The 57,671-nt window shown below is 38.9% G+C and carries 46 protein-coding genes, 23 tRNA genes and 3 rRNA genes (2 of these 72 cut by a window edge); 61 read left to right on the top strand and 11 right to left on the bottom strand.

The features are described from left to right. Positions 1–837, bottom strand: partial view of an EF-P 5-aminopentanol modification-associated protein YfmH gene (gene yfmH, locus ABVF55_RS01440; protein ID WP_201037408.1) — the 5' portion only. It extends 438 nt beyond the left edge of the window; 837 of the gene's 1,275 nt are visible here — the first part of the coding sequence; it begins with the start codon at positions 835–837; its stop codon lies beyond the left edge, outside the window. A gap of 8 nt (positions 838–845) precedes the next feature. Further along, a complete protein-coding gene (gene yfmF, locus ABVF55_RS01435; RefSeq protein WP_201037407.1) occupies positions 846–2,093 on the bottom strand; it encodes an EF-P 5-aminopentanol modification-associated protein YfmF in 1,248 nt (415 codons plus the stop codon). A 155-nt stretch (positions 2,094–2,248) separates the two neighbouring features. On the opposite strand from yfmF, the gene yaaA reads away from it, so the two are divergent. Beyond that, positions 2,249–2,611, top strand: a complete 363-nt coding sequence (gene yaaA / locus ABVF55_RS01430) for a S4 domain-containing protein YaaA (RefSeq protein ID WP_201037406.1) — start codon at positions 2,249–2,251, stop codon at positions 2,609–2,611. Beyond that, positions 2,611–3,705: a DNA replication/repair protein RecF gene (gene recF / locus ABVF55_RS01425; RefSeq protein ID WP_201037405.1), complete on the top strand. Its 1,095-nt coding sequence runs from the start codon at positions 2,611–2,613 to the stop codon at positions 3,703–3,705. The genes yaaA and recF overlap by 1 nt, the downstream gene beginning before the upstream one ends. 45 nt (positions 3,706–3,750) lie before the next feature. Here the strand turns inward: recF and guaB are convergent, their stop codons facing one another. Further along, positions 3,751–5,232 carry an IMP dehydrogenase gene (gene guaB, locus ABVF55_RS01420; RefSeq protein ID WP_201037404.1) on the bottom strand — a complete coding sequence of 494 codons (1,482 nt, stop codon included), beginning with the start codon at positions 5,230–5,232 and terminating at the stop codon, positions 3,751–3,753. A gap of 143 nt (positions 5,233–5,375) precedes the next feature. Next, entirely contained in the window at positions 5,376–6,404 is a 1,029-nt protein-coding gene (gene trpS, locus ABVF55_RS01415; RefSeq protein ID WP_201037403.1) for a tryptophan--tRNA ligase, read from the bottom strand. A gap of 205 nt (positions 6,405–6,609) precedes the next feature. Between trpS and ABVF55_RS01410 the strand changes: the two genes are divergently transcribed. Together ABVF55_RS01410 and ABVF55_RS01405 are read left to right on the top strand one after the other, a co-directional pair. Further along, positions 6,610–8,235: an ATP-binding cassette domain-containing protein gene (locus ABVF55_RS01410; RefSeq protein ID WP_201037402.1), complete on the top strand. Its 1,626-nt coding sequence runs from the start codon at positions 6,610–6,612 to the stop codon at positions 8,233–8,235. A 49-nt stretch (positions 8,236–8,284) separates the two neighbouring features. Continuing rightward, entirely contained in the window at positions 8,285–10,852 is a 2,568-nt protein-coding gene (locus tag ABVF55_RS01405; protein WP_201037401.1) for a YfhO family protein, read from the top strand. A 98-nt stretch (positions 10,853–10,950) separates the two neighbouring features. Here the strand turns inward: ABVF55_RS01405 and ABVF55_RS01400 are convergent. From ABVF55_RS01400 to rlmH, 6 genes are all read right to left on the bottom strand, one after another. Continuing rightward, a tRNA-Asn gene (locus ABVF55_RS01400) sits at positions 10,951–11,024 on the bottom strand. A gap of 8 nt (positions 11,025–11,032) precedes the next feature. Then, positions 11,033–11,104: transfer RNA gene (locus tag ABVF55_RS01395), tRNA-Glu, on the bottom strand. 50 nt (positions 11,105–11,154) lie between these two features. Continuing rightward, the gene (locus ABVF55_RS01390) at positions 11,155–11,913 is read right to left on the bottom strand and encodes a response regulator transcription factor (RefSeq protein WP_003009229.1); all 759 of its coding nucleotides are present in this window, start codon (positions 11,911–11,913) and stop codon (positions 11,155–11,157) included. Further along, positions 11,910–13,250 carry a sensor histidine kinase gene (locus tag ABVF55_RS01385; protein ID WP_445285411.1) on the bottom strand — a complete coding sequence of 447 codons (1,341 nt, stop codon included), beginning with the start codon at positions 13,248–13,250 and terminating at the stop codon, positions 11,910–11,912. Before ABVF55_RS01385 ends, ABVF55_RS01390 begins: the two co-directional genes overlap by 4 nt. A gap of 341 nt (positions 13,251–13,591) precedes the next feature. After that, positions 13,592–13,665: transfer RNA gene (locus ABVF55_RS01380), tRNA-Arg, on the bottom strand. Between the two features lie 42 nt (positions 13,666–13,707). Next, positions 13,708–14,187 (bottom strand): 23S rRNA (pseudouridine(1915)-N(3))-methyltransferase RlmH, encoded by a 480-nt coding sequence (rlmH, locus tag ABVF55_RS01375; protein ID WP_373105853.1) that lies wholly within the window; start codon positions 14,185–14,187, stop codon positions 13,708–13,710. 204 nt (positions 14,188–14,391) lie between these two features. Between rlmH and ABVF55_RS01370 the strand changes: the two genes are divergently transcribed. From ABVF55_RS01370 to ABVF55_RS01350, 5 genes are all read left to right on the top strand, one after another. Next, positions 14,392–15,573, top strand: coding sequence for a S1C family serine protease (locus tag ABVF55_RS01370; protein ID WP_445285410.1), 1,182 nt, complete (start codon positions 14,392–14,394; stop codon positions 15,571–15,573). A gap of 71 nt (positions 15,574–15,644) precedes the next feature. After that, positions 15,645–16,406, top strand: coding sequence for a ParB/RepB/Spo0J family partition protein (locus ABVF55_RS01365; protein ID WP_045764047.1), 762 nt, complete (start codon positions 15,645–15,647; stop codon positions 16,404–16,406). Positions 16,407–16,672: 266 nt separating this feature from the next. After that, positions 16,673–18,031 carry a chromosomal replication initiator protein DnaA gene (gene dnaA, locus ABVF55_RS01360; RefSeq protein WP_003002121.1) on the top strand — a complete coding sequence of 453 codons (1,359 nt, stop codon included), beginning with the start codon at positions 16,673–16,675 and terminating at the stop codon, positions 18,029–18,031. A 159-nt stretch (positions 18,032–18,190) separates the two neighbouring features. Then, entirely contained in the window at positions 18,191–19,327 is a 1,137-nt protein-coding gene (gene dnaN, locus ABVF55_RS01355; RefSeq protein ID WP_277839135.1) for a DNA polymerase III subunit beta, read from the top strand. Between the two features lie 12 nt (positions 19,328–19,339). Next, positions 19,340–19,531 carry a DUF951 domain-containing protein gene (locus tag ABVF55_RS01350; protein ID WP_003002008.1) on the top strand — a complete coding sequence of 64 codons (192 nt, stop codon included), beginning with the start codon at positions 19,340–19,342 and terminating at the stop codon, positions 19,529–19,531. 35 nt (positions 19,532–19,566) lie between these two features. Here the strand turns inward: ABVF55_RS01350 and ABVF55_RS01345 are convergent, their stop codons facing one another. Next, positions 19,567–20,064, bottom strand: coding sequence for a DUF1307 domain-containing protein (locus ABVF55_RS01345; protein WP_303469124.1), 498 nt, complete (start codon positions 20,062–20,064; stop codon positions 19,567–19,569). Between the two features lie 178 nt (positions 20,065–20,242). Here ABVF55_RS01345 and ychF point away from each other — a divergent pair, with 178 nt between their 5' ends. The 52 genes from ychF to purH form a co-directional block, all read left to right on the top strand. Then, positions 20,243–21,358 carry a redox-regulated ATPase YchF gene (gene ychF, locus ABVF55_RS01340; RefSeq protein ID WP_003010773.1) on the top strand — a complete coding sequence of 372 codons (1,116 nt, stop codon included), beginning with the start codon at positions 20,243–20,245 and terminating at the stop codon, positions 21,356–21,358. 68 nt (positions 21,359–21,426) lie between these two features. After that, entirely contained in the window at positions 21,427–21,996 is a 570-nt protein-coding gene (pth, locus tag ABVF55_RS01335; RefSeq protein ID WP_003009246.1) for an aminoacyl-tRNA hydrolase, read from the top strand. A gap of 4 nt (positions 21,997–22,000) precedes the next feature. After that, the gene (gene mfd / locus ABVF55_RS01330) at positions 22,001–25,495 is read left to right on the top strand and encodes a transcription-repair coupling factor (protein WP_445285409.1); all 3,495 of its coding nucleotides are present in this window, start codon (positions 22,001–22,003) and stop codon (positions 25,493–25,495) included. A 68-nt stretch (positions 25,496–25,563) separates the two neighbouring features. Further along, positions 25,564–25,830 carry an RNA-binding S4 domain-containing protein gene (locus ABVF55_RS01325; RefSeq protein WP_003002258.1) on the top strand — a complete coding sequence of 89 codons (267 nt, stop codon included), beginning with the start codon at positions 25,564–25,566 and terminating at the stop codon, positions 25,828–25,830. Beyond that, positions 25,823–26,191 (top strand): FtsB family cell division protein, encoded by a 369-nt coding sequence (locus ABVF55_RS01320; protein ID WP_003009251.1) that lies wholly within the window; start codon positions 25,823–25,825, stop codon positions 26,189–26,191. Before ABVF55_RS01325 ends, ABVF55_RS01320 begins: the two co-directional genes overlap by 8 nt. A 3-nt stretch (positions 26,192–26,194) precedes the next feature. Next, on the top strand, positions 26,195–26,323 hold the full coding sequence (locus ABVF55_RS01315; protein WP_003009253.1) for an SP_0009 family protein: 129 nt from the start codon (positions 26,195–26,197) through the stop codon (positions 26,321–26,323). Continuing rightward, on the top strand, positions 26,316–27,581 hold the full coding sequence (locus ABVF55_RS01310) for a serine hydrolase (RefSeq protein WP_445285639.1): 1,266 nt from the start codon (positions 26,316–26,318) through the stop codon (positions 27,579–27,581). The genes ABVF55_RS01315 and ABVF55_RS01310 overlap by 8 nt, the downstream gene beginning before the upstream one ends. Beyond that, a complete protein-coding gene (tilS, locus tag ABVF55_RS01305; protein WP_302692045.1) occupies positions 27,581–28,855 on the top strand; it encodes a tRNA lysidine(34) synthetase TilS in 1,275 nt (424 codons plus the stop codon). Before ABVF55_RS01310 ends, tilS begins: the two co-directional genes overlap by 1 nt. A gap of 4 nt (positions 28,856–28,859) precedes the next feature. Next, positions 28,860–29,402, top strand: coding sequence for a hypoxanthine phosphoribosyltransferase (gene hpt, locus ABVF55_RS01300; RefSeq protein ID WP_155200094.1), 543 nt, complete (start codon positions 28,860–28,862; stop codon positions 29,400–29,402). Positions 29,403–29,412: 10 nt separating this feature from the next. Then, on the top strand, positions 29,413–31,386 hold the full coding sequence (gene ftsH / locus ABVF55_RS01295) for an ATP-dependent zinc metalloprotease FtsH (protein WP_023920009.1): 1,974 nt from the start codon (positions 29,413–29,415) through the stop codon (positions 31,384–31,386). A gap of 91 nt (positions 31,387–31,477) precedes the next feature. Next, positions 31,478–31,549: transfer RNA gene (locus ABVF55_RS01290), tRNA-Glu, on the top strand. 153 nt (positions 31,550–31,702) lie between these two features. After that, on the top strand, positions 31,703–32,182 hold the full coding sequence (locus ABVF55_RS01285) for a sigma-70 family RNA polymerase sigma factor (RefSeq protein WP_445285408.1): 480 nt from the start codon (positions 31,703–31,705) through the stop codon (positions 32,180–32,182). A 243-nt stretch (positions 32,183–32,425) separates the two neighbouring features. Next, a 16S ribosomal RNA gene (locus ABVF55_RS01280) occupies positions 32,426–33,973 on the top strand. Positions 33,974–34,026: 53 nt separating this feature from the next. Continuing rightward, a tRNA-Ala gene (locus tag ABVF55_RS01275) sits at positions 34,027–34,099 on the top strand. 123 nt (positions 34,100–34,222) lie between these two features. Beyond that, positions 34,223–37,123 (top strand): 23S ribosomal RNA (locus ABVF55_RS01270). Between the two features lie 79 nt (positions 37,124–37,202). Further along, positions 37,203–37,318 (top strand): 5S ribosomal RNA (gene rrf / locus ABVF55_RS01265). The 16S, 23S and 5S rRNA genes sit together here with 19 tRNA genes alongside, the layout of an rRNA operon. Before the next feature lie 34 nt (positions 37,319–37,352). Then, a tRNA-Val gene (locus tag ABVF55_RS01260) sits at positions 37,353–37,425 on the top strand. A gap of 2 nt (positions 37,426–37,427) precedes the next feature. Then, positions 37,428–37,500 (top strand) — tRNA-Asp (locus ABVF55_RS01255). Between the two features lie 24 nt (positions 37,501–37,524). Then, a tRNA-Lys gene (locus tag ABVF55_RS01250) sits at positions 37,525–37,597 on the top strand. A gap of 6 nt (positions 37,598–37,603) precedes the next feature. Beyond that, positions 37,604–37,685: transfer RNA gene (locus ABVF55_RS01245), tRNA-Leu, on the top strand. 17 nt (positions 37,686–37,702) lie between these two features. Continuing rightward, positions 37,703–37,775, top strand: a tRNA-Thr gene (locus ABVF55_RS01240). Positions 37,776–37,798: 23 nt separating this feature from the next. Next, positions 37,799–37,870 (top strand) — tRNA-Gly (locus ABVF55_RS01235). Positions 37,871–37,877: 7 nt separating this feature from the next. After that, positions 37,878–37,963: transfer RNA gene (locus tag ABVF55_RS01230), tRNA-Leu, on the top strand. Between the two features lie 19 nt (positions 37,964–37,982). Further along, positions 37,983–38,056: transfer RNA gene (locus tag ABVF55_RS01225), tRNA-Arg, on the top strand. 36 nt (positions 38,057–38,092) lie between these two features. Beyond that, positions 38,093–38,166, top strand: a tRNA-Arg gene (locus ABVF55_RS01220). A 19-nt stretch (positions 38,167–38,185) separates the two neighbouring features. Beyond that, positions 38,186–38,259: transfer RNA gene (locus ABVF55_RS01215), tRNA-Pro, on the top strand. Positions 38,260–38,265: 6 nt separating this feature from the next. Continuing rightward, positions 38,266–38,339 (top strand) — tRNA-Met (locus ABVF55_RS01210). A gap of 16 nt (positions 38,340–38,355) precedes the next feature. Continuing rightward, positions 38,356–38,429: transfer RNA gene (locus ABVF55_RS01205), tRNA-Ile, on the top strand. 10 nt (positions 38,430–38,439) lie between these two features. Beyond that, a tRNA-Ser gene (locus ABVF55_RS01200) sits at positions 38,440–38,529 on the top strand. Between the two features lie 9 nt (positions 38,530–38,538). Further along, positions 38,539–38,612: transfer RNA gene (locus ABVF55_RS01195), tRNA-Met, on the top strand. A gap of 3 nt (positions 38,613–38,615) precedes the next feature. Next, positions 38,616–38,688, top strand: a tRNA-Phe gene (locus ABVF55_RS01190). 16 nt (positions 38,689–38,704) lie between these two features. Next, positions 38,705–38,775, top strand: a tRNA-Gly gene (locus ABVF55_RS01185). A 33-nt stretch (positions 38,776–38,808) separates the two neighbouring features. Continuing rightward, positions 38,809–38,882: transfer RNA gene (locus tag ABVF55_RS01180), tRNA-Ile, on the top strand. Between the two features lie 4 nt (positions 38,883–38,886). Next, positions 38,887–38,974, top strand: a tRNA-Ser gene (locus tag ABVF55_RS01175). 62 nt (positions 38,975–39,036) lie between these two features. After that, entirely contained in the window at positions 39,037–39,855 is an 819-nt protein-coding gene (gene mreC / locus ABVF55_RS01170; RefSeq protein WP_003009264.1) for a rod shape-determining protein MreC, read from the top strand. Position 39,856: 1 nt separating this feature from the next. Beyond that, positions 39,857–40,357 carry a rod shape-determining protein MreD gene (gene mreD, locus ABVF55_RS01165; RefSeq protein ID WP_070666584.1) on the top strand — a complete coding sequence of 167 codons (501 nt, stop codon included), beginning with the start codon at positions 39,857–39,859 and terminating at the stop codon, positions 40,355–40,357. 93 nt (positions 40,358–40,450) lie between these two features. Then, positions 40,451–41,692, top strand: a complete 1,242-nt coding sequence (pcsB, locus tag ABVF55_RS01160) for a peptidoglycan hydrolase PcsB (protein WP_445285407.1) — start codon at positions 40,451–40,453, stop codon at positions 41,690–41,692. A 180-nt stretch (positions 41,693–41,872) separates the two neighbouring features. Beyond that, positions 41,873–42,847, top strand: a complete 975-nt coding sequence (locus ABVF55_RS01155; RefSeq protein ID WP_049490632.1) for a ribose-phosphate diphosphokinase — start codon at positions 41,873–41,875, stop codon at positions 42,845–42,847. 48 nt (positions 42,848–42,895) lie between these two features. Further along, positions 42,896–43,036 (top strand): hypothetical protein, encoded by a 141-nt coding sequence (locus tag ABVF55_RS01150; protein ID WP_173018797.1) that lies wholly within the window; start codon positions 42,896–42,898, stop codon positions 43,034–43,036. Positions 43,037–43,254: 218 nt separating this feature from the next. Then, positions 43,255–43,908 (top strand): hypothetical protein, encoded by a 654-nt coding sequence (locus ABVF55_RS01145; RefSeq protein WP_445285406.1) that lies wholly within the window; start codon positions 43,255–43,257, stop codon positions 43,906–43,908. Between the two features lie 244 nt (positions 43,909–44,152). After that, complete coding sequence (gene abpA / locus ABVF55_RS01140; protein ID WP_070666592.1) at positions 44,153–44,758, top strand: amylase-binding adhesin AbpA; 606 nt, start codon at positions 44,153–44,155, stop codon at positions 44,756–44,758. A gap of 88 nt (positions 44,759–44,846) precedes the next feature. Beyond that, positions 44,847–45,695 carry a class B sortase, LPKTxAVK-specific gene (gene srtB, locus ABVF55_RS01135; RefSeq protein ID WP_070666595.1) on the top strand — a complete coding sequence of 283 codons (849 nt, stop codon included), beginning with the start codon at positions 44,847–44,849 and terminating at the stop codon, positions 45,693–45,695. Between the two features lie 155 nt (positions 45,696–45,850). Next, on the top strand, positions 45,851–47,032 hold the full coding sequence (locus ABVF55_RS01130; RefSeq protein ID WP_414327238.1) for a pyridoxal phosphate-dependent aminotransferase: 1,182 nt from the start codon (positions 45,851–45,853) through the stop codon (positions 47,030–47,032). After that, entirely contained in the window at positions 47,016–47,795 is a 780-nt protein-coding gene (gene recO, locus ABVF55_RS01125; RefSeq protein ID WP_070590601.1) for a DNA repair protein RecO, read from the top strand. The genes ABVF55_RS01130 and recO overlap by 17 nt, the downstream gene beginning before the upstream one ends. Beyond that, entirely contained in the window at positions 47,792–48,787 is a 996-nt protein-coding gene (gene plsX / locus ABVF55_RS01120; RefSeq protein ID WP_445285405.1) for a phosphate acyltransferase PlsX, read from the top strand. Before recO ends, plsX begins: the two co-directional genes overlap by 4 nt. 3 nt (positions 48,788–48,790) lie before the next feature. Next, positions 48,791–49,039, top strand: a complete 249-nt coding sequence (locus ABVF55_RS01115) for an acyl carrier protein (RefSeq protein ID WP_445285404.1) — start codon at positions 48,791–48,793, stop codon at positions 49,037–49,039. A gap of 150 nt (positions 49,040–49,189) precedes the next feature. Then, positions 49,190–49,897 (top strand): phosphoribosylaminoimidazolesuccinocarboxamide synthase, encoded by a 708-nt coding sequence (gene purC, locus ABVF55_RS01110; RefSeq protein ID WP_445285403.1) that lies wholly within the window; start codon positions 49,190–49,192, stop codon positions 49,895–49,897. Positions 49,898–49,963: 66 nt separating this feature from the next. Further along, the gene (locus ABVF55_RS01105; protein WP_445285402.1) at positions 49,964–53,689 is read left to right on the top strand and encodes a phosphoribosylformylglycinamidine synthase; all 3,726 of its coding nucleotides are present in this window, start codon (positions 49,964–49,966) and stop codon (positions 53,687–53,689) included. A gap of 12 nt (positions 53,690–53,701) precedes the next feature. After that, positions 53,702–55,141 (top strand): amidophosphoribosyltransferase, encoded by a 1,440-nt coding sequence (gene purF / locus ABVF55_RS01100; protein ID WP_003009289.1) that lies wholly within the window; start codon positions 53,702–53,704, stop codon positions 55,139–55,141. A 210-nt stretch (positions 55,142–55,351) separates the two neighbouring features. After that, positions 55,352–56,374, top strand: a complete 1,023-nt coding sequence (purM, locus tag ABVF55_RS01095; protein WP_445285401.1) for a phosphoribosylformylglycinamidine cyclo-ligase — start codon at positions 55,352–55,354, stop codon at positions 56,372–56,374. A gap of 184 nt (positions 56,375–56,558) precedes the next feature. Further along, a complete protein-coding gene (purN, locus tag ABVF55_RS01090; protein WP_049473294.1) occupies positions 56,559–57,107 on the top strand; it encodes a phosphoribosylglycinamide formyltransferase in 549 nt (182 codons plus the stop codon). Positions 57,108–57,182: 75 nt separating this feature from the next. After that, positions 57,183–57,671 carry the start of a bifunctional phosphoribosylaminoimidazolecarboxamide formyltransferase/IMP cyclohydrolase gene (gene purH, locus ABVF55_RS01085; RefSeq protein ID WP_003002378.1) on the top strand. 1,059 nt of this gene lie beyond the right edge of the window, so only the first 489 of its 1,548 coding nucleotides appear in the window; its start codon is at positions 57,183–57,185; its stop codon lies off the right edge, out of view.

The raw sequence follows: 57,671 nt of genomic DNA, 5'->3' as shown, positions 1-57,671 counted from the left end.
CAACATCAATTTATAACGAAATTTTTCCTCTTCCTTAATGATATCATTTCCTCGAATTCCAATTGCCAACTTCGGAGTAACAACTTCCATTCTACAAGATTGATTCAATTTTACTTCATTTTTTTCTACAGGAAAACGTTCTAACTCCACAGATGGATGAGGAGGAACTAGATCATATTTCTTTACTACTTGCAATACTTCATCAACATCAAAGTTTCCGATCACTAATAAGTGCATTTGAGAGGGATGATAGAATAGATCAAAGTTTTCACGGAGATTATCTATTGTAATGTCAGAAATAGACTCCCTAGTCCCAGCAATATCATCTGCTAACGGTGTTCCAGGATATAAATTTTCTAAAGCACCAAAAAATAATCGATAGTCTGGACTATCTTGGTACATTCCAATTTCTTGTTGAATGATTTCTCTTTCCTTAGATACAGATTTTTCTGTAAAGGAAACCTTTGAAACCATCTCCAATAACAATTGAATATTTTCAGGGACTTTTGAAGTTGTTGAGAAAAGATAACTTGTCTTTGTAAAGCTTGTAAAGGCATTACTTTCCGATCCTAAATGAACGAATTTTTTTAAATAATCTTGACCATTTTCATCTTCAAATACTTTGTGTTCTAGAAAATGAGCAATTCCTGCAGGATATTGCCTTTCATGACCATTCACTAGAATTCGTGTATCCACTGAGCCAAACTTAGTTGTGATTATTCCATAGGTTTCATAATAATCTTCTTTGGGAATTAAATGAATAGTCAACCCATTTGACAAGCGTGTAAAGTAAACTTGCTCACCAACTGATTCATAATATTTTTCTTTAATTTTCAATCTTTACACTACTTTCCTTCCATAAAATAAACAGACTGTAAATTAATTGTTTTTGCCACTTCAATAATTTCTTCTCTACTAACCTTATCGATGGATTCTAACCACTCTTCTAAAGAAAGGACTTTCGTTCCTAGGATCGTTTTCAGATATTCCCTTTCAATCAAGGTATTTTGCCGATCCTGTGCTAATAAGGTCGTATTCACCAACATTTCTTTTGTCAATTGAAGCTCTGACTCTGTAAACTTGCCTCGTTTTAAATCATTCAACTGTCTCATAATCAAGGTCATTACTTTCGTACGAGATTCCTTATCAATGCCTGCAAAAACTCTCATAAAGCCTGTAAAAATATCAAAATGGCTAGAGATGGTATAAGCAAGTCCTTCTTTCTCACGAATTATTTGAAAAAGTCTCGAATGCGAGAAAGCTCCCAGCATCCCATTTAATACAACTAGGGGGATATGGAGAGATTCTCCATACTGGGTAGAAAAATGATAACCTAATTCTAAAATAGATTGTTGGTTTTGTTTTTGCTCTAACTTTTCTCTAACAACATTTGTAAAAGGTTGTTGATAGTTGACAGACAAATTGTTATCACGTGGCTTGAATTCAAACTGGTTCACTCGATCCACAATAGCGACCTCATTAAAATCGCCTATGAAAAAGAAGTCAATGTTATCTAATTGGAGCATCTGATGAAACTGTTCAAGAGAACTTTGAGCTGTCTCTTGTCTCGCTAAATCAACTTTCCCCAATCTTGACATCCCGATTGTTTCGTCTTCAAAAAATAGTTGATTCAATTGCCCATGTGCATAATAATAAGGCTCTTCAATTTCTGACTCCAAATCGGAAATCGTATTTTTCTTTTCAACGTCAAATGTATCACTGCCAAAATGATCTTCTACTACCAAAGGTGAAAAGAAGATAGTTTCTATAATGTCCAAAACCTCATCAGTAAGCACATTTTTCTTGCTCAAAAAGTCATCGCGCACAAAGGAAATATTCAAATCAACATAATGAACACGCCCCCTCTTAGAGACTGAGGTGGACAATTCTACCCCGTATAGACTCGCTAATTTTTCACGGAATAATTGTGAAGTTGGATATTTTTGATTTGCAGTTTCCATCATACAGGCTACTAAAACACGCGCAGCCACGGTATTTTCATCTAATGGCGATGAAAAACGGACCTTAATTTTATTGGTTTTAAATTTTTTTGATTGAAGAAAGTGAAGATTCACGCCCTTTACTAATTCCATTTTCATCCTCGTTCTACTCAATAGTAACTTTCATTATAACATGAAATCACACTAAAATCCTAATTCAAACTGTGAAAAAGCTCCTCAAATCACTCAACATTCTCTACCCTAGAAAAACTAAAAATATGGTATAATAACACGCAAAGAGGTGAACTATGAATTACAAATTATTTGATGACTTTATTACATTACAAGCAATCTTAAAAGAACTCGGTATTATACAGAGTGGTGGTGCAATCAAAGCCTTTCTTCAAGAAAAAGAAGTCTTTGTTAATGGTGAATTAGAACAACGGAGAGGCCGTAAACTTCGTGTCAATGATCAAATTGACATTCCTGAACTGAGCATTACTATCACCATTCTTGAACCTTCTCAAGAAGAAATAGAAGAGCATCTTAAAGAGAAGGAAGAAAAGGAACGTGTTGCTAAACTTGTCAAGCAACTCAATCAACAACAAAAGAAACAACCGACAAAGACTAACAAAAAAGAAAAAGCAATTCGCTTTCCTGGTATCTCGTAATGTGGTTAAAACAGTTATCCATTCAACATTTTCGTAATTATCAAGAACTTGAAGTCGAGTTTCATCCTGGATTAAATATTTTCCTAGGTCAAAATGCTCAAGGAAAGACCAATATTCTCGAATCAATTTATTTTCTAGCTTTAACCAGAAGTCATCGAACACGAAATGATAGAGATCTCATCTATTTTGAATCCACCGATTTTAAAGTTTCTGGTCAATTACAAAGAGAAACTGGGCCCCTTCCATTAGAAATTTCCTTGACACCAAAAGGTCGGATAACTAAGGTAAATCATTTGAAACAAGCCAAATTATCAAACTATATTGGCCATATGAATGTTGTCCTTTTCGCACCCGAAGATTTGCAACTGATCAAAGGATCACCTGCAGGGCGTCGAAAGTTTATTGACATTGAATTAGGTCAGATGAAACCTCTCTATTTATCCGACTTATCTCAATACAACCATGTACTGAAACAAAGAAACAGTTATCTAAAAAATTCGGAAAAAATTGATGCTACATTTTTGGAGGTCTTAGATTCACAACTAGCTAGTTTTGGAAGTCGCGTCATCCATCATCGGCTTGAGTTTATTAAGAAATTAGAAGCTAAAGCAAAAGAAAAACACACTCGACTTTCTGACAACAAAGAAGACCTATCGATTCAATATCAGCCAACTGTTTTTTCTGAAGAAGGAAATGATATAGAAGAGCAGTTTCTCTCTATGTTGGAAAAAAACCGTCAGAAGGATATTTTTAGGAAAACAACAAGTATTGGGCCTCACAGGGATGATTTGGCATTTTTTATCAATAATATGAATGCTACCTTTGGTAGTCAAGGCCAGCATCGAAGTGTTGTTCTCTCTCTAAAATTAGCAGAAATCGAATTGATGGAAGAAATCACAAGAGAAAAGCCTATTTTATTACTTGACGATGTCATGAGCGAACTTGACAATTATCGTCAACTTCAACTACTTGAAACCATCTCTAATAATATTCAAACATTTATTACAACGACCACTCTCGATCATTTAAAAGACCTGCCTGAAGAGTTGAAAATTTTCACTGTTCAAGCCGGTCATATCAAAACAGCATCTTGACAGAATTGTCAAGATGCTGTTATTTTTGTTTACAAATGTGTAAATTTATTGTGCTGAGTAGTTAGGAGCCTCGTTTGTGATTTGCACATCATGAGGATGGCTTTCTTTCAATCCTGCACCACTCATTTCAACAAATTGTGCATGATCATGTAAATCTTGAATGGTTGCTGCACCAACATACCCCATACCTGAACGAATACCACCGATCATTTGGAAGACCATATCTGCTACAGAACCTTTATAAGCAACGCGTCCTTCAATTCCTTCAGGAACCAATTTATTGGCTTCATTGACAGATCCTTGGAAGTAACGGTCGCTAGAACCTTTCTTCATTGCTGCAATAGATCCCATACCACGGTATGTTTTAAATTTACGACCTTGGAAGATTTCTGTTTCACCTGGTGCTTCATCTGTACCTGCAAGCATTGAGCCAAGCATAACCGCATTTCCACCAGCTGCGAGTGCTTTGACAATATCTCCTGAATACTTGATACCACCATCAGCAATGATCGTTTTTCCATATTCACGAGCTACAGCGGCTGCATCATAAATAGCAGTAACTTGAGGGACACCAACCCCTGCAACAACACGAGTTGTACAGATTGATCCTGGACCAATTCCAACCTTAACTACGTCTACCCCTGCATCAAATAAAGCACGCGCACCTTCAGCTGTTGCAATATTTCCTGCAATCAAGGTACGATCTGGGAAGTGAGCACGAATTTCTGCGATCTTACGAAGAACACCTGCAGAATGTCCATGTGCAGTATCAATGACAATAGCATCTGCACCTGCTTCAAAAAGTGCTTCTGCACGTTCAAAGGTATCTGAAGTAACCCCTACAGCACCAGCTACAAGCAAACGACCAAATTCATCCTTAGCCGCATTTGGAAACTCAATAACTTTTTCAATATCTTTAATTGTAATCAAGCCAGAAAGACGACCATTTTCATCTACCAATGGTAATTTTTCAATACGGTGCTCTTGTAGAATACGTTCAGCTGTTTCTAAATCGGTTCCAACCGGTGCAGTCACCAAGTTTTCACTTGTCATATGATTTGAAATGGGTTGATTGTAATCAGAAATAAAGCGCAAGTCACGATTGGTAAGAATACCAACTAATTTACGATGTTCAAGTGTTTCAACAACTGGAACACCACTGATGCGGTATCGTCCCATCAACTCATTTGCTTCTGCAATTGTATGAGAAGGTGTCAAATAGAATGGATCAATAATAACCCCATTTTCAGAACGTTTTACTTTGCGTACTTCATCTGCCTGTTGCTCAATTGACATGTTTTTATGGATCACACCAAGTCCACCAGCACGTGCCATTGCAATTGCCATTTGACTTTCTGTCACTGTATCCATTGCGGCAGTAATGATTGGGATGTTCAAGCGTAAATTACTTGCTAATTGTGTACTTAAATCTGCATCATTAGGCAATACGTGACTTTCTGCTGGAATCAAAAGCACGTCATCGAATGTAAACCCTTTTTTTAAAAACTTTGTGTCCCAATTAGACATTAGCTGGATCCTCTTTTCTTTTTATTTGAGCAAGGCTCGAATTTTTATTGTTAATATCATACCATTCTATCGTAATTTGTCAATCATTTATTGGTAAATTATCAATGAACAGTAAAGAAATGTTCGCTATTACTGAAGTCGTTTTATTTTTTAAAATAGGTAATTCCCATCGCAGATTTTACTTCATCCAGTGTTTGAGCTGCTACATTTCGAGCGCGCTCACTTCCTTTTTCAAGAACAGAGTAAACTTCCCCCATATCCTTTGCAAACTCAAGGCGTCTTTCACGAATTGGTCTTAATTCACGATCTAAAATTTCTAAAAGATATCGTTTGGTCTTTACATCACCAAGTCCACCACGTTGATAATGTTCTTTCATTTCTGCAATTTCAGCTGCATCTTCTGGACGGCCAAATACATCCAGGTAATGAAATACCATATTTCCTTCAATTTTTCCTGGATCCTCTACTTTAATATGATCAGGATCAGTATACATACTCATCACTTTTTTCTTTAAAGTATCTGCATCATCAGCTAGGTAAATGCCATTATTCAACGATTTAGACATCTTAGCATTTCCGTCTAAACCAGGTAAGCGCCCTGCTGCTTCATTTTCAGGATAAATCCCTTCCGGTTCCACCAAAGTATCTGTGTTGTATGCATGATTAAAGGAACGAACAATCTCACGAGTTTGTTCAATCATTGGCTTTTGGTCATTTCCTACAGGAACAAAATTCGCTTTAAAGGCTGTGATATCGGCTGCTTGCGAAATAGGGTATACCAAAAATCCTGTAGGTATACTCTCACCAAAACCCTTTTGAGAAATCTCGGTTTTTACAGTTGGGTTTCTTTCAAGTCGCGCCAAAGATACAAGATTCATGTAATACATGGTCAATTCCGCTAATTCAGGAATCTGACTTTGAATGAAAATCGTAACTTTTTCAGGATCTAGTCCAGCTGCAAGATAATCCAAGGCAACATTACCAATAGATTCTACAATCGTTTTTGGATCTTTTGCATGGTCTGTCAAAGCTTGCTGGTCTGCTAGGAAAACAAACATATTATACTCGTCTTTATTTTGTAACAAGACGCGATTTTTTAAAGAACCTACATAGTGGCCAATATGGAGTTTTCCTGTTGGTCTATCTCCTGTCAGAATGATGGGTTTTGTCATACTCTTCTCCTTAATCGTTATCCCTATCATTATAGCACTTTCTAGTTGAAAATGTTAGTCTATCCTCTATGTTTGTAAGGAATTAACACTTTACTAAACTGTCAATTTCGTTTACATAGTTGTAAAAACAAATTGACAGTAAAAAAGTTGAATTTTCCCCTATTTTCTAGTAAAATGAAGACATTATAGAAAGAGGAGAAAATCATTGCTTACAGTATCAGACGTCTCACTACGTTTTAGTGATCGAAAATTGTTTGACGATGTCAATATCAACTTTACAGAAGGAAATACGTACGGTCTCATCGGTGCCAACGGTGCTGGAAAGTCAACCTTTTTAAAAATTTTAGCTGGAGATATTGAACCAACAACTGGTCATATTTCTCTTGGCCCTGATGAACGTTTGTCTGTTTTGCGTCAAAATCACTTTGACTACGAAGACGAGCGGGTCATCGATGTTGTCATTATGGGAAATGAAAAGCTCTACAACATTATGAAAGAGAAAGATGCTATCTACATGAAAGAAGATTTCTCTGATGAAGATGGTGTCCGTGCAGCTGAACTTGAAGGTGAATTTGCCGAACTTGGTGGATGGGAAGCAGAAAGTGAAGCATCTCAATTGCTTCAAAATCTAAATATTTCAGAAGACCTTCATTACCAAACTATGAGCGAGTTAGCCAATGGGGATAAAGTGAAAGTTCTCTTAGCTAAAGCCCTTTTTGGTAAACCAGATGTCCTTCTTTTGGACGAGCCGACCAATGGATTGGATATTCAATCCATTACCTGGTTAGAAGATTTTTTGATTGATTTTGAAAATACGGTTATCGTTGTATCCCATGACCGCCACTTTTTGAACAAAGTCTGCACCCATATGGCGGATCTTGACTTTGGAAAAATTAAACTTTACGTCGGAAACTATGATTTCTGGAAAGAATCTTCTGAACTTGCAGCAAAATTACAAGCAGATAGAAATGCAAAAGCTGAAGAAAAAATTAAACAATTACAAGAGTTTGTCGCGCGTTTCTCAGCCAACGCTTCAAAATCAAAACAAGCAACTTCGCGTAAAAAAATGCTTGACAAGATTGAACTTGAAGAAATTGTTCCCTCTAGTCGGAAGTACCCATTTATCAACTTTAAGGCAGAACGAGAAATTGGTAACGATCTCTTGACAGTTGAAAATCTTTCTGTCAAGATTGATGGAGAAAAAATCCTTGACAATATCAGCTTTATCTTACGTCCTGGTGACAAAACCGCCCTTATCGGACAGAACGATATTCAAACAACCGCTTTGATCCGTGCATTGATGGATGATATTGAATATGAAGGAACTGTCAAGTGGGGAGTTACAACTAGTCGATCATATCTACCAAAAGACAACAATCGTGATTTTGCAGGTGGTGAAAGTATTCTTGATTGGCTTCGTCAATTTGCAAGTAAAGAAGAAGATGACAATACTTTCCTTCGTGGTTTCTTAGGACGTATGCTCTTTTCGGGTGACGAAGTTAACAAGTCTGTCAACGTCTTGTCAGGGGGAGAAAAAGTTCGTGTCATGTTGTCTAAATTGATGCTCCTCAAGTCAAATGTTCTTGTACTAGATGATCCAACCAATCACTTGGATTTGGAGTCTATTTCAAGTTTGAATGATGGATTGAAGAATTTTAAAGAATCGATTATCTTTGCTAGCCATGACCACGAATTCATTCAAACACTCGCCAACCATATTATCGTTCTTTCAAAAAACGGCGTAATCGATCGTATTGATGAAACCTATGATGAGTTTCTTGAAAATGAAGAAGTTCAAGCAAAAGTGAAAGAACTTTGGAGTCAATCATAAAAATAAAGAGCCCTGAAATCATTATTTCAGGCTCTTTCAGTAGAAATATATGAATAAAACAAAGCTAAAAACATCCCTTTTTATAGTATCTTCTTTCCTGATTCCAGCTATCATGATGTTCTTTATTTACCTCTCACAAGGAATTTACTGGAACAGTGATACATCCCCCTTATTAGGAGATGGTTATCATCAGTATGTCATTTTTGATACCACACTTCGAAATATTTTACATGGGACAGATAGCCTATTTTACAGTTTTCAAAGTGGATTAGGTATTAATTTCTATGCACTCAGTAGCTATTATCTAGGAAGTTTCTTTTCTCCTCTTGTCTACTTTTTTAATGCACAATCCATGCCGGATGCTGTTTACCTCATCACTCTTCTTAAATTTGGAGCTATTGGGTTAAGCACTTATATTAGTTTACATGGAATGTTTTCTAAAATTCCTAGATCCCTGGTTCTTACCCTTTCAACATCATTTGCTCTTATGAGCTTTGCTATCAGCCAAATTGAAATCAAAACTTGGCTAGATGTTTTTATCCTAGCACCATTAATTCTTTATGGATTCAAAAAACTCATTTACAATGAGGGAGAGATTCTCTACTTTATCAGCTTAACCAGCTTGTTTATCCAAAATTATTATTTTGGGTTTATGATGTCTATTTTTCTCATTTTATGGTACTTGACACAACTATCATGGGACATCAAAGGAATTGGAAAACGCTTCTTTCATTTTGTGATTGTATCTCTTTTATCAGTTATAACAAGCCTTGTGATGTTATATCCAACCTTCTTGGATTTACGCACTCATGGAGAAAGTTTTTCAAAGGTTGACAGTATCTTTACAGAAAAAAGTTGGTATCTTGACGTATTTGCAAAAAATTTCATTGGAAGTTTTGACACTACTAAATATGGATCAATTCCAATGATCTACGTGGGATTATTTCCACTTCTTTTAGCGATTACCTTTTTCTTTGTAAAGTCGATCAAGTTTCACGTGAAACTTTCTTACTTTATACTTTTGACCATTCTTATTTTGAGTTTTCGTTTTCAATTATTAGATCTCCTTTGGCAAGGTATGCACGCGCCAAATATGTTTCTTCATCGATACTCTTGGATCTTTTCTTTGACGATTATTCTGATGGCAGGAGAAGTACTAAATCGAATAGAGGAGATCACTTGGATTCGTTTTAGTCTTGCTAATTTCCTCCTTATTCTAGGATTTGGAGCAACTGTCCTTTACAGCAGTCACTATAAATTTTTAGATGCAGTCAATTTCATTGTTACTTTTGAATTTTTAATTGCTTTCTATTTGGTCTGTTTAGGATTTATCCTAAAAAAGATACCGCCTAGACTTTTCTATCTTTCAATCCTGTTTTTCTCCATCTTTGAATTATCGGTGAATAGTTATTATCAAATGGAAGGAATTGCGAATGAATGGGTCTTTGCTTCTCGGTCATCCTACGAACGAGACTTAAAAGCCATCCAATCCTTAGTAAGAGAGAAGACAGACTCTAATTATCGGACTGAGATTTTACAGCCACAAACGGGCAATGATAGCATGAAGTATGGTTATAATGGAATTTCTCAATTTTCATCTGTACGAAATACGGATGCTAGTTCGACATTAGACAAACTTGGATTTAAATCTGAAGGAACCAACCTCAATCTTAGATACCAAAACAATTCTATTTTAATGGATAGTCTATTTGGTGTTCGCTATAATTTAAGCCAACAACCTGTTCAAAAATTTGGATTTAAAGAGATTGCAACCAAAAATGGAGTCTCACTTTCAGAAAACGAATATGCCTTACCAATCGCCTTTCTGTCAGCAAAACCTTATAAAAATACTTCCTTTACGAATTTGACACTGGATAATCAGACACGATTCATCCATCAAATCACAGATGAAAAATATAAATTTTATAAGAAATTAAATATTCTCTCGCCTACTTCACAAAATACTACATCTTCGTTGCAAACTGCAAAAATTGAAGAAGATAGTCATCTTTCCTACGCAAGTATTCAATATGAAGTAACGGTTCCTGCCCATAGCCAACTATATGTCAATGTTCCAAATTTACAATTTTCAAACGATGATCGAAAAGATATTGAAATCAGCTACAATGGACAGACCCAACGCTATACCATTGATAATGCCTTTCCATTCTTTTCGATTGGCCATTTTGACACAGAGGAAACAGTTACTATTCGTATGAGTTTTCCAGAAAATTCGACAGTCTCTTTTGATACACCAGAATTTTTTGCTCTGGATCTTGACCAATACACACAAGCTATCGCTAGCATTCGTCAGCAAGAAGTTGCTATTCACAAAAAGAAAAACAAATTGGTAGCAGCCTATAACGCAAATAGAGACACTACCCTTATTTTTACACTCCCTTATGATAAAGGCTGGTCAGCTAAACAAAATGGAAAGCCTATCCAAATTCATCGCATCCAGAAAGGATTGATGGGAGTTCGTGTTTCAAAAGGATCCGGAACAGTCACCTTAACATTTGTTCCCAAAGGCTTCATTGAAGGACTCATTGCCTTTTTCGTTGGAATCATTCTCTTTTTCCTCTACGAATGGAGACAAATAAAAAGACGAAAAAGCTAAGGAATCTAACCATCGTTCACTTATAAATAAAAGGCTAGGATAGTCATTATCCTAGCCTTTTTCAAAACAAAAAAACACCCAAATGGGTGCTATACTAGCTCCGCCAGTAGGACTCGAACCTACGACATCATGATTAACAGTCATGCGCTACTACCAACTGAGCTATGGCGGAATGAGATATAGTCCGTACGGGATTCGAACCCGTGTTACCGCCGTGAAAAGGCGGTGTCTTAACCCCTTGACCAACGGACCATATATTCATTAACAGAACATATCCCATTATATCAAAATTTAACTAATTGTCAAGCACTAAATTCTAAATTTTGCTCTTCAATTAATTTTTTGGCACGTTTGATATTGCTTCTTGAGATTGGACAAGAATAGCCTTCTTTCAACAGTAGCTGTTTCTTTTTCTTATCCATTCCAATGATCATACTTCTATTCACGATAAAAGATTGATGGGGACTGAAATATCTCTCCTCCACATCTTTCTCCAAGACATCTGATAAACTTCCCGCAATTTCTTTTTGAAAATTTTTCCCAACTAAGTTCAATTTATAAGCCGAACCAACAGTTTCAATATAAAGAATATCCTTAAATGGAATTTTTATCTTTTTATCCTTAAAGTCATACTCAAAATAATCTGTCAAATCATCATTTCCAATTTGAATAGTTGTCAGGTACTCAATACACTCCTTGATTTTTAATCTAAATAAATCTTCATTCAAATTTTTATCAATAAAATCTAAGGCAGATACTTTATAACGATAGGTAATTGAAGCGAATTCTGATTTTGTAGTAATAAAAACAATAATGGCATAAGGATTTGCTTCTCGTATTTTTTGAGCAATTTCCAACCCACAATACTCATTGTCTTGGATATGAATATCTAGAAAATATAATTGGTGGATATCCGAATGCTGGATATAATTTTCAAATTCCGAAATTTTACCGGTAGAAATCACTTCAAGTTTAATTTCTAATTCCTTAGCAATTTCTGCAATATGTTTTTCTACCCGTATCTGTTGAGAGAGCTCATCTTCTAATAAAAAAATCTTCATTCTTGTTCGTATCCTCCAATCTTCAAAACTTGTAAAAAACGATTTCCTTGCAATTCCGTTTCTAAAAACATCGTTCCATAATTTGCTAAGATTTTTCTCACATTATTTAATCCTAGTCCTCTATTTTCTCCTTTTGTCGAATAGCCTTCTTCATATATTTTTCTAATATCAAAAGTGATTTCATTTGTTGTATTATGAATCACTAAGTAAACAATTTTTGAAATAGAGAAAATAGCAATATGAACTTTCTTTTCTTCTGCTTCTTTTGAAGCTTCCAAAGCGTTTGTCACTAGAATCCCAACGATTCTCACGATATCTAATAAATCAACTGGTAGTTGCTCGATTGGTTCACTCGTTTCAAAGGTCATCTCTACCCCAGCATCTCTTGCATCCAACCAGCCTCGAATCAAAATACTTCGTAAAGCAGAATCTTTGATATTGACCAAGTTGAATCCTGATAATGCTTCTGTATTGATCTCTTTATAACCTTTTTCCAATACTTCTCTATGGATTCTCTGTATTTCTGGAATATTTTCTTCCTCAATGGCTAATGACATAGAAATAACTAAATTTCCCAAATCGTGACGAAATCCCCTAACAATAGAATAGAGACTTTGAATTTCAGCCATATACCGACTCATTTGTTGCTCAGAAAATTCTTTATACTCCAGTTCTAAATTTTTACGATACTGATCTCGCTCGATTTTCATATGGAATAAGCTGACTACAAAAGAGAAAAAACAAATCGTTGCCAACATGCTCCCAAAATTTTTATATTGCGCTTGTTCACTAATCCATAAAGCAAAATTAATCACTACAAATATAGCAAAATAAACACAGATGAGTCTCTTTAAATATTTTTCAAATTCTTTCTCATAAAAAGGAGTGAAATCAAATTCAAATAAGTCAATTAACTTCAAAATGATTCCTAAAGAAAGCAAACGAATACACATATTGTAGACAATCGAGTAAGCTGCTACTAAAGCATCTCCCAACACTGAAGAGACAATTATCGTCAGAAAAGTTGCTGTTCCTTCAACCGCTAAATAAGTAAAAAAAGAATAAAAAATGGCGCACAAGCGATTCGTCCGATTGGCATAATGATAATAAGGATATAAATAAACCGGCCATAAAAGCATATTTAAATCAGAGAGTCGAATATTTGAAAATAAAGTCACATCTAAAAATACTAAGAGACTTTCAAAAAGAAGAACAAAGGTGCTCAGCAGAAAGATAAATGCAAATTGATGTTCCTGATAGATTTTTTCGTCCACTAATGCAAACGTCAGAACAATGATCCCTCCTAAAAGAAAAGATAAGACTAATGACTGAATCACACAAACTCTCCCATTTTGTTTTTTTTCTATTTTATTATACTCTAGTATTATTATAAAAAAATAAAATTTTATATACAAAAAATTATAATATAAAATAGCCTAAAATTAAAGGGAAACGGTAAAATTGTAATGTTTTTGTTACATGAATGAAAACTATTTTACAAAATTTATATAATCTACACTTTGCACTATATAGGGATTGTTAGTTCTTTTTTAAAATATTCCTAATAAATCATTCCATTACTATTTATCTATAGTGAAGTATACAAAAATTAATAGATAATGAAAATTTATACATTTTACAAAAAAAGAAAAGATGCAACAAAAACTGCATCTTCATTTGATCCCAGCAGGATTCGAACCTGCGACCGTTCGCTTAGAAGGCGAATGCTCTATCCAGCTGAGCTATGAGACCGAACTTACTTCATTTTAGCAGAAAAAGGAAGGAGCGTCAAGGTTATTTATGGTAAGGACTCCCTTGTTGAATCATGAAAGCACGATAGATTTGTTCCACCAACACTAATTTCATCAACTGATGAGGAAGAGTTAATTGACCAAAGCTCATTAATAGATTTCCTCTTTTTTTCACTTCAGGAGACAGACCAAGACTGCCTCCAATAACAAAAGTAAGGTTTGAATAACCAGATGTCATAATCTGGTCGATCGTTTGACTAAATTTCTCTGAAGGAAATTGTTTTCCTTCAATAGCCAGTACAATCACATATTCTTTATCTGAAATTTTAGAGAGAATTCGTTCTCCCTCTTTTTCAAGGATTTGTTGATTTTCGAGTTGACTAGCACGATCTGGAGTTTTTTCATCAACTAACTCAACCTGTTCTACTTTCGCAAATCGAGCAAGCCTTTTAATATACTCCGCGATCCCATCTTTTAAGTATTTTTCTTTTAATTTTCCAACGGTTATCAATTTTATTTTCATTCTCCTATTGTAGCATAATTCTTTAATTCCACAAATAATCCACAGATACAGAAAGGAAAGCTGTTCTATAAAGTCCTTTTTAAAGCTATTTCTAAACTAAATGTTACAAGTTATCCACAATTTGTGGATAACTTTAATTATTTAAGTTATAATTAAGAAAGTTTGTCTATACTCTAGACAATTTGATAGCCTTAGGAGGAAAATATGAAATCTTCATCTAATTTACTGAAAAAAGTTGTGAACATAGCCCTCATTTTTGTTGTGGGTTTACTAGGTGGAATTCTTGGAACCTTTTTAATATTACAAACAACCCATTCTTCTACTTCCAATACTGAAAGTAAACAAGTCCACTCAACCACTGTTAAAACAGCCTATAAAAATACGACCTCAACTAGTGAGGCCGTCGATAAAGTAAAAAATGCTGTGGTTTCTGTGATCACTTATTCTGATTCTTCGAATCAAGGATTGTTTGAAAAAGAAGACAATTCAGACTCACAAATTTCTAGTGAAGGTTCTGGCGTCATTTATAAAAAAGAAGGAAAATATGCTTACCTTGTTACCAATACCCATGTGATCAATGGTGCAAAAAAAGTAGATATTCTCTTAGCAGATGGTAATAAAGTCCCTGGAGAAGTAGTTGGATCAGATGTCTATTCCGATATCGCAGTCGTTCGCATTAGTGCGGATAAAGCAACGGCAGTAGCTGAATTCGGAGATTCAAACCAATTAACGGTCGGTGAGACTGCGATTGCAATCGGTAGCCCTCTTGGAACTGATTATGCTAATTCTGTTACCCAAGGAATTATTTCTAGCCAAGGTCGCAATGTGAAATTGAAAGCCGATAATGGACAAAATATCTCTACACGCGCCTTACAAACAGATGCTGCCATCAACCCAGGGAATTCTGGAGGTCCATTAATCAATATTCAGGGACAAGTCATCGGAATTACCTCAAGTAAAATTTCAAATAACGGACAAACTTCAGTAGAAGGAATGGGTTTTGCAATTCCTGCAAATGATGTTGTCAATATTATCAAACAACTAGAAGAAAAAGGAAAAGTGGTTCGACCAGCTCTTGGAATCCAAATGATGGATTTATCTAATCTTTCAACTTCTGATTTAAGCCAATTAAAACTTCCTGAAAAAATCTCTGGAGGAGTACTGGTTCGTTCAACACTTGAAAATATGCCGGCTTCAGATAAATTGCAACGCTATGATGTGATCACAAAGATCGATGATACAACTATCGAGTCAACTGCAGATTTACAATCTGCCCTCTATTCTCACCAAATCAATGATACAATCAAGGTCACATTCTATCGTGATGGAAAACAACAAACAACTTCTATCAAGTTGACAAAATCAACTGAAGATCTAAGCGATTAACTTTCACTTTCTTGACATACTTGTAAACACACCTTTACGAATTTGTAAAGGTGTGTTATTCTATTCATAAGATGGAAAAATTAGAAAAAATAGCGGTAAAGGACATTCGAACCAATCCTTTCCAACCAAGAAAAGTATTTGATCAAGAAAAATTAGAAGAACTGGCTCAGTCAATCAAAGAAAATGGCTTAATTCAACCCATTATTGTCAGAAAATCTCCAATAATTGGTTTTGAATTGCTTGCAGGTGAAAGACGTTTTAGAGCTTCAAAAATTGCTGGATTAGAGCTTGTTCCTGCGATTATTAAAGAGTTAACGGATCAAGAAATGATGCGACAAGCCATTATCGAAAATCTTCAACGAGAAGATCTCAATCCAATCGAAGAAGCTATATCCTACCAGAAGCTAGTTGATCATGGCTATAAGCACGACCAAATCGCTCAATTTATGGGGAAATCTAGACCCTATATCAGCAATATGCTTCGCTTGTTACATCTAGCTCCCTCTGTTCAAGAGGCAGTCATTCAAAATGATATTTCTTCGGCTCACGCGCGTGTTCTCGTTCCTCTTGATGAAGAGGAGCAGCGCTTTTGGTTGGAGCGAATCAAACAGGATCATTTAAATGTTCGAACATTAGAGAACAAGATCAGTTCAAAAAGAAAACAGAAAAATAAAAAGGTAAAAGAAAATTTCCTACTAGAAGAGGAACAACGATTGAAAAAAATATTGGGAACAGAAGTGACGATACACTCCTCTTCGCAAAATAAAGGAACTATCCAAATTTCTTTTTCAAGTCTCGATGAATACCAACGAATTATCAACAGCCTAAAATAAGGCTGTTATTTTTATTTTTGTATTGACAAGTTTTTCCACCATAATAATCTTTTGCAAATATAATAAAAATAAGGATATTCTCTAGTTATCCCCACTTTGTGGATAACTTTTAAAAACAATGTGAATTTAAATCCACAACTTGTGGAAAAGTTTAAAAATATAATTTTCTTCCCTAAAATTTAGCCTGTGGAAAACTATTTTCGTTTGTGGTAGAATAGGAGTAAGTATGATTTGATACAATTCAAGAAAAGGAGGGAAGTCTGATAGTGTCACAAGAAGAGCAATTTTGGTCTCGTTTTTTAGAATTAGCCCAATTACAACTAAAAGATAGTGCGTATGACTTTTTTGTCGCTGATTCAAAATTAGTCAAAATCGATGGAGAGACAGCTACCATTTATCTTGATGGAAATTATAAAGAATTGTTTTGGGAAACAAATCTAAAAAATGCTTTGATCACAGCCAGCTTTGAAGTCTACAATACAGATTTGAAGTTCCATTTCGTTTTTGAAGATACCGAAGAAATTCCTAGTAATCATAGCAGTGAGAATAGGAGACTGTCTTCAGGTAGCTTAACAACCGAACCGTTACCTAAAATTGATACAGGTCTGAAATCGAAGTATACCTTTGATAATTTTGTGCAAGGGGATGGAAATATTTGGGCGAAAGCAGCAGCGCTTGCAGTTTCTGAAAATCTTGCAACAACTTACAACCCTCTCTTTATCTATGGTGGACCAGGGCTTGGAAAGACTCACCTATTGAATGCAATTGGAAATCAAATCCTAGAAAATATTCCAAATGCACGGGTTAAGTATGTCCCAGCAGAAACCTTTATTAATGAATTTTTAGAGCACCTTCGATTAGGAGAAATGAAGACTTTCAAAAATACATATAGAAGTCTTGATCTCTTATTAATTGATGATATTCAATCACTTGGTGGAAAAAAAGTAACCACTCAAGAGGAATTCTTTAATACCTTTAATGCCCTCCATAGCGACAACAAACAGATTGTTCTAACAAGCGATCGAAGTCCGGATCATTTAGATAGTCTTGAAGAGCGGCTGGTTACTCGTTTCAAATGGGGACTAACGCAAAATATAACACCACCTGATTTTGAAACTCGGATTGCCATCTTACGGAATAAAATTGAAGATCTAGACTATATTTTTCCTAATGACACACTGGAATATCTAGCAGGTCAGTTTGATTCAAATGTCCGAGACTTAGAAGGTGCCTTAAATGATATTTCTTTAATGGCGAAGGTGAAAAAACTAAAAGAAATTACGATCGATGTTGCTGCTGAAGCTATTCGAGCTCGTAAAAACGATAATAGCAAGACGCTTGTCATCCCCATTGAAAAAATTCAGGAAGCAGTTGGAGCCTTTTATGGAGTCAGTGTAAAAGAAATCAAAGGTTCTCGAAGGGTTCAAAATATTGTCCTAGCACGACAAGTAGCTATGTATCTTTCAAGAGAGATGACGGACAACTCACTTCCTAGAATCGGAAAAGAATTCGGTGGGAAAGACCACACGACTGTCATTCATGCCTATGAAAAAATTAAAAGTATGGTCGACACAGATGATAATCTACGACTCGAAATTCAAAGTATCAAGAAAAAGTTAAATTAATCTGTGGATAACTTCCTCTTAACTTCTAGGGGTTATACACAATTTTTAAACAAGTAACTTTTCAAGTCATAGACAGGATTCTGAGAGTTTTCCACAACTTTCACACAACCTACTATTACTATTAACTTACTAATCATAAAATAAATAAAAGGAATGACCATGATAAATTTCTCTATTAACAAAACTTTATTTTTACAAGCACTAAATACTACCAAAAGAGCGATCAGTTCAAAAAATGCTATCCCAATTCTTTCCACGATTAAAATTGATGTCACTCCAGAAGGAGTTGCCTTATCTGGATCGAATGGCCAAATTTCAATTGAAAACTTTATTTCTATTAAAGATGAAAATGCAGGTTTATTAGTGACTTCTCCAGGTTCTATTTTATTGGAAGCAACTTTCTTTATTAATGTGGTTTCAAGTTTACCAGATGTTACTTTAGATTTTAAAGAGATTGAACAAAAACAAGTTCTCTTAACAAGTGGTAAATCAGAAATTACACTTAAAGGAAAAGATGCAGATCAATATCCACGTATCCAAGAAATTGCTGCAAGTAATCCATTAGTTTTGGAAACAAAATTATTAAAACAATTGATTAATGAAACGGCATTTGCAGCAAGCGTACAAGAGAGTCGTCCAATTTTGACAGGCGTTCACTTTGTTTTATCAGATAATAAAGAGCTAAAAACAGTAGCAACAGACTCTCACCGTATGAGTCAAAAAGTGATTACACTGGAGAAAAATGGAGACAACTTTGATGTCGTCATCCCAAGTCGTTCTCTTCGTGAATTCACCTCTGTCTTTTCTGATGATATTGAAACAGTTGAAGTTTTCTTTGCTAACAATCAAATCCTCTTTAGAAGTGAACACATTAGTTTCTATACCCGTTTGCTAGAAGGAAATTATCCTGACACAGACCGTCTCATTCCAACAGAGTTCAATACAGAGGCAACCTTCAATGTAGCCAACCTTCGATTTGCAATGGAGCGTGCTCGTCTTCTTTCAAATGCGACTCAAAACGGAACGGTTAAATTAGAGTTCAAAAATGGAGTGGTTTCTTCCCACGTTCATTCACCAGAAGTTGGACGAGTAAATGAAGAAATCGATACTAACGCTGTTTCAGGAGAGGATTTGTCTATTAGCTTTAATCCAACTTATTTGATTGAGGCGCTCAAAGCTATTGACAGTGAACAAGTTGTGATTCGTTTTATTTCTTCTGTTAGACCGTTTACCTTGGTTCCAGAAGGAAATGAACAAGGGTTCATTCAATTAATTACGCCAGTTCGCACAAATTAACATAGGTGAATCATGTATACGTTAGGTGATTTTGTAGAAATGAAAAAGCCTCACGCTTGTGTGATAAAAGAAACAGGCAAGAAGGCAAATCGTTGGGAAATTACGCGACTTGGTGCAGATATAAAAATCAAGTGTAGCAATTGTGATCATGTGGTCATGATGAGTCGTCATGATTTTGAACAGAAAATGAAGAAAGTATTATAAAAGGTTCAGTCACTTATGTGACCGAACCTTTTCAATTATTTTAATTCTTCAAATTTTCCATTTTTAACTTCTTTGAAACCACTTTGTTTCATCATATCAACAGTTGATTTGTAGCTGATATAGTCAACTTTTTTATCTTTTTGTGTCGTTACTAATTTCTTTTCAATTAGCTGATCTAAGTCTGCCTTTTCATAATTTAGAGTTGTTTTTTCGACCATATAATCATCTTTGTATTCAGCAGAATGTGTGAATCCTTTGACATCTTTGTATTCTTCGTCATATTTATCGATCATTTCCTTTAATTGATCTTTCGTAACCCCTGCCTCTTTGTAATAAATAGTAGTGGTAGTTTGGTTACTGATCGCTTTATCACCTTTATGTTCTAGTGTAATCCGAATGTCTGTTTTCTTTTCTTGGTTGATTCCTTGAAGATAGGATTTTTGAACAGATTGTTGTCCACAAGCTCCAAGAAGAAAGAGTGTAAAGATAGCGATTAAAGAAAGGAAAATAGATTTCCATGTTTGTTTTTTCATCTGAAAAACTCCTTTGTTAGTTATTAAATAGAGTATACCATATTTATCTTTTTTGAACGTTACAGTTTGATGAAAAAATCTAGTTTCAAAGGTCATGAAATATTTCATTTTTCATCACTTGTCTTTTGAATTATGTTATAATAAAAGAGATTGAAATTTGAACGGAGAAAAAGAAAAAATGGCATTAACAGCAGGTATCGTTGGCTTACCAAACGTTGGTAAATCAACCCTATTTAACGCAATTACAAAAGCAGGAGCAGAGGCCGCAAACTATCCCTTTGCGACCATTGATCCAAACGTCGGTATGGTAGAAGTTCCTGATGAACGACTACAAAAATTAACTGAAATGATTACTCCTAAGAAGACAGTTCCGACCACTTTTGAATTTACAGATATTGCTGGAATTGTAAAAGGTGCATCAAAAGGAGAAGGTCTCGGGAATAAATTCTTGGCTAATATCCGTGAAGTGGATGCTATTGTCCATGTGGTACGTGCTTTTGATGATGAAAATGTCATGCGGGAGCAAGGGCGTGAAGATGCCTTTGTCGATCCACTGGCAGATATCGATACTATCAATTTAGAATTAATTTTAGCCGACTTAGAGTCTGTCAATAAACGCTATGCGCGTGTAGAAAAAATCGCTCGTACACAAAAAGATAAGGATTCTGTTGCGGAATTTAATGTTCTACAAAAAATCAAACCAGTTCTTGAAGATGGTAAATCAGCTCGGACCATTGAATTCACTGAGGAAGAACAAAAAGTGGTGAAAGGACTTTTCCTTTTGACTACCAAACCAGTCCTTTATGTAGCTAATGTAGATGAAGATGTTGTTGCGGATCCAGATTCTATCGAGTATGTGAAGCAAATTCGTGACTTTGCGGCAACAGAGAACGCGGAAGTCGTGGTGATTTCTGCGCGTGCTGAGGAAGAAATTTCTGAGCTAGATGATGCAGATAAACAAGAATTTTTAGAGGCGATTGGCCTAACAGAGTCTGGAGTTGATAAACTTACGCGTGCAGCTTATCACTTGTTGGGACTTGGCACTTATTTCACAGCTGGTGAAAAAGAAGTGCGTGCTTGGACCTTCAAACGTGGCATGAAAGCTCCTCAAGCAGCTGGAATCATCCACTCCGATTTTGAAAAAGGATTTATTCGTGCCGTGACTATGTCCTATGATGATTTGGTCAAATACGGTTCTGAAAAGGCTGTAAAAGAAGCAGGACGCTTGCGAGAAGAAGGAAAAGAATATGTCGTTCAAGATGGCGACATCATGGAATTCCGTTTTAATGTATAAGAGAGTTAAAAAGATGTAAAGGTTGGAAAAAATATTTCCAACCCTTTTAGTGTTTTGAAAGGAAAGAGATGACGAAATTAATTGTTGGATTGGGAAATCCAGGTGATAAGTATTTTGAAACCAAACACAATGTAGGCTTTATGTTAGTTGATCAAATGGCAAAGTCTTTAAATCTTACTTTCTCCCATGATAAGATTTTTCAAGCTGATATCGCCTCAACATTTTTGAATGGAGAAAAGGTCTATTTTGTAAAGCCGACCACTTTCATGAATGAGAGTGGAAAAGCAGTCCATGCCCTTCTGACTTATTATGGTCTGGATATTGAAGATCTTTTGGTTATTTACGATGATTTAGATATGGAAGTTGGTAAGATTCGTCTTCGAGCGAAAGGATCAGCGGGAGGTCATAACGGAATCAAATCGATTATTAATCATATTGGAACTCAGACTTTTTATCGAATTAAGATTGGAATTGGAAGACCTAAGCAGGGCATGTCAGTGGTTCATCATGTCTTAGGAAAATTTGATAAAGACGATTACATCACCATTCTACAAACAATCGATCGAGTAGAAGAAGCGGTTAATGATTACTTGGTAGAAGAAAATTTTGAAAGAAGCATGCAGAAATACAACGGGTAAGTAGATGAATGTAATTGATTTAGTGAGTCAAAACTCCAACCTTCTATCCTGGCAACAAGGTTTGCAAAAAAATAATAGGGAATTGATCTTAGGATTGTCTGCAACCACAAAAGCTGTTGTAATGGCTTCAGCCTTTGATTCTATTGAAAAAGCAGTCCTCATTACTTCCAGTTATAACGAAGCGGAACGATTGGCTAGTGATTTTATTGCCTTACTTGGAGAAGAGAAAGTTCATACATTTTTGGGAGATGATAACCCTTTAGCAGAATTTGTTTTTGCTTCACAAGAAAGGCAATTTGCACGATTAGAGGCTTTGAACTTTTTATGCCAAGAAGATCGTCAAGGCATCCTTGTGACCAATGTGAGTGGTATAAAACTACTATTACCTTCTCCTAAAGTTTTTGCATCTAGCATTTTTCAATTGAAGGTTGGTCAAGAAATAGACTTAACTACTCTGAGTGAAACATTACAGAAGATTGGCTACCAAAAGGTGAGCCAAGTTTTGCAACAGGGAGAGTTTAGTCTACGAGGAGATATTTTAGATATCTTTGAGATCGACCAACTCCAACCCTATCGGATTGAATTTTTCGGAGATGAGATTGATGGAATCCGAATCTTTGACCCAGAAAGTCAGCGTTCTGTTGAAAATGTTGAAGAAGTTCAACTGAAGGCAGTGAGTGATCTATTGTTGCAAGAGGAAGATTTTATCCGTGGTCAGCAGCAAATAGAACAATTGCAAGAACAGAGTGCAAATGAAGAATTTAAATCTTATCTAGCAGAAATTCTGGGAGATATTTCTCAAAGGAAACTCCATCCGGATCTTAGGAAATTTATTAGTTTCTTTTACAAAAAGCAATATACCCTATTCGATTATCTCCCTAAACATACTCCAGTCTTTCTGGATGATTATCAAAAAATAGCAGACCAAATAGCGAGATTTGAACTAGATACAGCTAATCTCTTGACGGAAGATTTACATAAAAATAGAGCTTCTTCTCGCCAAGTGTATTTTGCAGACACCAGTACAACATTACGAAAATATACGCCTGCAACTTATTTTTCAAACTTTCAAAAAGGATTAGGAAATCTGAAGTTTGATCATTTGTATCAATTCAATCAATATCCCATGCAGGAGTTTTTTGGACAATTTGATTTACTAAAAGAGGAAATTGAACGGTATCGAAAATCAAACTATACTGTTATTGTCCAAGCAACTTCTCATCACAATCTTCAACAGCTCCATAAAAATTTAGAAGAGTATGGGATTCGATTAGATTATATTGATGGGGATACGATCATTCCTCAAGCTAGTCAATTAGTCGTTGGAGGATTAGCTCACGGTTTTCAATTTGTTGATGAAAAAATTGTCTACATTACAGAATCAGAGATTTATCAGAAAAAGATTAAGCGAAAGATTCGCAGGCAAAATATTTCCAATGCAGAACGTCTAAAAAATTATAATGAACTGGAAAAAGGGGACTATGTTGTTCACCAAGTTCATGGTATTGGTCAATATTTGGGAATTGAAACGATTGAAATTTCGGGTGTCCATCGTGATTATGTTTCAATTCAATATCAAAATGGAGATCGCATCTCGATTCCTGTCGATCAGATTCAGATGTTGTCCAAATACGTTGCAAGTGATGGAAAAACGCCAAAAATTAACAAGTTAAATGATGGGCGTTTCCAAAAAACGAAGCAAAAGGTTCAGACCCAGGTGGAGGACATTGCGGATGATTTGATAAAACTTTATGCGGAGCGTAGTCAATTAGAAGGCTTTGCCTATTCCCAAGATGATGAAAATCAAGAGGCTTTTGAACAAGATTTTCCATATATTGAAACAGATGACCAATTACGTTCCATTGAAGAAATTAAAAAAGATATGGAATCGAATCGTCCGATGGACCGATTACTGGTTGGAGATGTCGGTTTTGGGAAAACAGAGGTCGCTATGCGAGCAGCCTTTAAGGCAGTAAATGATCATAAACAAGTAGCAGTGCTGGTTCCTACCACTGTTCTTGCCCAACAACATTATGCCAATTTTAAGGAGCGTTTTGAATCTTTTGCGGTAGAAGTTGCTGTTTTAAGTCGTTTCCAGAGTAAGGCAGAGAAGAAAGAAACGCTTGAAAAGTTGAAAAAAGGACGAGTGGATATTATTATTGGAACTCACCGGCTCTTGTCCAAAGATGTTGTTTTTTCAGACTTAGGCTTAATCGTGATCGATGAAGAACAACGTTTTGGAGTGAAGCACAAAGAAACCTTGAAAGAATTGAAAAAAAAGGTGGATGTGCTTACCTTGACAGCTACCCCTATACCTCGAACTCTTCATATGTCTATGCTAGGAATTCGAGATTTGTCTGTCATCGAAACACCTCCGACCAATCGGTATCCTGTGCAAACTTTTGTATTAGAGACCAATCCAACCATTATTCGAGATGCTGTGTTGAGGGAAATGGATCGTGGAGGACAGGCCTATTATCTTTATAATAAGGTAGATACAATTGAACAAAAGGTGTCTGAATTAAAAGAGTTGATTCCAGAGGCTTCGATTGGCTTTGTTCATGGTCAAATGAGTGAAGTTCGCCTGGAAAATACCCTGTTGGATTTCATTAATGGCGAATACGATGTCTTAGTGACGACAACCATTATTGAGACAGGTGTGGATATTCCAAATGCTAATACACTCTTTATTGAAAATGCGGATCATATGGGACTTTCAACGCTTTATCAACTAAGAGGTCGTGTAGGACGAAGCAATCGAATTGCTTATGCCTATTTGATGTACCGGCCAGACAAATCTCTTACAGAAGTGTCTGAAAAACGTTTAGAAGCTATTAAAGGTTTTACTGAGTTGGGGTCTGGATTTAAAATTGCTATGCGAGATTTATCGATCCGTGGAGCAGGGAATATCCTTGGAGCTTCTCAATCTGGTTTCATCGATTCAGTTGGTTTTGAAATGTATTCTCAATTGTTAGAAGAAGCTATTGCTAAGAAACAAGGCCAAGAGCATCGCAGGCAAAAGAGCAATGCAGAGTTGAACCTTCAAATAGATGCGTATTTACCTAATGAATATATTTCAGATCAACGTCAAAAAATTGAAATTTACAAACAAATTCGTGAAATGAATTCTGCGACGGACTATGAATATTTGCAAGATGAATTGATCGATCGTTTTGGAGAATACCCAGATGTTGTGGCCTACCTACTTGAAATTGGTTTAGTGAAAGCTTACTTGGATCAAGTCTTTGTCCGTCTTGTTGAAAGAAAACAACAAAAAGTGACAGTGAAATTTGAACCTATTGCCAAACAACTGTTTTTAACACAGGATTATTTCAAAGCTCTGTCAATGATACAGTTAAAGGCACAGATTGCAGAAGAAAAAGGATTGATTGAAGTGATCTTCGATATTCGAAATAAGAAAGATTTTGAAATTTTAGAAGCTCTGAAGCAATTTGGTCAAACCTTATTGGAAATTAAACAGGAAAAAGAAGAGAACTAGCAGTTCTTAGCTCATTTTTCGCATTTTATGTATAAAAAATGATACAATACTATGTTAGAGGTGACAGTATGAGATTAGATAAATATTTAAAAGTTTCTCGCATTATTAAGCGTCGTCCTGTTGCAAAGGAAGTTGCAGATAAAGGGCGAATCAAAGTCAATGGAGTATTAGCCAAAAGTTCAACGGATTTGAAAGTGAATGATCAAATTGAAGTTCGTTTTGGAAATAAAGTATTGACGGTTAAAGTCTTGGAAATGTTGGATAGTACCAAAAAAGAAGATGCATCCAAAATGTATGAAATCATTAGTGAAACAAGGATAGAAGAAGATGCCTAAAAATATCGTTCAAATGAACAATAAATATATCAAAGACGAAAGTCAGCGAAAACGTTTTTTAGAAGAAGAAAGAAAAAAACGCAATCGTTTTCTGGGACTCGTCTTGATATTGGTCATGTTACTATTTATTCTTCCAACTTATAATTTAGCCCAGAGCTATCAATCGCTACAAGATAAAAAAGAACAATACAAACAGTTGGAAAAAGAGTATAAAGAAACAAGTGAACAAAAAGAATACCAACAAGACATCGCTAAAAAATTAAAAGACGATGATTATGCAACAAAATATGCACGCGCTAAGTATTCTTTTTCAAAAGATGGTGAATATGTTTATACCATCCCAGATTTACTCCCCCAATAACCGATGGAAAATATCTTACAAACAGTTAAACAATTCCTTGAATTTTCGGATGAAAAATTAGAGGAATTAAAAAAGAAAAACCAAATGATTAAACTTCAAAAGGATGAAAAGGAAAGGAATACAGGTGTCTAAACGATTTCTGCTCCTATTGTTAGTTCCAATTTTATTTATTGGGTCTCAAGCAGCGAGTATCGAGCAGTCTGAGTCTTCTCAGACAATGGCTCATCCATCAGAACTTTATTTTTCTTCAATTCCAGCGAATCCTAATGTCTATCGCAAAATTTCTGTTTTTTCTGATCCTCAGTTGAAAAAAGCAAAAGGAGAAATTCTTCCCAACACACCGTTTACAATCGAACAACTCTTTGTAAATGATGAAGGGAAAGCTGTATTTAAAATAGCAGATAAAGGATATGTATTAGCAGATTCTTCTGTCATTTTTTCTGATGTTGTACAAGAAACACAAGAAAAAAAACAAGACATGTGGCTAAAACCTGGTTTTAAAGTGTATGACCGACCTTTAATAAATGGTGCAAAAGAAAAAAATACACCTCTTTCTCCTTATACAAAAGTGACAGTCTTACGTACAGCTAAGACTTTACGAGATGAGTTTGTGGAGATTGAAGGTCAGGGCTGGGTGAACAAAGCATTCGTCACCGAAAAAGATAATCGAATGGAAAAAGTCCAGGACTTGTTAAATAGTAAATACAATTCTCCTTCGTATGGAATCTATGTAAAACAATTAACGACTGGAAATACTGCTGGAATCAATCCGCAAAAAGAAATGTATTCTGCCAGTGTAACAAAATTACCATACTTGTACTACGTCCAAGAACAGCTTAATAAAAAAGCCATTTCCCCAACTACAACCTACAAATATATTCCAGAAGTCAATGATTTCAAAGGAGGCTATGAACCAGAAGGAAGTGGTAGTCTTTCAAAAACACCCGATGGAAAAGAATACAGTGTTCAAGAGTTGGTAGATAAGATTGCAAAAGAATCAGATAATGTTGGACATAATATCTTGAATTATTATGTCACTCATCAATCAGATCAAGACTTCCAAAAAACTTTGGATAAGATTGCAAAGAAACATTGGGATGTTGAAAAAAGAGAAGCATCCGCTGAAATGGCTGGCAATGTCATGGAGGCTGTCTATCAACAAAATGGCTCTATTATTGATGCGCTCTCCTCTACAAAATATGATGATCAACGGATTGCGCGTGACCTTCCAGTAAAAGTTGCTCATAAAATTGGAGATGCCTATGATTTTAGACATGATGTTGCGATTGTATATACAAATTCACCCTATGTAATAGCCATTTTTACAGATCATTCGAATTATGATACGATTTCCAACATTTCAAAAGATATCTATGAGGTATTGAAATAATGGAAAAGCGATTTTTAGAGTTTTGTGAAAAACAAGATCTATTTACTCCCCATCGCCGTGTTTTGGTTGCCTTATCTGGTGGATTGGATTCAATGAATCTGTATGAACTTTTATATAAGAATAAAGAACGATTGAAAATCCATCTGGTACTCGCTCATGTCAATCATGGACAAAGACCAGAATCGGATTTAGAAGAAAGTGAACTTCGAACGCTAGCTGATAGGCGAGAGACACGTATCTATGTGGCTCACTATTCGGGTGATTTTACAGAAGCAAAAGCTCGTACCTTTCGTTATGATTTTTTAAAACAGATCATGGAGAAAGAGGATTGCACCGCTTTAGTAACAGGTCATCATGCAAACGATCAAGCTGAAACAACTTTCATGCGCTTGATACGAGGAACAAAATTACGCCATTTAAGTGGCATTCCTGTACGCCAACCATTTGGCAAGGGTGAGCTAATCCGTCCTTTGTTAACTTTTACCAAAGATGAGTTGATGGAAATCCCTCACTTTGAAGACAGTAGCAATGACTCACAGGACTATTTTCGAAATCGTGTACGCCATCAATATCTTCCTGAATTTGAAAAAGAAAATCCTCAAATGCAAGCAAGTCTTCGCTATTTAGCAGAGGAAGTGACTCATTGGCACCAGGCACTGAAAGAATTGACTAGTGGGTTAAGCATTCAAGATTTAGCTTCTTTTAGAACGTATTCTCATTCTGTACAATCATTCTTATTAGAAGAGTATCTGGCACAATTTCCAGATTTGCAACTTGGTAAGGTACAGTTTCAAGAATTATTAGATTTACTGCGAAAAAAAAGAAATTGCGTTCATTATTTAAAGTCGAATTATGAACTACATCAAGAATATGATTTCTTTAAAATACAAAAAATCAGTCAAAAGTCGGATGACCACCCCCTCCCATTTTTGTTAGAATTTGGGAATATCTTTGAAATTGCAAATTATAAACTATCTTTTGGACAACCATTAGTAGGGGAAAATGTAGAAATTCTTTCTGTTTCACGCGAAACTCCCATCTTAATTAGAAGGAGAAAGGAAGGAGATCAGCTACTTGTTAATGGCCACCATCAAAAATTAAGACGGTGGTTTATCAACCATAAAATTCCAATTTCTCTTCGGCAAAAGGCTCTCATTATAGAACAAAATCATAATATTCTTTCTGTAGTGGGATTGGTAACGAGTGATTTGAGTAAGCCCTCAAAAAGTGGTATAATGAAAGATAGTCTTTATATTCAAAAAATAGATAGGTAAAAACATGTTAGAAAAAGATATAAAAAAAGTATTGGTTTCACATGATGAAATTGTAGAAGCAGCAAAGAAATTGGGTGAAACTCTCACAAAAGAGTACCAAGGAAAAAATCCAATTTTTGTTGGAATTTTGAAAGGCTCTGTTCCATTTATGGCAGAGTTGATCAACCACGTGGATACACATATTGAATTGGATTTTATGCTGGTTTCAAGTTATCATGGTGGTACAGCAAGCTCAGGTATCATTAATATTATCAAGGATATCGACCAAGATATTACTGGTAGAGATATTTTATTTGTAGAAGATATTATCGATACAGGCAAAACCCTCAAAAATCTAAAAGAACTCTTTGAAGAACGAAATGCAGCATCTGTGAAGATTGCTACCTTACTGGATAAACCTGAAGGACGTTTGGTTGAGATCGAAGCAGATTACACCTGCTTTACGATTCCAAATGAGTTTGTTGTAGGATATGGTTTAGACTATGATGAAAATTATCGTAACCTACCCTATGTTGGTGTATTAAAAGAGGAAGTGTACTCAAAATAGAGGAGACTAGATGAATAACAGAAAAAATAACGGTTTTGTTCGAAATCCATTTCTGTATTTGTTGATTATTGTAGCGGCTGTGACAGGATTCCAGTACTTTTTTGCGGGTAATGGGGTTGGTCAAAGTCAGCAAATCAACTACACAGAATTGGTTAAAGAAATTAAAAATGATAATGTAAAAACGATCAGTTACCAACCAAATGGTAGTGTGATTGAAATTGCAGGGACCTATAATAAAGCTAAAGAATCAAAAGATGATACGGGAATTCAATTTTTTACCCCGAGTGTTCAAAAAGTATCTCGCTTTACTAGTGTCATCCTTCCATCTGATATCACCGTCAATGAATTACAAAAATTAGCAGCTGACCATAAAGCAGAAATCACCATCAAGCGTGAGAGCTCAAGTGGCATGTGGATAACAATTCTCACTTCAATTGTTCCATTTGTTATCGTCATGTTCTTCTTCTTCTCCATGATGAACCAAGGCGGTGGCGGAGGTGCTAGAGGCGCAATGAACTTTGGTCGCAATAAAGCCCGTGCTGCTAATAAAGAAGATATTAAAGTTCGTTTTTCAGATGTGGCAGGAGCTGAGGAAGAAAAACAAGAACTTGTTGAAGTTGTTGAGTTTTTGAAAGATCCAAAACGCTTTACTAAATTAGGAGCAAGGATTCCAGCAGGTGTGCTTCTTGAAGGCCCTCCGGGAACTGGTAAAACCCTTCTAGCAAAAGCAGTAGCTGGAGAAGCTGGAGTACCATTCTTCAGTATCTCTGGTTCTGACTTTGTTGAAATGTTTGTCGGAGTCGGAGCTAGTCGTGTTCGTTCACTTTTCGAAGATGCTAAAAAAGCAGCCCCAGCCATTATCTTTATCGATGAAATTGATGCTGTTGGGCGTCAACGTGGTGTAGGTCTTGGTGGCGGAAATGATGAACGTGAACAAACCCTCAACCAGCTCCTGATTGAGATGGATGGTTTTGAAGGCAATGAAGGAATCATCGTGATCGCAGCAACCAACCGTTCTGATGTTCTTGACCCTGCCCTTCTTCGTCCTGGCCGTTTTGACCGTAAAGTATTGGTTGGACGTCCAGATGTGAAAGGTCGTGAGGCGATTCTTCGTGTTCACGCTAAGAATAAACCACTTGCTCAAGATGTTGACTTAAAACTGGTTGCTCAACAGACACCAGGATTTGTCGGTGCTGATCTTGAAAATGTTTTGAACGAAGCAGCCTTGGTAGCGGCTCGTCGAAATAAAAAAGTAATTGATGCTGCTGATATCGATGAAGCAGAAGATCGTGTTATTGCAGGACCATCTAAGAAAGATCGGACGATTTCACAAAAAGAACGTGAAATGGTTGCTTATCATGAAGCAGGTCATACGATTGTTGGTCTGGTCTTATCAAATGCCCGAGTGGTTCATAAAGTTACTATTGTTCCACGTGGTCGCGCAGGCGGTTACATGATTGCCCTTCCAAAAGAAGATCAAATGTTACTTTCTAAAGAAGACATGAAAGAACAATTAGCAGGGCTCATGGGAGGACGTGTTGCCGAAGAAATTATTTTTAATTCGCAAACAACAGGTGCTTCAAATGACTTTGAACAAGCAACCCAAATGGCGCGTGCAATGGTGACAGAATATGGTATGAGTGAAAAACTTGGACCCGTTCAATATGAGGGAAATCATGCGATGTTTGGTGCTCAAAGCCCACAAAAAATGATTTCAGAACAAACGGCTTACGAAATTGATGAAGAAGTTCGTGGTCTCTTGAATGAAGCACGAAACAAAGCTGCGGAAATTATTCAAGGAAATAGAGAAACGCATAAACTGATTGCTGAAGCTCTATTAAAATATGAAACCTTGGATAGTGTTCAAATTAAATCATTATACGAAACAGGAAAAATGCCCGAAAATTCAGAGCATGAATTAGAAGAAGAAGCAAAACCTCTATCATATGATGAGATTAAATCAAAATTAGAAGAAAACAACTAATTTAAAAGAAGGAAAATATTTCCTTCTTTTTTTATTAAAAAAGTGTTGACAGAGTAAAAATATTCTGTATAATAGAATATGTTGTAAAAATGGTCCGTTGGTCAAGGGGTTAAGACACCGCCTTTTCACGGCGGTAACACGGGTTCGAATCCCGTACGGACTATCGATAAACTGTCACCAAGTGGCAGTTTTTTTGTGTATTTGGACAAAATAGTTAAAATAATAACCAAATAGTTAAAAAAACGAGCAGAATAGAAAAAAAGTCCAATAGGCTTCTTTATTTTTATAAAATACAGATAAAAGTAAAGGAGAGCTTATGGAATTTAATAAAATGTATCAAAAAGTAAAATATATCGTAAGAAAATGTGAAAAAGAATATTATATTCAATTATGGGAAAAAGACGATTGGGAACAGGAAGGTCAGCTAACTCTGTTTGAACTTTATCAAAAAAATCCTGAAATTGAAACAAATGAAGAATTACTTTATACATATTTCAAAACAAAATTTAGAAATCATATTAAAGATAAAATAAGACAACAGGAAAGTGATAAAAGAAAAATTAATAGACTTCCATATATTGAAATTGGGGAAATTAGCCACAGAATTTCGTCAAGAAAAATGTATTTAGACGAACTGGTAGTTCTAAGAGATTCTTTAAAGGATTTTAAAGAAAAATTAACAGCAAAAGAAAAAGAACAATATGAAGCATTACTATCAAACAGAAGATGTCAAGGAAAAGCAAAAATGAAAAAGAAATTAGAGAAGTATCTAAAGGATTTTAAAGATTCCATTTAAAAACTGAAAGTTAACAGTGTTTTAAAAAAACTTTTAAAAAATCAAAAAAAAATGAAAAAAGATATTGACAGTAAGGTCAGGTCATGATATACTAATATAGTTGTCGCGCGAGAGCGACAAAGACCTTTGAAAACTGAACAAGACGAACCAATGTGCAGGGCGCTATAACGAAAGTTATAGTAACTGAACAATAAAAAACAATAAATCTGTCAGTGACAGAATGAGTTTAAGACAAACAATTATTTTAATGAGAGTTTGATCCTGGCTCAGGATGAACGCTGGCGGCGTGCCTAATACATGCAAGTAGAACGCTGAAGCTTGGTGCTTGCACCGAGCGGATGAGTTGCGAACGGGTGAGTAACGCGTAGGTAACCTGCCTGGTAGCGGGGGATAACTATTGGAAACGATAGCTAATACCGCATAACAGTAGATATTGCATGATATCTGCTTGAAAGGGGCAATTGCTCCACTACCAGATGGACCTGCGTTGTATTAGCTAGTTGGTGAGGTAACGGCTCACCAAGGCGACGATACATAGCCGACCTGAGAGGGTGATCGGCCACACTGGGACTGAGACACGGCCCAGACTCCTACGGGAGGCAGCAGTAGGGAATCTTCGGCAATGGACGAAAGTCTGACCGAGCAACGCCGCGTGAGTGAAGAAGGTTTTCGGATCGTAAAGCTCTGTTGTAAGAGAAGAACGAGTGTGAGAGTGGAAAGTTCACACTGTGACGGTAACTTACCAGAAAGGGACGGCTAACTACGTGCCAGCAGCCGCGGTAATACGTAGGTCCCGAGCGTTATCCGGATTTATTGGGCGTAAAGCGAGCGCAGGCGGTTAGATAAGTCTGAAGTTAAAGGCTGTGGCTTAACCATAGTACGCTTTGGAAACTGTTTAACTTGAGTGCAGAAGGGGAGAGTGGAATTCCATGTGTAGCGGTGAAATGCGTAGATATATGGAGGAACACCGGTGGCGAAAGCGGCTCTCTGGTCTGTAACTGACGCTGAGGCTCGAAAGCGTGGGGAGCAAACAGGATTAGATACCCTGGTAGTCCACGCCGTAAACGATGAGTGCTAGGTGTTGGGTCCTTTCCGGGACTCAGTGCCGCAGCTAACGCATTAAGCACTCCGCCTGGGGAGTACGACCGCAAGGTTGAAACTCAAAGGAATTGACGGGGGCCCGCACAAGCGGTGGAGCATGTGGTTTAATTCGAAGCAACGCGAAGAACCTTACCAGGTCTTGACATCCCTCTGACCGCTCTAGAGATAGAGTTTTCCTTCGGGACAGAGGTGACAGGTGGTGCATGGTTGTCGTCAGCTCGTGTCGTGAGATGTTGGGTTAAGTCCCGCAACGAGCGCAACCCCTATTGTTAGTTGCCATCATTCAGTTGGGCACTCTAGCGAGACTGCCGGTAATAAACCGGAGGAAGGTGGGGATGACGTCAAATCATCATGCCCCTTATGACCTGGGCTACACACGTGCTACAATGGCTGGTACAACGAGTCGCGAGTCGGTGACGGCAAGCTAATCTCTTAAAGCCAGTCTCAGTTCGGATTGTAGGCTGCAACTCGCCTACATGAAGTCGGAATCGCTAGTAATCGCGGATCAGCACGCCGCGGTGAATACGTTCCCGGGCCTTGTACACACCGCCCGTCACACCACGAGAGTTTGTAACACCCGAAGTCGGTGAGGTAACCATTTGGAGCCAGCCGCCTAAGGTGGGATAGATGATTGGGGTGAAGTCGTAACAAGGTAGCCGTATCGGAAGGTGCGGCTGGATCACCTCCTTTCTAAGGAAATGGAAACCTGTACGTTGGTCTTGTTTAGTTTTGAGAGGTCTTGTGGGGCCTTAGCTCAGCTGGGAGAGCGCCTGCTTTGCACGCAGGAGGTCAGCGGTTCGATCCCGCTAGGCTCCATTAACACTGTAAGGGTGTTAAGATTGAACATTGAAAATTGAATATCTATATCAAATAGTAACAAGAAAATAAACCGAAACGCTGTAAATATTTAAAGAGTTTAGGTCGTAAGACCAAAAATAAGGTTAAGTTAATAAGGGCGCACGGTGGATGCCTTGGCACTAGAAGCCGAAGAAGGACGTGACAAACGACGAAATGCTTTGGGGAGCTGTAAGTAAGCGACGATCCAGAGATGTCCGAATGGGGGAACCCACTAGCTGATGGCTAGTACTCCTATCTGTTAAGGATAGGTAGAGGAAGACGCAGTGAACTGAAACATCTAAGTAGCTGCAGGAAGAGAAAGCAAAAGCGATTGCCTGAGTAGCGGCGAGCGAAACGGCAGGAGGGCAAACCGAAGAGTTTACTCTTCGGGGTTGTAGGACTGCAATGTGGACTTAAAGATTATAGAAGAATGACATGGGAAGGTCAGCCAAAGAGAGTAAGAGCCTCGTATTCGAAATAGTCTTTATACCTAGCAGTATCCTGAGTACGGCGGGACACGAGAAATCCCGTCGGAATCTGGGAGGACCATCTCCCAACCCTAAATACTCTCTAGTGACCGATAGTGAACCAGTACCGTGAGGGAAAGGTGAAAAGCACCCCGGGAGGGGAGTGAAATAGAACCTGAAACCGTGTGCCTACAACAAGTTCGAGCCCGTTAATGGGTGAGAGCGTGCCTTTTGTAGAATGAACCGGCGAGTTACGATATGATGCGAGGTTAAGTTGAAGAGACGGAGCCGCAGGGAAACCGAGTCTGAATAGGGCGCATTAGTATTATGTCGTAGACCCGAAACCATGTGACCTACCCATGAGCAGGTTGAAGGTGAGGTAAAACTCACTGGAGGACCGAACCAGGGCACGTTGAAAAGTGCTTGGATGACTTGTGGGTAGCGGAGAAATTCCAAACGAACTTGGAGATAGCTGGTTCTCTCCGAAATAGCTTTAGGGCTAGCGTCGACATTAAGATTCTTGGAGGTAGAGCACTGTTTGGGTGAGGGGTCCATCCCGGATTACCAATCTCAGATAAACTCCGAATGCCAATGAATTATGGTCGGCAGTCAGACTGCGAGTGCTAAGATCCGTAGTCGAAAGGGAAACAGCCCAGACCACCAGCTAAGGTCCCAAAATAATTGTTAAGTGGAAAAGGATGTGGGGTTGCACAGACAACTAGGATGTTAGCTTAGAAGCAGCTATTCATTCAAAGAGTGCGTAATAGCTCACTAGTCGAGTGACCCTGCGCCGAAAATGTACCGGGGCTAAAACAATTTACCGAAGCTGTGGATACCTTTATAGGTATGGTAGGAGAGCGTTCTATGTGTGGAGAAGGTGTACCGTGAGGAGCGCTGGAACGCATAGAAGTGAGAATGCCGGTATGAGTAGCGAAAGACAGGTGAGAATCCTGTCCACCGTAAGACTAAGGTTTCCAGGGGAAGGCTCGTCCGCCCTGGGTTAGTCGGGACCTAAGGAGAGACCGAAAGGTGTATCCGATGGACAACAGGTTGATATTCCTGTACTAGAGTATGTAGTGAAGGAGGGACGCAGTAGGCTAACTAAAGCGTGCGACTGGAAGTGCACGTCTAAGCAGTGAGGTGTGAATTGAGTTAAATGCTTAATTCTATAACATTGAGCTGTGATGGGGAGCGAAGTTTAGTAGCGAAGTTAGTGACGTCACACTGCCAAGAAAAGCTTCTAGCGTTTAAACATACTCTACCCGTACCGCAAACCGACACAGGTAGTCGAGGCGAGTAGCCTCAGGTGAGCGAGAGAACTCTCGTTAAGGAACTCGGCAAAATGACCCCGTAACTTCGGGAGAAGGGGTGCTGGCTTTAAGTCAGCCGCAGTGAATAGGCCCAAGCAACTGTTTATCAAAAACACAGCTCTCTGCTAAATCGTAAGATGATGTATAGGGGGTGACGCCTGCCCGGTGCTGGAAGGTTAAGAGGAGTGCTTAGCGTAAGCGAAGGTATGAATTGAAGCCCCAGTAAACGGCGGCCGTAACTATAACGGTCCTAAGGTAGCGAAATTCCTTGTCGGGTAAGTTCCGACCCGCACGAAAGGCGTAATGATTTGGGCACTGTCTCAACGAGAGACTCGGTGAAATTTTAGTACCTGTGAAGATGCAGGTTACCCGCGACAGGACGGAAAGACCCCATGGAGCTTTACTGCAGTTTGATATTGAGTGTCTGTGCCACATGTACAGGATAGGTAGGAGCCATAGAGATCGGGACGCCAGTTTCGATGGAGGCGTTGTTGGGATACTACCCTTGTGTTATGGCCACTCTAACCCGGTAGGTTCATCATCTACGGAGACAGTGTCTGACGGGCAGTTTGACTGGGGCGGTCGCCTCCTAAAAGGTAACGGAGGCGCCCAAAGGTTCCCTCAGAATGGTTGGAAATCATTCGCAGAGTGTAAAGGTATAAGGGAGCTTGACTGCGAGAGCTACAACTCGAGCAGGGACGAAAGTCGGGCTTAGTGATCCGGTGGTTCCGTATGGAAGGGCCATCGCTCAACGGATAAAAGCTACCCTGGGGATAACAGGCTTATCTCCCCCAAGAGTTCACATCGACGGGGAGGTTTGGCACCTCGATGTCGGCTCGTCGCATCCTGGGGCTGTAGTCGGTCCCAAGGGTTGGGCTGTTCGCCCATTAAAGCGGCACGCGAGCTGGGTTCAGAACGTCGTGAGACAGTTCGGTCCCTATCCGTCGCGGGCGTAGGAAATTTGAGAGGATCTGCTCCTAGTACGAGAGGACCAGAGTGGACTTACCGCTGGTGTACCAGTTGTCTCGCCAGAGGCATCGCTGGGTAGCTATGTAGGGAAGGGATAAACGCTGAAAGCATCTAAGTGTGAAACCCACCTCAAGATGAGATTTCCCATGATTTTATATCAGTAAGAGCCCTGAGAGAAGATCAGGTAGATAGGTTAGGAGTGGAAGTTGTGTGAGCAATGGAGCGGACTAATACTAATAGCTCGAGGACTTATCCAAAGAGTCAGAAGATATTGACAACGTTAGTTTAACTTGTTAGAATATAGATATTCAATTTTGAATGTTTAAACATTCAGAGTTAAGTGACGATAGCCTAGGAGATACACCTGTACCCATGCCGAACACAGCAGTTAAGCCCTAGAACGCCGGAAGTAGTTGGGGGTTGCCCCCTGTGAGATAAGGTAGTCGCTTAGCAAGAGATTGAGCCTAGTTCATTCTAGGCTCATTTGGGAGTTTAGCTCAGCTGGGAGAGCATCTGCCTTACAAGCAGAGGGTCAGCGGTTCGATCCCGTTAACTCCCATAGGTCCCGTAGTGTAGCGGTTATCACGTCGCCCTGTCACGGCGAAGATCGCGGGTTCGATTCCCGTCGGGACCGTTAAGATAATGAAAATTATTTTAAGACTCGTTAGCTCAGTTGGTAGAGCAATTGACTTTTAATCAATGGGTCACTGGTTCGAGCCCAGTACGGGTCATATTTTGCGGGTTTGGCGGAATTGGCAGACGCACCAGATTTAGGATCTGGCGCTTTACGGCGTGGGGGTTCAAGTCCCTTAACCCGCATAGAAGAATAATAATGAGCCGGCTTAGCTCAGTTGGTAGAGCATCTGATTTGTAATCAGAGGGTCGCGTGTTCAAGTCATGTAGCCGGCATTTTTTTATATAAAGAAAGCGATGCGAACGTAGTTCAGTGGTAGAACACCACCTTGCCAAGGTGGGGGTCGCGGGTTCGAATCCCGTCGTTCGCTTGAGGAGGCCGGGGTGGCGGAACTGGCAGACGCACAGGACTTAAAATCCTGCGATTGGTAACGATCGTACCGGTTCGATTCCGGTCCTCGGCATAGATAAAGGTTGAAAGAAGCACCCTTAGCTCAACTGGATAGAGTACCTGACTACGAATCAGGCGGTTAGAGGTTCGACTCCTCTAGGGTGCATGGTCGCAAGGCTATGTAGTAATTGAATAGGAACGAGCACCCTTAGCTCAACTGGATAGAGTACCTGACTACGAATCAGGCGGTTAGAGGTTCGACTCCTCTAGGGTGCATAAAGCGTAAGCTTTAGATCGGGAAGTAGCTCAGCTTGGTAGAGTACTTGGTTTGGGACCAAGGTGTCGCAGGTTCGAATCCTGTCTTCCCGATATTATGGCGGTGTAGCTCAGCTGGCTAGAGCGTCCGGTTCATACCCGGGAGGTCGGGGGTTCGATCCCCTTCGCCGCTATATTGTTGATCTTGTTGGACCTTTAGCTCAGCTGGTTAGAGCTCTCGGCTCATAACCGAGTGGTCGTAGGTTCAAGTCCTACAAGGTCCATTGTTATCTTGGAGGATTACCCAAGTCCGGCTGAAGGGAACGGTCTTGAAAACCGTCAGGCGTGTAAAAGCGTGCGTGGGTTCGAATCCCACATCCTCCTTAATATTAACGCGGGATGGAGCAGCTCGGTAGCTCGTCGGGCTCATAACCCGAAGGTCGTAGGTTCAAATCCTGCTCCCGCAATTTGGCTCGGTAGCTCAGTTGGTAGAGCAATGGATTGAAGCTCCATGTGTCGGCGGTTCGATTCCGTCTCGCGCCATTTCTTTTAATAATAAGCGGGTGTAGTTTAGTGGTAAAACTACAGCCTTCCAAGCTGTTGTCGCGAGTTCGATTCTCGTCACCCGCTTTGAACATAGGTTCTTTACCAAGTTTTTAACTTGGGCGCGTAGCTCAGGTGGTTAGAGCGCACGCCTGATAAGCGTGAGGTCGGTGGTTCGAGTCCACTCGTGCCCATTTTGGAGAATTACTCAAGAGGCTGAAGAGGACGGTTTGCTAAATCGTTAGGTCGGGTAACCGGCGCGGGGGTTCGAATCCCCCATTCTCCGTATAATTTCCAAGTTTGAGATGTCATCTCAAACTATTTTTTATATTTTTGAAGGTTTTGTCTATGTTCTTGAATCGATTCTTTAAAATTTTTAGTTTTGTGTTTGTTTTAACTGTTTCAGGAATTTTATTTCTTTTTCCATCTGTTAGAACTTCTATTGTTTTAAAATCTTCTGATATATTAGCTATTGTTGATAAGGCAGTATCGGTACCATTTGTTGTTGTGGAATCTAAGGCAAAGGATTTAAAGAATTTATCTGAATTAAATGAAGAAAACCGTTCGTTAAAATCACGTCTTTATCAAAAGGATATTGACCAGTCAAAACTTAACCGTTTGGAATCAGAAAATAGAGAATTACAGGATTTGATGTCAATCAAGAATTCTGTATCGGGTTCTAAACAAGTCGTTAGTGAGATTATTGACCGTAATTATGGTTCGTGGGATCAGGAATTTGTTATTGATAAAGGTAGTTCAGATGGAATTTCTGATTCTATGTTTGTTCTTTCGTCTGGTGGCGTCATTGGTGTGGTAGAAAGTATAGAGAAAAATTCTAGCAAAGTGAAACTATTAGTCGAAGATACTATTTCTTCACAACACCTGACGTTTAAAATTGAGAGTCAAGGTCAATCTATTTTTGCTTTATTAAATGGTTATGACGAGAAGACAGGTGAGTTTCGGTTGTTGCAAATTGGAGATCCAGTTGAAATTAAAAAAGGATCTCTGGTTTCAACAAGTGGTTTAGGAAAATATAAGAGTAGTGACTTACCTCTTGGTACAGTGACTTCTACTCAAAAGGCATCTGATCAGTTAGGGCAAGAAATTCGTGTGAAACCAAAGGCTAATTTAGATGTCAATCGTTATGTACTATTGATTGGAGAGTAGTGTGAAAGTCATACGTAAGTACCATTTTTTCCCTTTAATCTTATTCTTATCTTTATTTGTTGACGGACAGATCTCTTTTCTTATTTCTCGTTTTTGTCCAAACTCCTTTGAACCTACTTCATTTTTATTTCTATATGGTTTTATGTTGTTAAGTCTCTATTTCTCTGAGATAGCTAGTATTTGGTGGGGAGTCTTCTTTGGTTTTTGTTTTGATGTGTATTTTTTACACACCCTAGGAATTGCCTTCCTAGTATTTCCTTTACTACAGGTGATTTTTTATCGGTGTAATCAGATTATTTTGGTCAATCGATTGACTCGTTTTTTTACATTTTTATTAACGATTCTATTATTTCAGATTTTAACAAACCTTCTTTTGATTCTTTTTATCGGTATAAAATTTAACTGGATTACACTAATTATTTACCAAATTTTTCCAAGTTTAATTTTGAATGTGCTTCTATTAATAGTATTACAGCCTTTACTTGAAAAGATTTATTTATAAACTCGAAATAAAAATGTAACAATAGCGTAATATAAATTTTTAAAAAATTTGTTATACTAGTTAGTGTCTTATTAGAAAGGGAAAATTTATCTAATGAAGAAAAAATTATTTGCCACAATCTTATTGAGTACAGTTGCTTTATCACAAGGTGCTGTTGTAGCCGGTGTATCAGCTGACTCAACAGATGATAAGATTGCTGCTCAAGATAACAAAATCAATAGTATTAGTCAACAACAACAAAGTGCACAAGCTCAGGTAGATCAAATCCAAGGTCAAGTGTCTGAAATTAAACAACAACAAGAAAATCTTCAAGCTGAAAATGACCGTTTGAATGAAGAATCTGAACGATTGTCAGCTGAGATCGATGAGTTGTCAAAAAATATTGTTGCTCGTCAAGAATCACTTGCAAATCAAGCACGTAGTGCTCAAACAACTGGAACTGCAACAAGCTATATTAATGCGATTGTTAGCTCTGGATCTTTGACAGAAGCTATCTCACGTATTTCTGCTATGAATGAAATTGCAGATGCTAACAACAAAATGTTGCAAGAGCAAAAACGTGACAAAGAAGACATTGCACAAAAACAAAAAGAAAACAACGACGCTATCAATACTGTTATTGCAAACAAACAGCAATTAGAAGATGATGCGCAAGCTTTGTCAACTAAAGAAGCTGAGTTGAAAGTGGCACAATTGAATTTGGCAGCTGAAAAATCATCTGCTGAAAACGAAAAGAATGCTTTGTTGCAACAAAAAGCTGAAGCTGAAAAAGCGGCAGCGGCAGCAGCAGCAGCCGAAGCAGCTTACCGTGCAAAACAAAAGGAACAACAAGCAGCTGTGAAAGCTTCTGCAAATACTACCCTTCAAGCACAAGTTCAGGCAGCAGCACAAACACCTGCTGCAACACCAGCGGCAGCACAAACTCAAGCAGCAGCTCAACCTGCTGTTCAAACTCAAGCAGCAGCAGCTCCAGTAGCAACTGTTTCTCGTCCAACTTATAGTACATCTGCATCATCTTATCCAGTTGGTGAATGTACATGGGGTGCAAAGACATTGGCTCCATGGGCTGGCGATTACTGGGGCAACGGTGGTCAATGGGCTGCAAGTGCAGCAGCAGCAGGATTCCGTACAGGATCTCAACCACAAGTTGGTGCTATTGCATGTTGGAATGATGGTGGATATGGACACGTAGCAGTCGTTACAGCTGTTCAATCTACAACAAGTATCCAAGTTTCTGAATCTAACTATAACGGTATCCGTAGTATTGGAAATTACCGTGGTTGGTTCAACCCAACAACAGCTCAAGGTACTGTAACTTATATCTATCCAAACTAAGAATCACCATGAAGCAGGACAGTTGTTCTGCTTCTTTTTTTGAAATAGTGTCGGTAGAGCTGGATTTTGTATTTTCCATAAATTAATATTTGAATATTTGCTTAAAAAGCGATAAAATGTTTACAGGAGAAATTTGTGCTGACTGTACAATATGGTTTTTAGATTTTACTGGAGGAAATCATGTCATTTTCTGATTTAATGCTCTTTGCTTTGTCGTCAAATCAAGAATTGGCTCAACGTGTGTCTCGTGAAATGGGACTACCGCTTGGAAAGTCAACGGTTCGTCAATTTTCTGATGGAGAAATTCAGGTTAATATTGAAGAATCAATCCGTGGGAAAGATGTTTATATTTTGCAATCCACTAGCTCACCGGTTAACGATAATCTAATGGAAATTTTGATTATGGTAGATGCGTTGAAACGGGCTAGTGCGCAATCCATTAATGTGGTGATGCCATATTACGGCTATGCTCGTCAAGACCGGAAAGCTCGAGCTCGTGAACCAATCACTTCTAAGTTGGTAGCCAATATGCTTGAGGTTGCTGGAGTTGATCGCCTCTTGACAATTGATTTGCATGCTGCTCAGATTCAAGGTTTCTTTGATATTCCGGTTGACCACTTGATGGGTGCGCCTTTGATCGCCGACTTTTTTGAACGTCGCGGGATGATTGGGAAAGACTATGTTGTTGTCAGTCCAGACCATGGTGGTGTGACTCGTGCTCGGAAATTAGCTGAATTTTTGAAGACACCGATTGCGATTATTGATAAACGTCGAAGTGTCGATAAGATGAATACGAGTGAAGTGATGAATATCATTGGGAGTGTTGAAGGCAAGACTTGTATTTTGATTGATGATATGATTGATACAGCTGGTACAATCTGTCATGCGGCGGATGCCCTTGCAGAAGCAGGTGCTGTTGAAGTTTATGCAAGCTGTACTCACCCTGTTTTATCAGGACCAGCGATGGACAACATCCAAAAATCAGCCATTAAGAAGTTGGTGGTGTTGGATACGATTTATCTACCAGAAGATCGATTAATTGATAAGATTGAGCAAATTTCGATTGCGAAACTTCTTGCAGAGGCCATTGTTCGCATTCACGAAAATCGTCCTCTTTCCCCTCTATTTGAAATCGGAAATGCCAAAAAATGTTAACAATAAGGAGGCTGGAGACCAGCCTCTTTTGTATAGGAGGAAATACAAATGGAAATCAGAAAATGGTTGGAAAACCTAAAAAAAGAAAAGAAACGGAAAAAACTGGTTCAAGCAGCTAAAGAACTAGAAGCAAAGGCGGATCCTAGTTTGCCCAAGAAACGATTACCTAAAAATGGGGTGGTAAAATAGTTTGAAGAAAAAGAAGAAGTTATATCATGACTTCTTCTTTTTATGTAGAATTATCTCGAAATCGTAATTTTGGGTATCAAATAGACCTAATTTTAAAATTAATTTATTGATATTGCAGCGTTATATCGAAAAAAATACTTGACAAACCCAACATATATGTATAAAATGTTCAATGTAGAGTAATCTATATTAAATATGAAAAAGGAGATAAAACTATTATGAAAAAAGTTTTATTAACAAGTGTATTGGCATTGTCAGCAATCGCTAGCGTTTCTTATGCAGCTACTAATGGTACCCCTTTCAATGATGCAACTCGTGAGTTTGGTAACAATACTCGCTTTGGTGCAAGATTTAATGCTGATAAACCAGCTAAACCAGCTACACCAGCTAAACCAGCTACACCAGCTAAACCAGCTACACCAGCTAAACCAGAAGCACCTAAAAAACCAGTTGCAGTTGTACAAGTTCAACAACCAAAAGGTGATAAAAAAGATGGTGTTCTTCAAGAAGTATCTACTCCAGCTGCACCTAAAAAACCAGTTGCAGTTACAGCTAAAAAAGACCTTCCTTCAGAAGAAAATGTAACTGGAACAACTAACTCTCGTTACGGTTCTGCTTCACAAACAGAAAAAACAGCTAAAGATGGTCAAAAATATGAAACATTCAAAGCTGTAGAAACATACGGAAACACTAACTATTCTTATAATGGTTCATATGACGATGGTAAACGTCTTGTGACTGTTGATCCAAATTCTCGTTATGGTTCTGCTTCACAAAAAGAAGAAACTGCTAAAGATGGTCAACAATACGAAACATTCAAGACTGTTGAAACATTTGTTAGCACAAACTACTCTTCAGTAGTAAACCAATAATAGATTGGATAAAATTTTTAGAGGGCAACTGCCCTCTTTTTTATACATTCGATAACATAAACTAAGATATAAATTGAGCAATTCAATTTGCTATATGAAAAAAATAGTTATTTGAAATAGAAAAAATTGATACTTTTTTTAAAAAAACTAAGAAAAGTCTTGACATAGGCAGAATATCCTAGTATACTAGTCATAGTTACGAAGTAACGAATAATTTTTGAAAAGAAAAAAAGGAGATAAAACAATGAAAAAAGTTTTATTATCATCAGTAGCAGCTCTTGCAGTATTTGCTGCAGCAGCTCCAGCATTTGCATCTGACAATTCATATAGCTCAAATGCATTGATTCAAAAACACTACGTTTCAGAACGCGATATCGCTGACGAAGCAAACACACAAGTAGCAGCACACGAAGCTGAAATCAACGCAGAAGCTGAAAACTATCCAACAGTTGTAGCAGCAAGACAAGCTCTTGAAGCATACGGATCAGGTCACCTTTACGGCGATTACGTTGCTAAACTTGAAGCAGCTCGCACTGAAGCACGTAATGTTGTACGCAACAAATATGTAGCTAACCTTCAAGATCAATACCGTGCAGCAGCTCAACGTGAAGGTAAATACTGGAACGACCCAACTGGCGTTCAAGACAACAAAACAAAAGACATGCGTGATCAAGAAGATAAAGCTCTTAACCATGGTGGTTCTGCTGATGCAGCTGATGCTAACGCTAACGGTCAAGCTACAAACGAAGCTAAATCTAACGAAAATAAAGGTGGAGACGCAGCTAAAGCTGGTAAAGCTGGTTCAAAACAAGCTGGTAAAGCTCTTCCAAAAACAAGCGCAGTTAAATAATTTGATTATTAATTAGCTCGTAAAATATCACTGGACCTTCGGGTTCAGTGTTATTTTTTAGAAAAAATCATCAAGAGGAGATCGATCAATGAAAAGAGCTGGGGAAAAAAGTTCAAATAAATTGGGTCTTGTAATCGCTGCTCTTGTTGCAGTTGTTGTTCTTGTTGCTGGATTTATTTTCTTTAATCCATTTGGAGGAACTAAGTCATCTAGCACGGCTAAAAAAACAACTGGAACAAGCTCAACCAAGCAAGAAACTAAATATGAACCAAGCCAAGAAGAAAAAGATTACTTGAAAAATCGTTTTGCTCAGTTAACAGCTGTTAACCCTGAGACAATTGCTTATGTCTATGCACCGGGTACTGAGTTGGATGAACCTGTTGTACAAACCACTGACAATGAAACTTATTTGAATAAAACCTTTGATGGGGGAAATGAACCATACATGGGGACAGTCTTCATGGATATGGACAACAAGAAAGACTTCAGTGATCGTTTGACTTGGTTGTTTGGTCATGCTCGTGGTAGTAAGGTCGGCGACCATCGCATGTTTAATGATGTCAACTACTATGACAAACAAGAGTATTTGGACCAACATCCGTATGTTGTGATTGAGACACCAGAGCGGAAATATTACTATGAAGTAATGGGATTGGTCATTGTCCCAGAGAACACTGCTTTCTACCGTACAAGCTTTACTGATGACAATGATTTTACGACACAATTGAAGAATATCTATGAGTCAGCTCGTACGAAGAACCCTAATATCAAGATCAAAGCAACTGATAAGTATTTAGTATTGTCCACTTGTCGTGAAGAGGATGAAACTATTCGTTCTAACCTCTATCTTCGTCAAATTCCTGATTCAGAAATGAAGGATTTTGTGGCAAAACATGCAGATCAATTGAAATATGTGGCAACACGTGGCCAACAATAATGACTTGAAAGACTTAGCATTGCTAAGTCTTTTTTGCATGGAAGGATTTTTGAAATGTCCTTTGGTGGTAAGCAAAAGGTGGGGATCTGGCTTGTTCTTTTGCGATGGGGTCCTATTTATAGTATAATGAATATAAGTGTTTTTGGAGGTGTTCTATGGATTTAACGAAACGTTTTAATAAAAATCTGAATCGGATTGAAGTATCTTTGATTCGTCAGTTCGATCAATCAATTTCTTCCATTCCTGGTGTCTTACGTTTGACTTTGGGGGAACCGGATTTTACAACTCCTGAACATGTAAAAGAAGCAGGAAAGGCTGCCATTGATGCGAATTTTTGCCATTACACTGGGATGAGTGGTTTGCTGGCTTTGCGTGAGGCTGCGAGTCAGTTTGTGGCTGATAAATATGGTATTCACTACCGTCCTGAGGATGAGATATTGGTGACGATCGGTGCGACTGAAGCCCTATCTGCAACCTTGACAGCAATCTTGGAACCTGGAGATGTAGTACTTCTTCCAGCACCGGCCTACCCTGGTTATGAGCCGATTATAAATTTGGTAGGAGCAGATGTTGTCGAAATTGATACGACAGCAGATCGTTTTATCTTGACTCCTGAAAAGTTGGAAAAGGCTATTTTAGAGCAGGGTGAAAAATTGAAGGCTGTTATTCTCAATTATCCAGCTAATCCAACGGGAGTTACCTATTCGCGCGAACAGATGGCAGAATTAGCTGCTGTCTTAAAAAAATATGAAGTCTTTGTGATTTGTGATGAAGTCTATTCAGAGTTGACTTATACTGGAGAAGCGCATGTCTCTATGGCCTCCTTTATTCCTGAGCAGACCATTGTTATTAATGGCTTGTCCAAATCTCATGCCATGACAGGCTGGCGGCTTGGCTTTATCTTTGCGCCTGCTGCATTGACGGCCCAACTCATCAAGAGCCATCAGTATTTGGTAACGGCTGCTGGAACCATGAACCAGTATGCTGCGATCGAAGCTTTGACGGAAGGTCGGGATGATGCGGAGCCAATGAAGAAGGAATATGTGAAGCGTCGTGATTATATTATTGAACAGATGTCCGCGCTTGGGTTTGAGATTATTAAGCCAGATGGAGCTTTTTATATTTTTGCTAAAATCCCAGCTGGTTATAATCAAGATTCCTTTGCTTTCTTGCAGGATTTTGCGCGTGAAAAAGCGGTTGCTTTCATTCCTGGTGCTGCTTTTGGTCAATATGGTAAAGGCTATGTGCGTTTGTCGTATGCAGCCAGCATGGAGGTTATCAAGGAAGCTATGAAACGCTTGAAGGAGTATATGGAAGAACATGCTGGAGTCAATTGAGACCCGGGGAATTGTCCTGTATAATCGGGAGTTTCGTGAGGATGACAAGCTGGTCAAAATCTTCACAGAGAAGTCAGGGAAGCGGATGTTTTTTGTGAAACATGCGGGAAAATCACGGTTGAATCCCATGTTGCAACCTTTGGTAACGGCAGATATGTTGTTGAAAATCAATGATGATGGGTTGAGTTATATTGATGATTTTCAAGATGTGCAGATTTATAAGAAAATTAATGCAGATCTTTTTGCCCTTTCTTATGCGACCTATGTTCTGGCGCTTGCAGATGCAAGTATTCAGGATAATCAGGTGGATCCGGCCCTGTTTGCTTTTTTGGAAAAGACCTTGTCTTTGATGGAAGAGGGACTGGATTATGAGGTTTTAACCAATATTTTTGAGATTCAGATTCTATCACGATTTGGAGTTGTCTTGAATCTGCATGAATGCTGTTTCTGTCATCGGGTTGGACTTCCTTTTGATTACTCTTTTCGGTATAGTGGGGTCCTTTGTCCGGATCACTATGATCAGGATGAGAGACGAGCCCACTGGCATCCGAATGTTCTCTATTTATTGGATCAGTTTCAAGCAGTACGATTCAGTGAGTTAGAGACGATTTCTCTACAAGCGGAGATGAAAGCAGCTCTGCGTCAGGCAATTGATCAGTTGTATGAGGAGTATGTAGGGATTCATTTAAAAGCTAAAAAGTTTATCGATTCCTTGAGTGATTGGGGAGCGATTATGAAAGATTCATCTGGAGGTGAAACATGAAAAAAATTGCAGTAGATGCAATGGGGGGCGATAATGCACCTCAAGCCTTGGTAGAAGGTGTGAATCAAGCCATTCGTGATTTTGATGATATTGAGATTGTCTTGTATGGCGATGAGGCAAAAATCAAAGAATATTTAACCGCAACAGAACGTGTATCGATTGTGCATACGGAAGAAAAAATCGATTCAGATGATGAGCCAACGCGGGCCATTCGTCGGAAAAAACAGGCTTCGATGGTCTTAGCTGCCAAGGATGTGAAGGATGGTGAGGTCGATGCCATGCTATCTGCGGGAAATACAGGTGCTTTGTTGGCAGCAGGCTTCTTTATCGTTGGCCGTATCAAAGGGGTGGAACGCCCTGGCTTGATGTCCACACTTCCGACGGTTGATGGTCGCGGGTATGACATGTTGGACTTAGGTGCCAATGCAGAAAATACACCAGAGCACTTGCATCAGTATGCTGTGATGGGGTCTTACTATGCGGAAAACGTTCGTGGGATTCAAAAACCACGTGTGGGTCTATTGAACAATGGGACAGAAGCTAGTAAGGGAGATCCTTTGCGCAAGGAAACTTACCAATTGTTATCTGAGGATGAGTCGATTCATTTTGTTGGAAATGTGGAAGCGCGTGATTTGATGGATGGTGTTGCAGATGTTGTTGTGGCGGATGGTTTCACGGGAAACGCTGTCTTGAAAACGATGGAAGGAACAGCTTTTGGAATCTTGAAGCAACTGAAACAAGCAATTGCTACTGGAAACTGGAAGGCGAAACTAGGAGCTTTTCTCCTCAAGGACCGGTTGAAATCATTGAAACAAACCTTGGATTTCTCAGATGTTGGAGGAGCAGTTTTATTTGGCCTTCAAGCACCTGTTGTTAAAACGCATGGTTCGAGTGATGCAAAAGCAGTCTATAGTACCATTCGTCAGATTCGGACTATGTTAGAGACAGATGTTGTTGGAAAATCGGTGAAGGAATTATCAAAGGAGGAGTAATGTATGAGTAAACAAAACGAAATTTTAACTACTATTGAGGAATTTCTCAAAGACCGCAAGGGATCAGATTTTCAAGTATCTTTGGAATCTGACTTACGTAAGGATTTACAAGCGGATTCTGTTGAATTAATGGAATTTATTATCAATCTTGAGGATGAATACCAATTGGAGATTCCAGACAAGGCTATTGATGACTTTAACACGGTAGGAGATGTCGTTGACTATATCGAAAAACGAACTGCTAGTAACTAGTTGAAAAGGGATCGTTCAGAGATTGTTCTGGATGATCTTTTTTTCTGTCCTTTTCATTCGGTTTCTGCCTATATTGTACGGAAATTTATTGAAAATCCACTTTGTATGTGATAGAATGAAGGTGATAAAATACGAAAGGCGAACAAAGTCATGACCAATCAACTGATTTATACTGGAAAAGCTAAGGATATCTATACTACTGAGGACGAACATGTGATTAAGTCGGTCTATAAGGACCAGGCAACCATGCTAAATGGAGCTCGTAAGGAGACTATTAAGGGAAAAGGTGTGCTAAATAATCAGATTTCGTCTCTTATTTTTGAAAAATTGAATGCTGCGGGAGTAGCTACTCACTTTATCGAACGTATTTCTGATACTGAACAACTAAACAAGAAAGTGAAAATTATTCCTTTGGAGGTTGTTCTTCGTAACGTGACTGCGGGTTCTTTCTCAAAACGGTTTGGCGTTGAAGAAGGGGTGGACCTAGAAACTCCAATCGTTGAATTTTACTATAAGAACGATGATTTGGATGACCCATTTATCAATGACGAGCATGTGAAGTTTTTGGATATTGCTAACGACGAACAAATTGCCTATATCAAGGAAGAAACGCGTCGTATCAATGAATTGCTGAAAGATTGGTTTGCACAAATTGGTCTTCGTTTGATTGACTTCAAATTGGAATTTGGCTTTGATAAGGATGGCAAGATCATCTTGGCAGACGAATTCTCACCAGATAACTGCCGCCTTTGGGATGCGGAAGGGCACCATATGGACAAGGATGTCTTCCGTCGTGATCTTGGTAGCTTGACAGATGTTTATAAGGTTGTATTGGAAAAATTGCAAGGATTGAAGTAGCCTTTTACAAATAGAATACTTGGTCTTCACTACAATCTTTAAGTAGAAATAGATAAAGGAAATAAAATGGATAAACGTATTTTCGTTGAGAAAAAAGCTGATTTTCGTGTGAAATCGGACTCTTTAGTAAAAGAATTAAAGCATAATCTTCAGTTGAAAACCTTGAAGGATCTTCGGATTGTTCAGGTTTACGATGTTTTTGGTTTGGTAGAGGACTTGTTTGCGCGTGCGGAAAAACACATCTTCTCTGAGCAAGTGACCGATACTGTTTTGGATGAAGTTGCGGTTCAGGCTGATCTTGAGAAATATGCTTTCTTTGCGATCGAAAGTTTGCCTGGTCAATTTGACCAACGTGCGGCATCTTCGCAAGAAGCTTTGCTGTTGCTTGGTAGTTCAAATGATGTAACGGTGAACACAGCACAATTGTACTTGGTTAACAAGGATATTGATGCGAATGAATTGGAAGCTGTTAAAAACTACCTCTTGAACCCAGTGGATTCTCGTTTCAAAGATATTACTGTTGGCATTGCGAAACAGGATTTCTCTGAGTCTGACAAGACCATTCCAAGCTTGGATTTCTTTGAAACATATACGGCAGAAGATTTTGCACAGTATAAGGCTGAGCAAGGATTGGCAATGGAAGTGGATGACCTTCTCTTCATTCAAGATTACTTCAAATCCATTGGACGGGTGCCAACTGAGACTGAGCTTAAGGTGTTGGATACTTACTGGTCTGACCACTGTCGTCACACGACTTTCGAAACTGAGTTGAAAAACATCGACTTCTCAGCTTCTAAATTCCAAAAACAATTGCAAGCGACTTATGACAAGTATATTGCCATGCGTGATGAGTTGGGACGTACGGAAAAACCTCAAACCTTGATGGATATGGCGACTATTTTTGGCCGTTATGAGCGTGCTAATGGTCGTTTGGATGACATGGAAGTGTCTGATGAAATCAATGCCTGCTCTGTTGAAATTGAAGTGGATGTCAATGGTGTGAAAGAGACATGGCTTCTCATGTTTAAGAACGAAACTCACAACCACCCAACGGAAATCGAACCATTTGGTGGTGCGGCTACTTGTATCGGTGGTGCCATTCGTGACCCATTGTCAGGTCGTTCATATGTTTACCAAGCCATGCGTATCTCAGGTGCTGGTGATATTACAGCTCCAATTTCAGAAACTCGCGCTGGTAAATTGCCGCAACAAGTGATTTCTAAAACAGCGGCTCATGGTTATTCTTCATATGGTAACCAAATTGGTCTTGCAACCACCTATGTTCGTGAATACTTCCACCCAGGTTTCGTCGCCAAACGTATGGAGCTAGGTGCTGTTGTCGGTGCGGCTCCTAAGGAAAATGTGGTCCGTGAAAAACCTGAAGCTGGTGATGTGATTATCTTGCTCGGTGGGAAGACTGGACGTGATGGTGTCGGTGGTGCGACAGGTTCTTCTAAAGTTCAAACAGTTGAATCTGTTGAGACGGCTGGTGCTGAGGTTCAAAAAGGGAATGCCATCGAAGAACGGAAGATTCAACGTCTTTTCCGTAATGGGAATGTGACACGTCTGATCAAGAAATCAAATGACTTTGGGGCTGGTGGTGTCTGTGTGGCGATCGGTGAATTGGCAGATGGTCTTGAAATTGATCTAGACAAAGTGCCATTGAAATACCAAGGTTTGAACGGTACAGAAATTGCCATTTCTGAGTCTCAAGAACGGATGGCTGTAGTGGTTCGTCCGGAAGATGTAGATGCCTTCGTCACAGCATGTAACAAAGAAAACATTGACGCTGTTGTTGTTGCGACAGTGACTGAAAAACCAAATCTTGTCATGCACTGGAATGGTGAAACCATCGTTGATTTGGAACGTCGTTTCCTTGATACAAACGGGGTGCGTGTGGTTGTAGATGCTAAGGTGGTTGACAAGGATGTCAAGCTTCCAGAAGAACGTCAAACATCTGCTGAAACCCTTGAAGCGGATACTCTTGAAGTCTTGGCTGACCTGAACCATGCCAGTCAAAAAGGTTTGCAAACCATCTTTGATAGCTCAGTTGGTCGTTCAACAGTCAATCACCCACTGGGTGGTCGCTACCAAATCACACCAACGGAAGCTTCTGTACAGAAATTGCCAGTCCAACATGGCGTGACAACAACTGCTTCTGTTATGGCGCAAGGATTCAACCCTTATGTAGCAGAATGGTCTCCATATCATGGTGCTGCCTATGCGGTCATCGAAGCAACAGCTCGTTTGGTTGCTGCTGGTGCAAACTGGTCTAAGGCTCGCTTCTCTTACCAAGAATACTTCGAGCGGATGGATAAACAAGCAGAGCGTTTTGGTCAACCAGTAGCAGCTCTTCTTGGATCCATTGAAGCGCAGATTCAACTTGGTTTGCCATCTATCGGTGGGAAAGACTCTATGTCTGGTACCTTTGAAGAATTGACTGTACCACCAACCTTGGTTGCTTTTGGGGTAACAACTGCAGATAGCCGTAAGGTTCTTTCTCCAGAATTCAAAGCTGCTGGTGAAAATATTTACTACATTCCTGGTCAAGCTTTGGCACAAGAAATTGACTTCAATCTTATCAAGTCTAACTTTGCTCAATTTGAAGCCATCCAAGCTGACCATAAAGTCACATCTGCATCAGCTGTTAAATATGGTGGTGTGGTTGAAGCTCTTGCCCTTGCAACATTTGGTAACCATATTGGTGCAAACGTTGAATTAGCTGACTTTGACACTAGCTTGACAGCCCAATTGGGTGGATTCGTCTTCACATCGCCTGAAGAAGTTGCAGGTGTTGCCAAGATCGGACAAACAGTAGTTGACTTTACACTTACTGTCAATGGTGTAACGCTTGATGGACACAAACTTGACAGTGCCTTCCAAGGTAAATTGGAAGAGGTTTACCCAACAGAATTTGCACAAGCAACTGAGTTGGAAGAAGTACCTGCTGTAGCATCAAACGCTGTGATCAAAGCTAAAGAAACAGTTGAGACACCAGTGGTTTACATCCCAGTATTCCCAGGTACGAACTCTGAGTACGATTCAGCTAAGGCCTTTGAAAAAGAAGGTGCAAAAGTCAACTTGGTACCATTTGTAACATTGAACGAAGAGGCGATTGTCAAGTCTGTTGACACCATGGTTGACAATATCGAAAAAGCTAATATTATCTTTTTTGCAGGTGGTTTCTCAGCAGCGGATGAACCAGATGGATCAGCTAAATTTATCGTGAACATCTTGCTCAATGAAAAAGTACGTGCAGCCATCGATAGCTTCATCGAACGTGGTGGTTTGATTATTGGTATCTGTAACGGATTCCAAGCTCTTGTTAAATCAGGCCTTCTTCCATACGGTAACTTTGAAGATGCAAGCAGCACGAGTCCAACCCTCTTCTACAATGATGCCAACCAACACGTGGCTAAGATGGTTGAAACACGTATTGCCAATACGAACTCACCATGGCTTGCTGGCGTGAAAGTTGGCGACATCCATGCTATCCCAGTATCACACGGTGAAGGTAAATTTGTCGTGACAGCTGAGGAATTTGCAGAGCTTCGTGACAATGGTCAAATCTTTACCCAATATGTTGACTTTGAAGGTAAACCAAGCATGGATTCAAAATACAATCCTAACGGATCTGTCAATGCTATCGAAGGTATCACAAGTAAGAACGGTCAAATTATTGGTAAGATGGGTCACTCAGAACGTTTCGAAGACGGTCTCTTCCAAAATATTCCAGGAAATAAAGACCAGCATCTCTTTTCATCAGCTGTGAAATACTTTACTGGAAAATAAAAGGTATACAAAATGACATACGAAGTTAAATCTCTTAATGAAGAATGTGGTATTTTTGGGATCTGGGGACACCCAGATGCTGCAAAACTGACTTATTTCGGATTACACAGTCTTCAACACCGTGGTCAAGAAGGGGCGGGGATCCTTTCGAATGATGCGGGTCAACTAAAACGGTATCGTGATACGGGTCTTCTCTCAGAAGTATTTCGAAATCCTGCTAACTTGGATAAGTTAACAGGAACGGGAGCGATTGGCCATGTTCGCTATGCGACAGCTGGGGAAGCTTCGGTGGATAACATCCAGCCCTTCCTCTTTCGCTTTCATGATACCCAGTTTGGACTAGCCCACAACGGGAATTTGACCAATGCTAAGTCCCTCAAACGGGAGTTGGAAAATAACGGAGCGATCTTTAGCTCAACTTCTGATTCAGAAATCTTGGCCCACTTGATTCGTCGGAGCCACAACCCTTCTTTCATGGGTAAGGTGAAAGAAGCCTTGAATACGGTGAAAGGTGGATTTGCTTACCTTCTCATGCTGGAAGATAAGCTGATTGCGGCCTTGGATCCAAATGGTTTCCGTCCTCTTTCGATTGGGAAAATGGCCAACGGAGCTATCGTGGTTTCATCTGAAACCTGTGCCTTTGAAGTGGTTGGAGCAGAGTGGATTCGGGATGTAAATCCGGGTGAAGTCGTGATCATTGATGATAATGGCATCACTTACGATAACTATACAACGGACACCCAATTGGCTGTTTGTTCGATGGAGTATATCTACTTTGCCCGTCCGGACTCCAATATCCAAGGGGTCAATGTCCATACAGCACGTAAACGTATGGGGGCTCAATTGGCACGTGAATTCAAACATGAAGCAGATATTGTGGTCGGTGTACCGAACTCTTCACTTAGTGCAGCCATGGGATTTGCGGAAGAATCTGGCCTACCAAATGAAATGGGCTTGATTAAAAACCAATATACCCAACGGACCTTTATTCAACCAACACAAGAACTACGTGAGCAAGGGGTTCGGATGAAGCTCTCTGCCGTATCCGGTGTCGTGAAAGGCAAACGGGTTGTCATGATCGATGATTCTATCGTACGTGGGACAACATCACGTCGAATTGTGAAGTTATTGAAAGAAGCAGGAGCTACAGAGGTCCACGTAGCAATCGGTAGCCCAGCCCTTGCCTACCCATGTTTCTACGGGATCGATATTCAAACACGTAAGGAATTGATTGCTGCCAATCATACAGTAGAGGAAACACGCGATATCATTGGTGCAGATAGCTTGACGTATTTGTCAATCGATGGCTTGATTGATTCTATTGGAATCGATACAGATGCCCCAAATGGCGGTCTTTGTGTGGCTTACTTTGATGGAAAATATCCAACACCTTTGTATGACTACGAAGAACGCTATGTGGAAAGTTTGAAAGAACATACTTCTTTCTATTAAGAGCAGTGCAAAAGAAAAGGAATGAAACAAATGACAAATAAAAATGCTGATGCTCCACGTCTCACTACTGACTAAAAGCTAAAGCATTTGTCAGTAGACGCTTTGCCCTATTGGACCAAAGCTAGAGACCTGACTAGTATTTTTAGATAAAATAATTGTTTATCTAAAAATACGTCGCACTCTTTCTCAAAAAAAGAAAAGGATTAAAAAATGACAAATAAGAATGCATACGCTCAATCTGGTGTAGACGTTGAAGCAGGTTATGAAGTTGTTGAACGGATCAAAAAACACGTGGCTCGTACGGAACGCGCAGGTGTTATGGGAGCTCTCGGTGGCTTCGGTGGCATGTTTGACCTTTCAAAAACAGGTGTCAAAGAGCCCGTTTTGATCTCAGGTACAGATGGTGTCGGTACTAAACTCATGCTGGCTATTAAGTACGACAAACACGATACGATCGGTCAAGACTGTGTGGCTATGTGTGTTAACGATATCATCGCTGCAGGTGCGGAGCCCCTTTACTTCCTTGACTATATCGCAACTGGTAAAAATGAACCTGCTAAATTAGAGCAAGTCGTTGCTGGTGTTGCAGAAGGTTGTGTGCAGGCTGGTGCAGCCCTTATTGGTGGAGAAACGGCTGAAATGCCTGGTATGTATGGTGAAGATGACTATGATTTGGCTGGGTTTGCTGTCGGTGTTGCAGAAAAATCTCAAATCATTGACGGTTCAAAAGTAGCTGAAGGGGATGTGATTCTTGGACTTGCTTCAAGCGGTATCCACTCAAATGGTTACTCACTTGTTCGTCGTGTCTTTGCGGATTACACAGGTGAAGAAGTTCTCCCAGAATTGGAAGGGGAGAAACTTAAAGACGTTCTTTTGGAACCAACTCGTATCTACGTCAAAGCAGCTTTGCCACTCATCAAAGAAGAATTGGTCAACGGAATTGCCCACATCACAGGTGGTGGTTTCATCGAAAATGTACCACGGATGTTCTCAGATGACTTGGCTGCTGAAATTGACGAAAGCAAAGTGCCAGTTCTTCCAATTTTCAAAGCCCTTGAAAAATATGGCCAAATCAAACATGAAGAAATGTTTGAAATCTTCAACATGGGGATTGGTCTCATGCTTGCAGTGAAGCCAGAAAATGTGGAACGTGTCAAAGAACTTCTTGACGAACCTGTTTATGAAATTGGTCGTATTGTGAAGAAAGATGGCGCAAGTGTGGTGATTAAATAATGGTGCTATCACCATTTTATACGGAGAAATTGTAGAAAGGAATGTTTAGTTAGCAAGCCTAACTGAACACGGGACTCATTTTCTAGGAAAAAAGAGAAATCATTTTGTGTGCAAGCACCCAGCAATGATTTCCTATTTTTCTACGAAACTGTTCGGCTAGCCGAAACGTCCCTTTGTATCGAATATGAAAATTGCTGTTTTTGCCTCTGGCAACGGCTCAAACTTTCAGGTGATTGCGGAACAATTTCCGGTAGAATTTGTCTTTTCAGATCATCGGGATGCCTATGTCTTAGAACGTGCTAAAAACCTTGGCGTGGTGAGCCATGCCTTTGAACTCAAGGAATTTGACAATAAAGTAGCTTATGAAGAAGCTATCGTCAAATTCTTGGATGAACACCAGATTGATTTGGTTTGTTTGGCCGGTTATATGAAAATCGTTGGCCCCACCTTGCTAGCAGCTTATGAAGGCCGTATCATCAATATTCACCCAGCTTATCTCCCTGAATTTCCAGGTGCTCATGGTATTGAGGATGCTTGGAATGCAGGCGTTGCTGAGAGCGGTGTGACCATTCACTGGGTGGATTCTGGCGTTGATACTGGGAAGGTCATCAAACAAGTCCGTGTGCCACGCCTTGAAGGGGATACCCTTGATACTTTTGAAACTCGCATCCACGAAACAGAGTACAAACTCTATCCAGAAGTCTTGGAACGTTTGGGAGTAGCACGAAAATAAGGAAGCCATTGATCGGAAAAAACATTTTCGACTGTAGCTGATAAAGAACTTTTTTAAAAAAGGAAAAGAAAGAAAATGACTAAACGCGCACTAATTAGTGTTTCAGACAAAGCGGGCATTGTTGAATTTGCCCAAGAACTCAAAAAACTCGGTTGGGACATTATCTCAACAGGTGGTACTAAAGTTGCCCTTGATAATGCTGGAGTAGACACTATTGCCATTGACGATGTGACTGGTTTCCCAGAAATGATGGACGGTCGTGTGAAGACTCTCCACCCAAATATCCACGGAGGTCTTCTTGCTCGTCGTGATCTCGATAGCCACCTAGAGGCTGCTAAGGACAACAAGATTGAATTGATCGATCTTGTTGTGGTCAACCTTTACCCATTCAAGGAAACTATCCTTAAACCAGACGTGACTTACGCGGATGCGGTTGAAAATATCGATATTGGTGGGCCGTCTATGCTTCGTTCAGCAGCTAAAAACCACGCTAGCGTAACAGTTGTGGTAGATCCGGCTGACTATGCTGTTGTGCTTGACGAATTGGCAGCAAACGGCGAAACA

Source organism: Streptococcus sp. KHUD_012, from assembly GCF_052588255.1.
Note: the sequence above shows the minus strand (reverse complement) of the source record. Positions and strands in the feature narration are given on the sequence as shown.

What these genes read in the sequence shown, in the direction of transcription:
- yfmF (WP_201037407.1), bottom strand. Translation starts at nt 2,093, where the DNA reads ATGGAATTAGTAAAGGGCGTGAATCTTCACTTTCTTCAATCAAAAAAA.
- yaaA (WP_201037406.1), top strand. Translation starts at nt 2,249, where the DNA reads ATGAATTACAAATTATTTGATGACTTTATTACATTACAAGCAATCTTA.
- recF (WP_201037405.1), top strand. Translation starts at nt 2,611, where the DNA reads ATGTGGTTAAAACAGTTATCCATTCAACATTTTCGTAATTATCAAGAA.
- guaB (WP_201037404.1), bottom strand. Translation starts at nt 5,232, where the DNA reads ATGTCTAATTGGGACACAAAGTTTTTAAAAAAAGGGTTTACATTCGAT.
- trpS (WP_201037403.1), bottom strand. Translation starts at nt 6,404, where the DNA reads ATGACAAAACCCATCATTCTGACAGGAGATAGACCAACAGGAAAACTC.
- ABVF55_RS01405 (WP_201037401.1), top strand. Translation starts at nt 8,285, where the DNA reads ATGAATAAAACAAAGCTAAAAACATCCCTTTTTATAGTATCTTCTTTC.
- ABVF55_RS01390 (WP_003009229.1), bottom strand. Translation starts at nt 11,913, where the DNA reads ATGAAGATTTTTTTATTAGAAGATGAGCTCTCTCAACAGATACGGGTA.
- rlmH (WP_373105853.1), bottom strand. Translation starts at nt 14,187, where the DNA reads ATGAAAATAAAATTGATAACCGTTGGAAAATTAAAAGAAAAATACTTA.
- ABVF55_RS01370 (WP_445285410.1), top strand. Translation starts at nt 14,392, where the DNA reads ATGAAATCTTCATCTAATTTACTGAAAAAAGTTGTGAACATAGCCCTC.
- ABVF55_RS01365 (WP_045764047.1), top strand. Translation starts at nt 15,645, where the DNA reads ATGGAAAAATTAGAAAAAATAGCGGTAAAGGACATTCGAACCAATCCT.
- dnaN (WP_277839135.1), top strand. Translation starts at nt 18,191, where the DNA reads ATGATAAATTTCTCTATTAACAAAACTTTATTTTTACAAGCACTAAAT.
- ABVF55_RS01350 (WP_003002008.1), top strand. Translation starts at nt 19,340, where the DNA reads ATGTATACGTTAGGTGATTTTGTAGAAATGAAAAAGCCTCACGCTTGT.
- ABVF55_RS01345 (WP_303469124.1), bottom strand. Translation starts at nt 20,064, where the DNA reads ATGAAAAAACAAACATGGAAATCTATTTTCCTTTCTTTAATCGCTATC.
- ychF (WP_003010773.1), top strand. Translation starts at nt 20,243, where the DNA reads ATGGCATTAACAGCAGGTATCGTTGGCTTACCAAACGTTGGTAAATCA.
- pth (WP_003009246.1), top strand. Translation starts at nt 21,427, where the DNA reads ATGACGAAATTAATTGTTGGATTGGGAAATCCAGGTGATAAGTATTTT.
- mfd (WP_445285409.1), top strand. Translation starts at nt 22,001, where the DNA reads ATGAATGTAATTGATTTAGTGAGTCAAAACTCCAACCTTCTATCCTGG.
- ABVF55_RS01325 (WP_003002258.1), top strand. Translation starts at nt 25,564, where the DNA reads ATGAGATTAGATAAATATTTAAAAGTTTCTCGCATTATTAAGCGTCGT.
- ABVF55_RS01320 (WP_003009251.1), top strand. Translation starts at nt 25,823, where the DNA reads ATGCCTAAAAATATCGTTCAAATGAACAATAAATATATCAAAGACGAA.
- ABVF55_RS01315 (WP_003009253.1), top strand. Translation starts at nt 26,195, where the DNA reads ATGGAAAATATCTTACAAACAGTTAAACAATTCCTTGAATTTTCGGAT.
- tilS (WP_302692045.1), top strand. Translation starts at nt 27,581, where the DNA reads ATGGAAAAGCGATTTTTAGAGTTTTGTGAAAAACAAGATCTATTTACT.
- hpt (WP_155200094.1), top strand. Translation starts at nt 28,860, where the DNA reads ATGTTAGAAAAAGATATAAAAAAAGTATTGGTTTCACATGATGAAATT.
- ftsH (WP_023920009.1), top strand. Translation starts at nt 29,413, where the DNA reads ATGAATAACAGAAAAAATAACGGTTTTGTTCGAAATCCATTTCTGTAT.
- ABVF55_RS01285 (WP_445285408.1), top strand. Translation starts at nt 31,703, where the DNA reads ATGGAATTTAATAAAATGTATCAAAAAGTAAAATATATCGTAAGAAAA.
- mreC (WP_003009264.1), top strand. Translation starts at nt 39,037, where the DNA reads ATGTTCTTGAATCGATTCTTTAAAATTTTTAGTTTTGTGTTTGTTTTA.
- pcsB (WP_445285407.1), top strand. Translation starts at nt 40,451, where the DNA reads ATGAAGAAAAAATTATTTGCCACAATCTTATTGAGTACAGTTGCTTTA.
- ABVF55_RS01155 (WP_049490632.1), top strand. Translation starts at nt 41,873, where the DNA reads ATGTCATTTTCTGATTTAATGCTCTTTGCTTTGTCGTCAAATCAAGAA.
- ABVF55_RS01150 (WP_173018797.1), top strand. Translation starts at nt 42,896, where the DNA reads ATGGAAATCAGAAAATGGTTGGAAAACCTAAAAAAAGAAAAGAAACGG.
- ABVF55_RS01145 (WP_445285406.1), top strand. Translation starts at nt 43,255, where the DNA reads ATGAAAAAAGTTTTATTAACAAGTGTATTGGCATTGTCAGCAATCGCT.
- abpA (WP_070666592.1), top strand. Translation starts at nt 44,153, where the DNA reads ATGAAAAAAGTTTTATTATCATCAGTAGCAGCTCTTGCAGTATTTGCT.
- srtB (WP_070666595.1), top strand. Translation starts at nt 44,847, where the DNA reads ATGAAAAGAGCTGGGGAAAAAAGTTCAAATAAATTGGGTCTTGTAATC.
- ABVF55_RS01130 (WP_414327238.1), top strand. Translation starts at nt 45,851, where the DNA reads ATGGATTTAACGAAACGTTTTAATAAAAATCTGAATCGGATTGAAGTA.
- recO (WP_070590601.1), top strand. Translation starts at nt 47,016, where the DNA reads ATGCTGGAGTCAATTGAGACCCGGGGAATTGTCCTGTATAATCGGGAG.
- plsX (WP_445285405.1), top strand. Translation starts at nt 47,792, where the DNA reads ATGAAAAAAATTGCAGTAGATGCAATGGGGGGCGATAATGCACCTCAA.
- ABVF55_RS01115 (WP_445285404.1), top strand. Translation starts at nt 48,791, where the DNA reads ATGAGTAAACAAAACGAAATTTTAACTACTATTGAGGAATTTCTCAAA.
- purC (WP_445285403.1), top strand. Translation starts at nt 49,190, where the DNA reads ATGACCAATCAACTGATTTATACTGGAAAAGCTAAGGATATCTATACT.
- ABVF55_RS01105 (WP_445285402.1), top strand. Translation starts at nt 49,964, where the DNA reads ATGGATAAACGTATTTTCGTTGAGAAAAAAGCTGATTTTCGTGTGAAA.
- purF (WP_003009289.1), top strand. Translation starts at nt 53,702, where the DNA reads ATGACATACGAAGTTAAATCTCTTAATGAAGAATGTGGTATTTTTGGG.
- purM (WP_445285401.1), top strand. Translation starts at nt 55,352, where the DNA reads ATGACAAATAAGAATGCATACGCTCAATCTGGTGTAGACGTTGAAGCA.
- purN (WP_049473294.1), top strand. Translation starts at nt 56,559, where the DNA reads ATGAAAATTGCTGTTTTTGCCTCTGGCAACGGCTCAAACTTTCAGGTG.